Source organism: Achromobacter mucicolens (assembly GCF_029866465.1).
GTDB lineage: Bacteria > Pseudomonadota > Gammaproteobacteria > Burkholderiales > Burkholderiaceae_B > Achromobacter > Achromobacter mucicolens.
The window spans coordinates 4,358,482-4,413,396 of sequence record NZ_CP123364.1 but is presented as its reverse complement, the minus strand read 5'-3'; the positions used below and the strand labels follow the sequence as shown (position 1 = coordinate 4,413,396).

The window sequence follows — 54,915 nt, the reverse complement described above, 5'->3', positions numbered from 1 at the left end:
CGGGCGGCGTCCATGTCTTCGACGCGCATCTGCTTTTCCAGGATGCCGGCGTTGTTGACCAACGCGTGGATGCGGCCCAGGCGCTCGTCCAGCGTGCGGAACATGCGCACCACCTGATCCTCGTCGGCCACGTCTGCCTGGATGGCAACCGCCTTGCCGCCGCCGCGCGCGATCTCGTCCACCACGGCTTGCGCGGCATCGGCATTGGCGTGGTAGTTGACGCCGACCGCGTAGCCGCGGCGGGCGGCCAGTTTGGCGATGGCGGCGCCGATGCCGCGGCTGCCGCCGGTGACCAGCATGACTTTGGACATGGTTTCCTCCTGTTGGGGCATCACGTTAGCAAAGCCGGACGCTCAGATCCATACGTCGTTGGGCGCGCGGCGTTCCTCTCCCGCGTCGCCCGTGTTGGCCACCCCGCGCGGCTCGATCAGCATGACTTGTGTTTCCTCCAGCGCACAGGGCTTGTGCTCGACGCCCTTGGGTATCACCGTCATTTCGCCAGAACCCAGGTCGATCTGGCCGTCCCGCAGCGCGATCCGCAGCCGGCCGGCGATGACGATGAACGTCTCGTCCGTGTCGGCGTGCGCGTGCCAGACGAAGTCGTCCTTCAGCTTGACGAGCTTGAACTGGTAGTCGTTCATCTCGGCGATGACCTTGGGCATCCAGTGGTCGTGGATGAGGGCCAGCTTGGCGGCCAGATTGATGGGGGCGGGAACGGACATGGCGTTGCCTCGGCATGGGAAAGCCCCACGATACGGCGGGGCCGGGCATCTCGTCTTGTACGATCGAGCAGGTTTGCCGGGTTCCTGCCGGCGCCGCGCCTCAGGCGTGCAGCATCCGCCGCCAGCGGTCGGGCGCCATGCCGTAGGCCTGCACGTGGCGGCGCGTCAGATGGCTTTGGTCGGTAAACCCGGCGTCGATGGCCGCCTGCGCCAGCGGATGGCCCGCGGCAATGAGCCGCCGCGCAAGGTCCAGGCGACGCAGCATCACGTAGCGGTACGGGCTGGTGCCGAACAGGGCGCGGAAATCGCGCGACAGGCTCCAGCGGTCCGTGTCCGCGGCGCGCGCCAGATCATCCAGGGTGATCGGCTGGTCCAGCGACGCAAGGATGTAATGCCGCGCGCGCTCGGCGGCAATGTAGTCAGGCGCGCGCCGGCCCGTCCTGCGCCCCGCGGCGGCGCACAATGCGTGCGCCAGTTCATACAGTGCGTCGTCTTCCTGCAGCGGGTCGATGGCCTGGCCCGTGGCCTGCAGCAGCGCGCCGCTTGCGGCGTATAGCCGCGGGTCGGCGCTGATGCCGTCGCGAATGAACGGCAGGGCTTGCCCGCCCAGGATCTGCTGGATGAGCGCCGGCTCGACGTAGATCATGCGGTAGTGAAAGCCCGCGTCCGTGCCCGCATGGCCGTCGTGGGCCTCGTCCGGATGCAGCACGATGGTGCCGCCCGGCAGGCTGTGCTGCATCCCGCGCCGGTAGTGAAAGCTCTGCACCCCGGCGAGCGTGCGGCCGATGGCGTAGGTGTCGTGGCGGTGCATGTCGTAGCCATGCCCCCCGAAATACGCTTCGATGCGCTCGAGGCGGCTGGTCGGCGCGGCGCGCCGGATCCAGTCGTTGCAGCGCGCATGGCGGGGCATGGCCGCGGGTCCGTGTTCAGGCCGGCTGCTTCAACTGCACCAGCACGAACTCGTTGCCGTACAGGTCGATGAAGTGCGCGTAGGCGGCGGTTTCCTCGTGCACGGGCTCGCGGGTAAAGCGCACGCCCTTGGCCGCGAAGTGCGCATGATCGCGCAGCACGTCGTCCGTGTAGAACACGCCGACCGGCTGGCCGCCGGTCTGGTCGCCCACGCGATCGCGCTGCGCCTGCGTCTGGGCTTGCAGCAGCCACACGCCCACCGAAGGCTGATCGTGCAGGCGCAGGTGCACATAGCGCTGCTGGCCGACAGGCATGTCGACAGACACCTCCATCCCGAGCTTGTCCCGGTAGAAGGCGATGGCGGTGTCGTAGTCGTTTACAAGCAGGACGAGACGGCCCAGCGTGTGCATGTCAGGTTTCTCTTCAAGTGGATCGTGCGGCCATGCTAACCCACCAGGCAGTCTTTTTCTTCAGTCGGCGACGTGGGCTTCGCGCACGAGGCGCACGCCGACCAGCGGATAGCGCGTTTCCTGCGTGTTCCAGTTGCGGTACGACGCGCGCGTGTACAGCGCCCAGGTGTGCCAGGAGCCGCCGCGCCGCACGCGCACGTTGCCGGTGTCCGGGCCCTGCGGGTCGTCCGTGGGGGACTTGGCGTAGTAGTCCTCGCCGTACCAGTCCGCCACCCATTCCCAGGCGTTGCCGTGCATGTCGTACAGGCCGAATGCATTGGGCGCGTAGCTGGCGACGGGCGCGGTGAAGGTGTTGCCGTCGTGGCGTGGCGAGGCGAAGGCCTGCCATTTCGGCCACAGCGGGCTGGCGTCGGCATCGAAGCCGTTGCCCACGTCCGGCATCGCGGCCGGGTCGTCGCCGTTCTGGTAGCGGGTGCGCGTGCCCGCGCGGCAGGCGTATTCCCATTCGGCCTCGGTGGGCAGGCGGTAAACGCGGCCCTCCGTCTTCGTCAGCCACTGCGCCAGCGCGGTGGCGTCGTTCCAGCTGATGTTCACGACCGGGTGATCGTCGCCTTGCGCGAAGCCGGGATTGCGCCACGAATACCGGCGGTCGCGGCCTTCGAAGGCGTCGCCCGAGGCAGACGTTTCCGGGTCGTAGGCGGCGTTGTAGCCGTAGCCGCCCGTGCCGTCGGCCTCGGACTCCGGCACGTAGCCGGACGCTTCGATGAACCGGCGGAACTGGCCCACCGTGACTTCGGTGCGTTCCAGGTAGAACGGCCGCGTGATGCGGACGGTGTGCACCGGCGCTTCGTCAAAGAGCTGGGCGTGGCGCTCCGGCGGATACTGCGGATAGGCGGCGGCCAGCGTGCGGGGGTCTTCGTCGCTGCCCATCTGGAACGTGCCCGCCGGCACGCGCACGAACGTCATGCCCAGCGAGTTCTCGATGATGTCGGGCGGCGTGGCCGCCAGGACGGGCGCGCAGGTCAGGGTGCAGATGAGGGCGATGGCGGTGCGGGTACGCATGGGTGTCCGACGGGTTGGGCCAGAGGGTGCGCCATAGTAGGGCCGCCGCGCAGCCGCCGCCAGACATGGTGAACCCTCATGTTGCGGGCATCGGACGGCCAGCATGCGCATCCTGCCAAGTCGCCGCAAGGCGTGCGGCCACGTCATGGCCGCCGCGCGCCTAACCCGCCTTGCGGATCGTGAAGTTGATGCGCTGGCTGCCCAGCCGCGGATGCGGCAGGTCCTTCAGCGGCATCACGCCATGAAACCGCAGGCGGTCCACGCCGCCCCACACGACGACGTCGCCGTGAAACAGCGGCACCCGCGCGGCCCGGTCCGCGCGGTCGTCGCCGCCGAACAGAAACATCGCCGGCATGCCGAGCGACACGGAGACAATCGGCGCGCCGTAATCGCGTTCGTTGCGGTCCTGATGCAGCGACAGGCGCGAGCCGGGCGCGTAACGGTTGACCAGGCACGCATCCGGCGCGAAGTCCGCAAAGCCGGCTTCCCGCGCCGCGTCTTCGGCCAGCTGCCTGAAGGCCTGCGGCATCGCCGGCCAGGGTTGGCCGGACAGGGGGTCGATGCGGCTATAGCGGTAACCGCGGGCATCCGTCGTCCAACCCAGCTCGCCGCAATTGGTCAGCGCCACCGACATCGTGTAGCCGCCGGGCGTCTCCATGTGGCGGAACGGTGCATGCGCGATCACGTCGTCCACGCCGGCCAGCAGCGCGTCCACGGCGGGTAGCGCAAACCCGCGCAACACCACCGATTGCGTACCGAGCGCCACGCGGCCGTGCTGGGCGGGATCGTCGCCGCCGAATAGGTCCAGGGTCGAGGTCATGTCACACCGCGTCGTGAAAGATGATGCCCAGCGTGTGGCGCCGGCCCGCGCGCAGTTCGCTCACGCCGTGGCGCATGGCCGCCTTGCGCCAGCCGCGCACGCCCGCGACGGGGCGCTGGTTCACCGTGAAGATCAGGGCATCGCCTTGCTGCAAGGGCAGCACGTCGGCGCGCTGCTCGCGGCTGCTGGTCTCGGTCATGACGAATTCTCCGCCCGTGAAGTCCACGCCGGGCGCCGACAGCAAGAGCGCCACCTGCAACGGAAAGACGTGTTCGCCGTACAGGTCCTGATGCAGGCAGTTGTAGTCGCCCGGCCCGTACCGCAGGATCAGCGGCGTCGGCCGGCGCTGTCCGGCCGCGTGGCACCGCGCCAGAAAGCCGGCGTGGTCTGCAGGGTACTGCACGTTGATGCCCATCTGGCGGTTCCAGCGGTTGGCGATGGGCGCCAGCCGGGCATACAGCGCGCCGCGCAGCCGGGCAATCGGGCCGGGCAAGGGGTAGCGGAAATACTTGTATTCGCCGCGTCCGAATCCGTGGCGCGCCATCACGACGCGGCTGCGGTAGCGGTCGTCCTGGTCGTACGCATTGGACAGCACATTGCATTGCGCGGGCGTCAGCAGGGCGGGCAGGATGGCATTACCGTGCGCGTCGAGGTCTGCGGCGGCGCGGGTCCAGTCTTGCTGCGCGAGCAAGGCGTCGGCGGGCGTCAGGGTCATGATCGGCAAAAAAAGGAATATCGCTGCGTCCAGTCTACGCCTTGCGCGTGCGCCGGCCACTCCGCTTGTTGCGGACGCCTAGAGCAGCGGTTCCAGCGGCAGCTTCGATGCAAACCACACGGTCGCGCGTTGCAGCAGGGTGGCGCCCGGCTCGCGGTCGTGCCGCACCGTCTGGCCGTCGCGTTCCTCCAGCCAATAGAGCTTGCCCATGTCGTCCAGCCGGACGCGGTAGGCGGTGCGGGGCAGCTCCTTGTCGAATGCGTTCTCGATGCCGCGGGCCAATGCGGGGCTGTCGATCACAAAGCCCAGCTCGGTGTTCAGCCGCGCCGAACGCGGGTCGAAATTGAACGAACCCACGAAGACGCGTTCACCGTCCACGGCGAAGGTCTTGGCGTGCAGGCTGGAGCCCGAACTGCCGAAGGGGCCCATGCTTCGGTTGCGTTCGACGCCGTGCGACGCGCGCTTCATTTCGTAGATCTCGACGCCGGCGGCCAGCAGATCCTTGCGGCGCTTGGCGTAGCCGGAATGCACCACCGCCACGTCGGTGGCTTCCAGGGCGTTGGTCAGCACCCGCACCCTGACGCCGTTGCGCGCCATCTTGGCGAACGCGCGCGTGCCGGCGGCGGTGGGCACGAAGTAGGGTGACACCAGCAGCAGATCCTTGGCCGGCGCGCCCACGATGTCGTGCAGCTGGTGCGGCAGCATCGCCTCGGGCGGCGCGGTGCCCAGCGTCTTGCGGGGATCGTCGCTGACCATGCGTGTCGTCGACCATTCCAGGGGCAGCTCGCCCCTGAGCAACTGGCGGATGAACGGCAGGTCGCGCATGGCCTGGGCATAGGCCGCGGCCTGCGGCGATCGCTCGACCGTGGCGGCATCGGCTTCCAGTTCCTCCAGTTCGTTGGAGGCCGCCTTCTTGACCAGGCCTTCCACGGGATAAGCGGAATCGCTGCACCAGTAACGGTCGAAATCGGCCGACACGTCGCTGACCGTTTCCCCAATGGCCAGCACATCCATGTCCGTGAACACGACGCCGTCGGTGGCGCCAAAGTATTCGTCGCCGATGTTGCGGCCGCCGACGATGGTCACCTGGTTGTCGGCGGTGAACGACTTGTTGTGCATCCGGCGGTTCAACCGGTTGAAGTCCGTCAGGTAGCCGAGCGGCTTGGGCCAGCGCACCGCAAACGGGTTATAGAGGCGGACTTCGATGTTCGGATGCCCGTCCAGGGCGGACAGCGTCCGGTCCAGCCCTGCCGTGCCGTTGTCGTCCAGCAGCAGGCGCACGCGCACGCCGCGATCGGCGGCCTCGTGCAGTGCCTCGAACAACATGATGCCCGTCATGTCGTCGTGCCAGATGTAGTACTGCACGTCCAGGCTGCGCTCGGCCGCGCGCGCCAGCATGATGCGGGCGGCGAACGCGTCCAGGGGGTTGGCAAGGGCATGAATGCCGGATTTGCCGGGATGCGCGGCAGCCAGCGGCGCAATCGCCTGTCCCAGCGGCGTGGTCTGGGCCTGATCTTCGGGAAGCGCCTGCGACACGCTGCGCTTGTCGAGCGAGGGAAGGGAACAACCGGAGGTCAACGCGCAAAGGATGGTCATGTAGAGGAGTTTGCCCAGTTGCATGACCGCTATTGTGCCGAATCCTGCGCGGGTCCTCCGTAGTGTCCGGCGGCTGAACGAATCGCGCATTGGGGAAACCACGCAGTCGACAGTTTTTCATATACGGAATAAATTCCCAAATATGGAAAACACAAACGCTTCTGCCGACGCCGGGCTGGACCTTCGTCTTGCCGCCCGGCTCAAAACGCTGCGCCAGGAACGCGGCTGGTCCCTGGACGATCTTGCCGGCCGGGCCGGCATCAGCCGCGCCACGCTGTCCCGGCTGGAGAATGGCGAGGTCAGTCCCACCGCCAGCGTGCTCGGCAAGCTGTGCGCCGCCCATGGCATGACCATGTCGCGCCTCATGCTGATGGTCGAGGACGACTTTGCCGCCTGCGTGCCCGAAGCCGCGCAGTCCGTGTGGGTGGACGACAGCGTGGGCTTCACGCGCCGTTCCGTGTCGCCGCCCTCGCAACGCCTTGCCGGCGAGGTGCTGGCCTGCGAATTGGCTGCCGATGCCCGCATCCATTACGAGCAATCCCCCCGGCCCGGTCTTGAACACCATCTGCTGATGCTGGACGGCGAGCTGTCCGTCACGGTGGACGGGCAGGCGCACCGCCTGCTGCCGGGCGACTGTCTGCGCTACCAGCTATTCGGCGCCAGCACCTTCGTCACCCCGCCGCATCGCGGCGCCCGCTACCTGCTATTCATCGTCTGAGCCCCCATGACGCCTTCAAATCTTGAATTGACGCTGCTGCCGGCCGACGCCGCCGCAGCCGCCGTGTCCGACCTCGCCACCTTGCTGCACGCGTGCGTGCAGGGCGGCGCCAGCGTCAGCTTCGTGCTGCCGTACAGCCATGACGACGCGCAGGCGTTCTGGCGCCGCAAGGTGCTGCCGGCCGTGGAAAGCGGCGCGGTCAAGTTGTGGGTGGCGCGGGTGGACGGGCGGGTGGCCGGTTCCGTGCAGCTGGATGTGGACACGCCGCCGAATCAGCCGCACCGCGCCGAGGTGCGCAAGCTGCTGGTGCATCCGGATTTCCGGCGCCAGGGCATTGCGCGGCGCTTGATGGGCGAGGTCGAGGACATGGCGCGGCGGCTGCATCGCAGCCTGCTCACGCTGGACACGCGCACGGGCGACTCGGCCGAGCCGCTGTATGCGTCGCTGGGCTACCAGACTGTGGGGGTGATTCCGGGCTTTGCGCGCGATCCGCTCGACCCGGACAAGGTGGATGGAACGACGATCATGTACAAGCAGCTATGAGCGGCGTTCGGGGCGGGGCGATCAGGCCAGCGGCTTGATGCCCACGCTGTAGGGCGGCGCGTTGCCGCGGGCGGCGGCCTTGATCTTCAGCATGGAGCCGCCCGGCGTGAACTCGAATTCCTGGTAGGGCACTTCGAACCACTGGTGAAAACTGGTGCGCGAGAACTCCGGCACCCACACCTTTGCGCGCTTCGCATCGCAGTGGAATTCCACCAGGGTGCGGTCGATGCCCAGCGGGCGGGTATTGCCGATGCGGTAGCTGACGCGCAGTTCGGCGCGTTCGGCTTGGCCGGGCCGCCAGGTCAGGCCGATGGATTCCATGAAGTGTTCGATCGCCTCAATGCCGCGATACATAGCTGACTCCGAAAGCAGCGGGGGCGGTTGCCCCCGTGATGATCCGCCGCGCAAGGCGGCGGCAAACAGACGGATTATCCGCCATATCGCATTGCCGTAGAAATAGGCAGGTTTCACGCAAGATCCTGCCTGTACGCCCGCGCGGGCGATTCTTACTATCCTGTCCAGGGCCGCGCCGGCCGTGGTTTTGCCAAGGGCGGCGGCATCGGCCGGGCGGCACGGCATCTTGCCGGCCGCCGCAAGCAAGGGATGGGAATCGCATGAATACCGAAAAAATCTGGTTGGTGACGGACGTATCGGCCGGCCTGGGCATCACCCTGGTCAAAATGCTGCTGGACCAGGGACACAAGGTGGCCGCGACCTCAGGTGATGGCGATGCGATGCTGGAGGCGGTGGGCGCCAAGCTGGAAGGCCGGTTCCTGCCGCTGACGGTCAACCTGGCCGACGAGCGCGCGGCGCGGCGCGCGGTCGATGCCGCCGTCGCCGCGTTCGGCGGCATTGACGTGGTGGTGAATGGCGCCGGGCAAGGAGTGCAGGGCGCGCTCGACAGGTTGACCGATGCGCAGTTGCGCGGCACGTTCGATACCCACGTGTTCGGGGTGCTGAACGTCATCCGCGCCGTGATGCCGCGCCTGCGCGCGCAGCGCGGCGGGCATGTGTTCAACATTTCGTCCATCCTGGGCTTCGACGGGCGCACGACGCAATGGGGCGCCTACAGCGCCGCCAAGTTCGCCGTCAGCGGGCTGACCGAATCCTTGGCCGCCGAAGCCGCCCCGCTCGGCATCCGCGTTTCGCTCGTCTATCCGGGTGCGATGCGCGCCAGCGAATCCGAGGCATCGCCGGAACTGGCCGCGCGCGGCGCGCAGGGGTGGGATCAGAGCGGCGACCCGGCCAAGGCGGCGCAAGCGCTGATCGATGCCGCGCAGGCGCAGTACGCGCCGCTGCACCTGTTCCTGGGCCGCGATTCCTTCGACCAGGCGCGCAGCAAGATCCAGTCGGTGCAGCAGGAGCTGGCGCGCTGGCGCGAGATGTCGGTGTCGATCGGTGTTGCCGACGCACGTCGGCTTGCCGCCTAGAGGCCCAGCAGGCCGCGCCCGGCCTGATACGCGCCCAGCAGCGCCAGGCTGACCATGAAGCACAGCTTGAAGGTGCGCGCGGACATCCGGTTGCGCAGCCGTTGCCCCAAGGCCATGCCGGCCAGCGCGGGCAGCAGCATCAGAACGGACGCGCTTGCCGCGCCGGCTGTGTAGCCGCCGTTGAGCCACAGCCCCGCGGCAAGCGCGACGGTCGACACCGTGAACGAAATTCCCATGGCCTGGATGAGCGCGTTCTTGTCCAGGTTCAGCGCCTGCAGATACGGCACGGCGGGGATGACGAAGACGCCCGTGGCCGCCGTGATGACGCCAGTGACGGCGCCGGTGGCGATGCCCAGCCAGGGTCCGTGACGGGGCTGCACCGTGGGCGGCGTGCCAAACAGTCCCCACCCGGCATAGGCCACCAGCGCCAATCCCAGGCAGATGCCCGCCCACTCGCCCGAAGGCGGACCCAGCCACAGCGCGCCCGCCACCGTCCCGGCGCAGACGCCCGCCTGCATGCCCGCGATCCGGCGAAGCACCGCTCGCAGCGTGACCCACGGCCTCGCCTGCCACAGGTTGGTGATGAGCGACGGCACGATGAGCAGCGCCGCCGCCTGCGCGGGCGCCATCACCAGCGCCAACAGCGCCATGGAGATCGTGGGCAGGCCCAGGCCGACCACGCCCTTGACCACGCCCGCCAGGACGAAGACCGCGACAACGGCGGCCAGCAAAACCGGGTCCAAGAGATTCATGCGGGCTCGCAGTGCGCGGTCAGCGCATCCTTGGGGCGGCCGAACAAGGCATAGGCCACGTCTTGCGACGGGCCCTCCTTCTGGCGGGCGGCGCGCAGCAGCCACGCGCGTCCTTCGCACAGATCGGCGGGCAGCGATGGACCATATAACGCCGGGCCGGCGATCAGGACGACGCCCAGCATCCGTTGCGCGGGCGCGTGGTCCCCGCGCGCCGCGGCGCGCAGCCACGCCAGCATCGCGGCATGATCGCCCTGGGTCTGCGCTTCCAGCGCCAGCGCGTATTGTTGGGCGGGCGTGATGGCGCCGCCAAGACCGTTGTTCGCTTCGGCCACGCCTGAGGCCTGCAGCGCGAGTGCGATCGCGGCCGCGCCCGTCCAGCGCGCGGCGCGGATGCGCAAGGGTGCGAGGTACATGTTTTTCGCCTGTTCTGAAGGGGGGTGAACACATTCTGCCGATCGCGCCCCGCTACACCTATCGGGATCTGGCTTACCCAGCCTATGGATGCGCCTGAGGCTCGCGTGCTACGCTTTTTTCCATGCGTTTCGACCTGACCGACCTTCGCCTATTTCTGAATGTGCACGAAACCGGCTCCATCACGGCGGGCGCGGGGCGTTCGCACATGACGCTGGCCTCGGCCAGCGAGCGCATCCGCGGCATGGAAGACGCGCTGGGCGTGCCGCTGCTGGTGCGCGAGCCGCGCGGCGTGCAGGTCACACCCGCCGGGCGCACGCTGGTCCACCATGCCCGGCTGGTGCTGGGCCAGATCGACCGCATGCGCGGCGAACTCGACCACTATGGGGCTGGCCTGAAGGGGCACGTGCGCGTGCTGTGCAACACCACGGCGCTCAGTGAATACCTGCCGCCCGTGCTCGGCGCGTTCCTCAAGGACCACCCGCATATTTCCGTCGACCTGGAAGAGCGCCTCAGCCACGAGATCGCCGACGCGCTGCGGGCGGGCGCGTCCGACATTGGGGTGCTAGCGGACTCGGCCGATCTGCATGGCTTGCGCACGCGCATATTCCGGCACGATCCGCTGACGCTGATCGTGCCGCGCGGCCATCCGCTGGCGGCGCAGCCGCAGGTGCTGTTGCAGGACGTGGCCGGGCATGACTTCGTGGGGCTGGTGCAGGGCAGCGCGCTGCAGGAACACATTGCGCATCATGCGCGCCGCAGCGGCAGGCCCCTGTCCTATCGCGTGCGGCTGCGCAGCTTTGACGCCGTGAGCCGCATGGTGGGCCAGGGCGTGGGCGTGGCCATCGTGCCGCGGGCGGCGGCGCTGCGTTATGGCCGCGCGGCGGGCGTGAGCCGGGTGGCCCTGGCCGATCCCTGGGCCGCGCGCGACCTGGTGCTGTGCGTGCGCGACGATCTGCCTGCTTACGCGGACGAGCTGGTGGCGTATGCGTTGCGCGATGCGCCGGAAAATGCGCATGAAAATGCGCCGGAAAATGCGCCGGAAAATGCGCCGGCAGGCATCACCGCGCGAACAGCCGGCGCCCCGGCAGGTGCCCGGGGCCGTACCAGGACCCCGACGCGACGGCGGCCAGGATGACCAGGCCGTAGACGCACATTGCCACGGCCGCAATCACGAAGAACACGGTCAGCGACCCGGTCAGGTGCAGCGCAATGCCGCCCGCCCCGATGCCGATGAGCAGCCGCAGGAATCCCGCGGTCAACGGCCACTTCAGCCGTCCCGCGCCCTGCGACGCGAAGTACAGCGAAAAGCCGAGCGCAAAGAACCCGTACACCGGGCCCACCGTGCGCAAGTAGTCGGCGCCCGCCTGCAGCATGTGATCCTGCGCGCCAAAGAGACGCAGCCATGCCTCGGGAAAGCACGCCGCGGCCAGCCCGATCGCCTCGGCCAGCACGAAGGCCATCGCCCCGCCGGTCAAGGCGATGCGCATGGCGCGCTCGGGCTGCCCGGCGCCGATGTTGGAGCCCACCATCGCGACCATGGGGGCGCCCAGGCCGAATGCAATCGGCATCAGCAGGTATTCAAGCCGGACCGCCACCCCGTAACCCGCGACGGCCGCCTCGCCCGCGTAGGCGCCCACCAATGCGGCGGTCAGGGCCACCAGCGCGTTGGTCAGCAGCGGGTTGATGGTGGCCAGCGCACCCACGCTGAGGATGTTGCGCATCAGCGTCACGTGCAGCCGGCTGGCCACGAGCCGCGCCGCGTTGCGGCCGCTGGCGCAGTACGCGCCCAGGATGAGCGTGCCCACCGCGTAGTAGGTCACCAGCGCCCAGCCGCCGCCGGCCACGCCCAGCGCGGGGAAGGGACCCCAACCGAAGATGAGGCACGGCGACAGGGGAATCAGCAGCAGCGCGCCCCCGCAGATGACCGCGCCCGGCACCAGCATGTTGCCGGTGCCCCGGATGGCGCTGGCGAAGGCATTCATCAGCCACATCAGCACGATGCCGCCGAAGATGACGTTGGAATAGGCCAGCGCCGCATCGAGCGCCGCGCCCTCGGCGCCCAGCGCCCGGTACAGCGCCGGACCGAAGGCCAGCAGCAGCACGCAGAACAGGACCCCCAGCAAGGCGTTGAGCACGACCGCGTGCAGCACGAGCTGATCCGCCTCTTGCTGGCGGCCGCCGCCCAGCGCCCGCGCCACCGCCGCGGATATGCCGCCGCCCATCGCGCCCTGCGACATGTTCTGCATCAGCATCAGGACCGGCACGACCAGCGCCACGCCCGCCAGCACCGGCGTGCCCAGCCGCGCGAGAAACCAGGTTTCGATCAGGCCGGTGGACGACTGCGCCAGCATCATCAGGATGTTGGGCCACGCCAGCCGCGCGAGCGTGGGCGCGATGGGGGCGTGCAGCATGGCCTGCAAGCGCGCATTGGCGGGGCGAGGCGGAACGGTCGCGGTCATGGGACGGGCCGGTAAAAGGGGTCGGCAAAATTTACGTGCATATGCCAATATCTGTCAATATCGCGCTGGACGCGGGGCCTGCCCCGGCGTTAGCGTTATGTCCTTGCCCGCACACCTTCCTTAGCCGCTCGCCATGTCCGACGCCCCGCTCCCTGGCCCCGCCGTTCCTCCGGATCCGCTCATCTGCAACGGCGCGGCGTTGCGCAAGGCGACGCGCCGCGTGTCCCAGTTGTACGACACGGTGCTGGCGCCCTGCGGGCTGAAGGTGTCGCAGCATTCGATCCTGGTGCACATCGCGCGCGCAGGTTCGCCCTCGATGACGGATCTGGCCCGCGCAATGGTGCTGGACCGGTCCGCGCTGGCCCACAACCTCAAGCCCCTGCAGCGCGACGGCTACGTGCGCATGATGCGCGACCCGCTGGATGGCCGCAGCCGACGGGTCGAACTGACCGAGACCGGCCGCGCCAAGCTGGCCGAATCGCGCCGCCTGTGGAAAGACGCGCAGAACCGTTTCGAGGCCGCCTACGGCGCCGAGCGCGCCGCGGCGCTGCGGCACGCGCTGGCCGACATCTTTTCCGACGAGTTCGCGCTGGCCTTCAGCCGGGGGTAGCAGCCGCCCGCCGCGTGCCGCCCAGCATCACGACCGCGCCCAGCACGCAGCCCATGCCGGCGATATGCGCGGCCGACAGCGGCTCTTTCAGCATGCCTGCTGCCAGCAGCACGGCGGATACCGGCGCCAGCGCGGTGAACAGCGCCGCTTCCGATCCGGGCACGCGCGCCGCCCCGGCATACCAGAGCAGAAATCCCCCAACCGTGGGCACAAGCGCGTAGTACGCCACCGCCGCCACCGCGTCCTGCGTGAATGTCAGCGTCCAGGGCGCCTCCGCGAGGCTGGCCGCGGCCGAGAATACGAGACCAAACGCCGCCATCAGCGTCGACAGCGCCAGCGGCGCAACGGGCGTGCGCAGGCGCTTGTTCAACAGGATGAAGAGCCCCTCGCAGGCCACGGCGCCCAGGATCAGCGCATTGCCCGCCAGCGATCCTGCCTTGCCGGGTCCGGCCGCATGGCCCGACATCAGCCACACGCCGAATGCCGCCAGGCCGATCGCCGCCAAGGCCGCCTTGCCCGGCCGCTCGCCCAACAGCAGCACGGCAATCGCGGCGGTGACAAGCGGCAGCGTCCCCAGGATGACCCCGCCGTCCACCGCCGATGTGCGCTGCAACCCCGCGATGAGCAGCGTCGTGTACCCCACGCTGCCCGCCACGGCCTGCACGGTCAGCAGCAGCCAGTCGCGGCGGTCCAGCCGGGGCATGCGCGCGCCCGACGCGGCCATCAGCAGCGCGAAGCACGGCAGCGCAATGGCAAAGCGCAGCGCGGTCGCGGTGAAGGGCGGCAGGCCAGCGCCAATGATCTTGCTGGCGGTCACGGTGCTGCCCACCAGCACCATGGCCCCCGCCAGATAGAGATACCCGAGCCGTTGCTTGCTGATCGCCATCGCGCGCCTTCCCCCTTGTGGAAGAGCGCAGCGTAAGCGGGCGGGGCGGCGTCGGTCTTGAACGAAATTGCAGGGTCAGGCGCCGGCCGCCAAGGCATACCGGCGCGGCGATACGCCATAGGCTCGGGCGAAGGTGCGCGTCATGTGGCTCTGGTCGGCAAACCCGCCCAGCGCGGCCGCGTCGGCCAGGGCCACGCCCTGCCGGATCAGGCGGCGCACCAGCAGCAGGCGGCGCTGCGTCTGGTAGGCATGCGGGGTCAGTCCCGTCGCGCGCGTGAAGGCGCGCAGCACCTGGTAGCGTGAGAGCCCCGCGACGCCAGCCAGGTCGGCCAGCGACAGGGCGGCGGCCGGATCGTCGTCGATCAGCGACAGCGCATGGCGCAAGGACGCGGGCACGCCTTCCCGGCCGGACGCAGACACGGGCGCCCCGCGCGGCCCGCCGGCCTGCGCCAGCACGCGCAGCAGCAGCGCCTCGCACGCCAGCGCCGGCGCGCCGGAAGTCCCCCGCGCATACAGCGCCAGGACCGCGCGCGCGAGCGCCGGCTGTTCGCGGGCGGGGTGCTCGAATTCGTAGCGCGATGCGCCCGCGATCTCCTGGCTGCAGGCGTGGACCACGTCGGGGTCCAGATACAGCATCTGCCAGGCGCGCGCCCCGCCGCCCAGGGGCGCGCCATCGTGCACCTCGCCCGGATTGACCGTGATGACGTAGCCGGGTCCGGCCTCGACCTGGCCGCGCCCGCTGTGCGACACCTGTGCGCCCGCGCGCATCACGCCGATGCCGAACTGCTCGTGCGTGTGGCGCGCAAACGCGTGCCCGCTGCAGGCGGAAACGGCCTGCACGCCGGCGATGGCGCTGCGTTGCATGAGGAATTGGCCTGCGGGCATGGACGAACGGGGGCGGCGATGACGCGGGAGATTCCGGCCAGTATCGCCCGCCGCTTGCGCCGCGATCAAGCGGGCTATTGCAGCCCGTTCCAGCGCGCCACCGAGGGCTCGGCAGCGGCCCACTTCCATTGGCCGTCCGGGCGCTGGCAGATCGTGCTGGCGTAGGCCGGGGCGGCGCCTTCGACCTCGACCGTGAACAGCACTTCGCGGCAATGCGCCAGCGGCGTCTTGATATCGCGCACTGCCTGGATGCTGCCGCGCTCGTTGCCCACCGGCAGCGTGCGCTTGACCTGCCATTGCCGGACTTCGCCAATGGGCAGCGCGCCAACCGCGTTGGCCATCACGTTCTGCTGGTCGTTCTTCCACTCGCGCAATACGTACTTCACCGTGGCGTCGACCGCGGCCTGCACCGAAACGCCGATGGCGAAGCCGGCGACGGGATTGGCCGTGGCCGCGCCGCTCAGCGTGCCGACCACCGCGCCCGTGGCCGGACCGATGGACGAACTCTGGCAGCCCGCGAGCGCGAGGCTGGCGGCCAGCGCCAGCATCCCAAGCGCGCGCGTCACTGGAGCGAACCCCAGCGGGCGGTCGCCGGTTCGGCGCTGGCCCAGCGCCAGTGTTCGCCGTCGCGGCAGACGGTCGTGACGTAGAATTCGCGCTCGGGATCGGCGCCGGGCTTGTCGGCGGGGATGTCCACCGAGAACACCACTTCCTTGCATTGGAGATCGCCGCCGCCGATCAGCCGGCTGACGGTGACCTGGCCCCGGGCGTCGTCTTCGATGGGCAGCTTGTGCTTGACGTTCCAACTGGCGACCTTGCCCACCGCGAGCGGGCCGGCGGCCTTGGCGATGGCGTCCTGTTCTTCGCCGCGGGTCTGGCGCTGCGCATAGCCCAGCGCGGCCTTGGCGCCGGCCTGCACGCCCAGGCCGATGCCGGTGGCGACGGTGGCGTTGTCCGTGACTTTATTGGCGATGGCCGTGCCGGCGATACCTGCCGCGGCGCCCGTGCCTTCGCCCAGCATCGAGCTGCAGCCGGAAAGCGCGGTCAGCGCGGCGATGCCCACGGCGGTAAGCGCGCGGCGGCTCGCAAGGATTGGCGAGATGGTGAACACGCTGCGTGCCCTCCTGCGTGAAACTTGGCGGGCGCAAGTATAGGAGCGCACACGGCCTTGCGGCCGCGGGCTTTACATTTGTTGGCATTTTTGTGGGCGGGCGCCTTACCCTGCCGGACGCTTCACGCCGCCGTTCGCTGCGCCAGCGCCACGCGGTCGCGCCGCGCGCACCACATGCGCAGCACCAGCTTCTCGGCCTCGACCACGCAGAACAGGATGCCGGCGGCCACCAGCGTCAGCGTCCAGTACTCCGGCGGCAGCGGCACGGTGCCAAAGACGCGGTTCATCACGGGCAGGTAGATCAGCGCGCCTTGCAGCACGCCCAGCATGATCGTCACCAGCCACAGCGCCTTGTTGCGGAACATGCTGGGCGTGAGCGGAAAGCGGTCCTGCAGGCGGCAGTTGAACAGGTAGGTCCATTGCGCCGTCACCAGCGTCTGCAGGATGACCGTGCGGATGAAGTCCGGATCGCGGCCGGCGGCGATCAGGCTCTTTTCAATGACGAAGGCCGACGCCATGAACAGCAGCCCCACGAAGGCGATGCGCCAGATGGCGAAGGCGTCCAGGATGGATTTGGCCGGATCGCGCGGCGCGCGCTGCATCACCCCGGGCTCGGCCGGTTCGAACGCCAGGCCAAAGGCCAGCGTGATGGAGGTGGCCATGTTCATCCACAGGATCTGCAGCGGCGTCAGCGGCGCCTGCGCGCCCGCCAGCAGCGCCGCGATGACGAGCAGCCCTTGCGCCAGATTGGTCGGCAGGATGAAGAGGATGGTCTTTCTCAGGTTGTCGTAGACGCGGCGCCCTTCGCGCACCGCGTAGGCAATCGAGGCGAAGTTGTCGTCCGCCAGCACCATGTCGGCGGCTTCCTTGGTGACCTCGGTGCCCTTGATGCCCATGGCCACGCCCACGTCCGCCTGCTTGAGCGCGGGGGCGTCGTTGACGCCGTCGCCCGTCATGCCGACCACTTCGCCCATCGCCTGCAACGCGCGCACCAGGCGCAGCTTGTGCTCGGGACTGGTGCGGGCAAAGATGTCGTGGTCGCGCGCCAGCGCAGCCAGCGCTTCGTCGCTGGTCTGCTCCAGCTGCGCGCCGGTCACCGCCTCGCTGACGTGCGTCATGCCCAGCATCGTCCCGATGGCCAGCGCGGTTTCGGGATGGTCTCCGGTGATCATCTTCACGCGGATGCCGGCCTGGTTGCACTGCGCGATGGCCTCGATGGCTTCGGGCCGGGGCGGATCCATGATGCCGGCCACGCCCAGCAGTATCAGGCCGGTCTGGAAATCCGGATGGTCCAGCGCCGTGGCGCCGGCGGCGCCGGGCTTGTAGGCGGCGGCCAACGTGCGCAGGCCCTCGTGCGCAAAGGCCTGCAGCCCGCTTTCCCAATAGTCCAGCCGCAACGGCTGCGGTCCGTCTTCGCCCTGTTCCTGCGCGCACAACTGAAACAGCACGTCGGGCGCGCCGGTGACGTAGATGACGTTCTGGCCGTGGTCGTCGCACCGGCGCGCCATGTATTTGTAGCCCGAGTCGAATGGCACCTTGCCATGCTTGGCCACGCCATCCAGGCCCTGGCCCGCCTTGGCGGCCAGCACCATCATCGCGCCTTCGGTGGGGCCGCCCACGATGCGCCACTGCCCGTCGGCGTCTTCGTGCAGCTGGCTGTCGTTGCAGATGGCCGCCGCGCGCACGAAGCGCGTCAGCGCGTCCTCCTGGCTCCAGTCCACCGGCATGCCGTCGGACTCGCGGGTGACCTCGCCGACCGGGCGGTAGTTGTCGCCCGACACACGATAGACGCCCTGCGCCAGCAGCACATTCTTGGCGGTCATCTCGTTCAAGGTCAGCGTGCCGGTCTTGTCCGAGCAGATCACCGTCATCGCGCCCAGCGTTTCCACGGTGGGCAGCTTGCGGATGATGGCGCGATTGCGCGCCATGCGCTGCACGCCCAGCGACAGGATGATCGAGATGATGGCCGGCAGCCCTTCGGGCACCGAGGCCACCGCGATGCTGATCAGCGACAACAGCAGGTCGGGCAGGGGCATGTCCAGCACGTAGCGGCCCAGCACGAACAGCGCCGCCACCATCACCAGCACCACCTGGAAGATGCGCTTGCCCAGCAGCTGCATCTGCCGCAGCAGCGGCGTCTGCAGCGTCCGCACGTTGCTCATCATCCGGTTGATGTGGCCGATCTCGGTGTCGCTGCCGGTGGCCACGACAATGCCGCGCGCGTTGCCCGCGCTGACGTTCGTGCCCGAGAAGCCCAGATTCAGGCGGTCGCCCAGCGGCGCCTCGCCGGGCAGCGGCGCATCGTGCTTCTCGACGACGGTGGACTCGCCGGTCAGCATCGATTCCTCGACGCGGAAGTTGTGGGTGTCAAAGAGCCGCACGTCGGCGGGGATCTTGTCGCCGGGCCGCAGGATCACGATGTCGCCCGGCACCAGGTCGCGGGCGTCGATCTCTTCCTTCTGGCCGTCGCGCACCACGCGGGCGTGGTTCGACAGCATGTTGCGGATGCCGTCCAGCGAGCGTTCGGCGCGGCTTTCCTGCACGTAGCCGATGACCGCGTTGATGACGGCCACGGCCAGGATGACGATCGTGTCCAGCCAATGGGCCATCAACGCCGTCACCACGGCCGCGGCCAGCAGGATGTAGATCAGCACGTCGTTGAAGTGACCCAGAAAGCGCAGCCAGGCGCTGCGGCGGGCGGGCGGAGGCAGGGCATTCAGGCCGTGGGTTTCCTGCCTGCGCCGGATCTGGTCCTGCGTCAGGCCCGACGGGCTGGTCACCTGCGCGTCCAGCGTCTCGTCGACGGAGAGCTGGTGCCAGGGGCGAGGAGTTTGCGGAGCCTGCGTGTGCGCCTGCGTCATTGCGACGGCCTCCCGGGAGGACCGGCGCCGTGGCCGGGCCGGGGGTCGGGGGCCGCACGCGTCAGTCCGGCGTCCATGATACGACGGCCAACTGCCCGTGGACGATCAGAGCGGCGGGCGGGCGCCCTTCAGATAGACCTCGCGCAAGGCGGCGGCGAAAAGGGCTTCAACGTTGCGCCGCAAGCCATCGGACCGCGTGAAAAGCGAGATCGGCGGCAGCGTCCAATCGAACGAGTACGGCACGATGGCCGCGCCCGCGATGCGGACCAGCTCGTCCGCGATGTCGGCCGGCAGGATCGTGACGGCGCGGTCGCTGGCCACGATCATTTCGCCAATCAGCTTGGACGAGTCGCTTTGCACGGACGGCGGCGGCGGCGCCAGGCCGGCCCGCAGAAAGATGTCGGCCACCTGCTCGCGGATCGGGCTGCCCGGCGTGCCCAGGATCCAGTCCAGGTCGGCGAGCCGGTTCCATTCCAGGCGCGACCGGCCCAGACGCGCGGCCAGCCGGCGGCTGGCGATCAGGCGCGGCTGCTGGTGATACAGGACCTCGAAGCCGATATGGGTCAGGTCCACCGAAGGCGTGGCCCAGCCCACCACCACGTCCAGCGTGTGGTCACGCAGCTGGCGCAGCAGGGCCGGCCCCTGGCCTTCGTGGATGGTGGCCGTGAGCTGGCGGCCCTGCGGCAGCGTGCGGCCGATGGCCGCCGACAGCATCTGGCCCGACACGAAGGGGATGACGCCAATATGCAGGTGGGCGGCGTGCCCGGCCGCGACCGTTTCCATTTCCTGCACCAGATGCCCCAGGTCGTGCACCAGCCCGCGGGCGCGCGCCAGCACCACGGCGCCCATCGGCGTGGGCGTCATGCCCCGCACGGAACGGTCGAACAGCGGCACGCCGAACATGCTTTCCAGTTCGGCCAGTGCGTTGGTCACGGCCGGCTGGCTGGTCGCCATGTGTTCGGCCACCCGGGTCAGCGATCCGTGCTGCTCGATTTGCAGCAGCAGCATCAGGTGGCGCATCTTCAGGCGCGAGGTCAATTTCCGGAAGACGGCATCCGGGTCGAAGGCTGTCATAGACAAGGCATTAGGAAAACATAATGGGACGATATTAAATCCGAATGATCGCCTTATGTCTTAACGCCTAGAATTTTGCTCATTCAAGACAGCGAGGCCACAGCCCATGAACAACCCCTCCGACCGCCAGGCAGCCCTGGACTATCACGAGTTCCCCACCCCGGGAAAGATCTCCGTCGTGGCGTCCAAGCCGCTCGTCAACCAGCGCGACCTGGCGCTGGCGTATTCGCCCGGCGTGGCGGCGGCCTGCGAGGAAATCGTGGCCGATCCGTCCAACGTGTACCGCTACACGGCGCGCGGCAACCTGGTGGGCGTCATCACCAACGGCACCGCGGTGCTGGGCCTGGGCAACATCGGCGCGCTGGCCTCGAAGCCCGTCATGGAAGGCAAGGCGGTGCTGTTCAAGAAGTTCGCCGGCCTGGATGTCTTTGACATCGAAATCAACGAAACCGACCCGGACAAGCTGGTCGAGATCATTGCCGGCCTCGAAGCCACCTTCGGCGGCATCAACCTCGAAGACATCAAGGCGCCGGAATGCTTCACCGTCGAGCGCAAGCTGCGCGAGCGCATGAAGATCCCGGTCTTTCACGATGACCAGCACGGCACCGCCATTACCGTGTCGGCGGCCTTCATCAACGGCCTGAAGGTCGTGGGCAAGGACATCAAGCAGGTCAAGGTGGTCACGTCCGGCGCGGGCGCCGCGGCACTGGCGTGCCTGGACCTGATGGTGGACCTGGGCCTGCCGCTGGAAAACATCTGGGTCACCGATATCGAAGGCGTGGTCTATGAAGGCCGCACCACGCTGATGGACCCGGACAAGGCGCGCTTTGCGCAAAAGACCGACGCCCGCAAGCTGGCCGACGTGATCCAGGACGCCGACGTGTTCCTGGGCCTGTCGGCCGGCGGCGTACTCAAGCCGGAAATGGTGGCCGCCATGGGCCCGCGCCCGCTGATCCTGGCGCTGGCCAACCCCACGCCGGAAATCCTGCCGGAAGTGGCGCACGGCGTGCGCGACGACGTGGTGATGGCCACGGGCCGGTCGGACTATCCCAACCAGGTCAACAACGTGCTGTGCTTCCCGTACATCTTCCGCGGCGCGCTGGACGTGGGCGCCACGACCATCACGCGCGAGATGGAAATGGCGGCGGTGCATGCCATTGCCGACCTGGCCGAAGAAGAGCAGAACGAAGTCGTGGCCGCGGCCTACGGCACGTATGACATCTCGTTCGGCCCCGAATACCTGATCCCCAAGCCGTTCGATCCGCGCCTCATCGTGCGCATCGCGCCGGCGGTGGCCAAGGCCGCGATGGAAGGCGGCGTGGCCACGCGCCCGCTGGCCGACCTGGAAGCCTACGAGGAACAGCTGCAGCAGTTCGTGTATCACTCCGGCGCGTTCATGAAGCCGCTGTTCTCGGCGGCCAAGCGCATCGTGCGTTCGGGCGGTAAGGCGCGCATCGTCTTCACCGAAGGCGAAGACGAACGCGTGCTGCGCGCGGTCCAGGTCATCGTCGACGAAGGCCTGGCGCGTCCCATCCTGGTGGGCCGTCCCGCCGTGCTGCTCTCGCGCATCGAAAAATTCGGCCTGCGCCTGCGCCTGGGCGAGGACGTCGAAGTTACCAACCCCGAATACGACGAGCGCTTCCATCAGTACTGGACGACGTATTGGGAACTGATGAGCCGCCGCGGCATCACCAAGGAAATGGCACGCGTGGAAATGCGCCGCCGCCTGACGCTGATCGGCGCGATGATGGTGCACCTGGGCGATGCCGACGGCATGGTCTGCGGCACGGTGGGTGCGTACCACGACCACCTGCGTTTCGTGGACGAAGTGATCGGCCGCAGCCCCGGCCACAACGTGTATGCCGCCATGAACATCCTGCTGCTCGACGAGCGCACGGTGGTGCTGGTGGACACGCACGTGAACGACGATCCCACGGCCGAGCAGATCGCCGAATTCACCATCATGGCCGCCCAGGAAATGGCGCGCATGAACCTTGCGCCGAAGGTCGCGCTGCTGTCGCGTTCGAACTTCGGCTCGGGCAGTTCGGCCTCCGGCGAAAAGATGCGCCGCGCGCTGGAACTGGTCCGCGAATCCGCGCCCGAACTTGAAATTGACGGCGAAATGCACGGCGACTGCGCGCTGGACGAGGCACTGCGCATGCGCATCCTGCCGTCCTCCACGCTGAAAGGCGAAGCCAACCTGCTGGTCTGCCCGAACGTGGACTCGGGCAACATCGCCTACAACCTGCTCAAGACCGCCGCGGGCGGCAATGTGGCGGTGGGTCCGTTCCTGCTGGGCGCCAATGCCCCCGTGCACATCCTGACCAACAGCTCCACCGTGCGCCGCATCATCAACATGACGGCCATGACCGTGCTGGACGCCAACCGCGTCGAAGGCGCCTGATCGGCCTTCACCGGCCCGCGCGTCTTGCGCGGGCATGACAATGCGCGCCACCCCTTCCGGGGCTGGCGCGCATTTTTCTTCCGGGGGGCGCCGGGCGGCCTAGTTGGCGCTGGCCTTCCAGGTGCCGTCGGGCTGCTTGCAGAACCAGAACTGCCACGTTTCCGAGGTGCTGGTCCGCGCAAAGTTGCCTACCAGGAAGCGGCAAACCCGGTCGTTGCCGGCGCGGGTGGTCTGCTTGGGAGTCAGCTGCACCGTGATCGGCGCCGCACGCTTGGGCTGGTGCGCGCTTTTCCATTCGGTGCTCTGGCCGTCGGCCGAGCTGTTCAGCGCTTGCGCCACGGCTTCGTGGAACGAGGCGCGGTCGGCCTTGGATATCTGGGTGATGAGTGCGTCGTTGAGCATGACGGGCGGGGCGGCAACCGCCACCGACGCCATGCCGCCGGACAGCAGCAACGCGGCAAGAACGCGGGGGTATATCAAGATGGGCTCCCTGATGTGAACAGCCGGTTTGGCGGTAAGCGAGTCTGCATCATGAATCTGAGCCGATAGTACGCCAAAAAAAGGCCGCCCAACCGGGCGGCCAACATACAACAAGGGGAGGGTAAATCTGCGCCGCTTCAGTTGCCGCGATACACGCCCGCGAACGGCATGTCATTCGGTTCCACGTTCGACACCTGGCCCGCGGCTTTCGCGGTGGCCAGTTCGGCCTGGACTTCGGCGCGGGTCTTGCCCGTGTGCGGCGTGCCGTAGACACCCTGGAAGGGCGTGTTGTTCGGTTCGGCGTTGGTGTTGATCCCGGCGGCCTTGGCGGCGGCCTTCGCGGCGGCCAGTTCGGCCTGCACCTGGGCGCGGGTCGGACCTTCGTAGGGGGTGCCATAGACACCCTGGAAGGGCACGTTGTTGGGTTCGATGTTGGGCGAGGCGTAGGCGCCGGCGCTCAGTGCAGCCAGCGAAAACATCACAGCGGTCGCAAGGGTCTTCATGGTAAACCTCCGATTTCTAGAGCCTGGGAGCGAATCCGGCGGCCTTTCCGTCGTGGTTCGTTGCTGTTTCCCGATGGCTGAATCTTGCGCCGATCTAGAATGCGGATAAACCCGGATATCCGTAAAAGATAATTCCACCAATGGAAAATTCTGGCCGTATTTCAGGCTTTGATGCCGCTGATGGAACGTTTGGTCGTGAGATAGTGTCAGCGTCGCCGACGCGCCCCGCCAGCTTCGACGAGCCGTGGCCACGAACCCGATGGCCCCGCGCAGCGGGCACGATATTCGCTGCGGGCGCGGGCGCCCCTATGGCGGATGCGCCAGTCAGGGCCCTTGGGTAGGATGACCAGGCTGCAGCGCCTTCAGGCTTCGCAATCAGTAGTGCGGCGGCAGTTCGTCGCGCAGGCTGCGAAAAGGGGCTGCGCCCTCGGGCGCCTGCTGGCGCAGGTCGGCGACCTCGCGCATGAGCCGGTCGATCTGCTGTTGCTGGCGGACGATGATCTGGTTCAACTGCTCCAGAAGATCATCCGAGAAGCTGGCCTTGACCTCCAGGTCCAACAGCCGGCGTTCAATGTCTTGCGTATTTTCCATGGCGGGTATTAGAACCCATTCCCGCCCAGGCACAGGAGAGAAGTTTGGTACAGCGGCAATGGCGGGACAGCGGGACCTGGCGGTGGACGGCGGGCACAATACTGGCGCTTGCGCCGGCTGCCACCGTGCTGGCGCAGGCCGACACGCTGGCCCCGGTGGTGGTGACCGGCACACGGCTGGGCACCGAGGTGCTGGAGACGCCGGCTTCGGTCGACGTCGTCCAAGGCAGCGCCATGCGCTGGCAGCAGCCGGGCATCAACCTGTCTGAAGGGCTGGCAAGCGTGCCGGGCCTGCAGATCCAGAACCGCCAGAACTACGCGCAAGACCTGCAGATATCCAGCCGCGGCTTTGGCGCACGCTCCACGTTTGGCGTGCGGGGCGTGCGCCTCTACGTGGACGGCATTCCCGCAACGATGCCGGATGGCCAGGGGCAGACCTCCAATATCGACATCGGCTCCATCGACCGCGTCGAGGTGCTGCGCGGCCCGTTCTCGGCGCTGTACGGCAACTCTTCCGGCGGTGTCATCCAGGTCTTCACGCAGGACGGCGCCGACCCGCCCGAGATCACCGCCAGCGGCTGGGGCGGCAGCTATGGCACATGGCGCTATGGCGCGATGGCAAGCGGGGTGTCGGGCACGGGCGCCGGTCAACTGGACTATGTGCTGGACCTGTCGCGCTTCACCACCGACGGCTATCGCGACCACAGCGCCGCCCGCAAGAATCTGGGCAATGCAAAGCTCGGCCTGCAACTGAATGACGACAGCCGCCTGACGCTGGTCGTCAACAGCGTCGACCTGAAGGCGCAGGATCCGCTGGGCCTGACCTACCAGCAGTTCCAGGACGACCCGCGCAGCGCGCCGCTTGCCGAGCAATACAACACGCGCAAGACGGTAAAGCAGACGCAGGGCGGGCTGGTCTTCGACCACCAGGTCGACGGCCGCAACGCGCTGCGCGTGATGGTCTACTACGGCCAGCGCGACACGACGCAGTACCAGTCGATTCCTCCCGCGGTGCAAATCCCACCCACGCAAGCCGGCGGCGTCATCGACCTCAAACGCGAATACGGCGGCGCCGACGTGCGCTGGACGTCCGAGCTTGCCCTGGGCGGCCGGGCGCTGACCCTGATCGGCGGCTTTGCCTACGATGCCATGCAGGAAGACCGCAAGGGCTACCAGAACTTCACTGGCGCGGGCCCCAGCCGGCAACTCGGCGTGCAGGGCGCCCTGCGGCGCGACGAGACCAACCGCGTCTACAACGCCGACCCCTATGTCCAGGCGTCCTGGAACTTCGCGGACCGCTGGACGCTGGACGCCGGCCTGCGATACAGCACGGTCCGCTTCGATTCCGACGACCACTACATCACCCCCGGCAACGCCGACGACAGCGGCAGCGCCCGCTACCGCAAGGCCTTGCCCGTCGCCGCGCTGCGCTACGCCGTCAATGACGACGTCAGCGTCTACACCTCATATGGGCGCGGTTTCGAGACGCCGACGCTGAACGAAATCTCGTACCGGCCCGACGGCGACCCGGGCCTGAACTTCGGCTTGATGCCGTCGGTCAGCACCAACCTTGAAGCCGGCATCAAGGCGCGCATGGCAGGCGGCCTGCTGACGGCTGCAGTCTTTCATACCCGCACCGACGACGAGATCGTCTCCGCCGGCAGTTCAGGCGGCCGCACCAGTTACCAGAACGCCGGCCGCACTCGCCGCGATGGCCTGGAACTGAGCTGGTCCGGGGAATTCGCGCAGCACTGGCGCACGCAAGTGGCCTACACGCTGCTCAACGCCCGCTACGCCGACGACGGTTCGGGCAACATCCGCGCCGGCAACAAGATCCCGGGCATCGCACGCCAGGCGGCCTTCGCGTCCCTGGCCTGGGCGCCGCCCGAAGGCTGGCAAGCAGGCGTGGAAGGCCGCTACCTGTCCAAGATCTACGTCAACGATGCCAACAACGCGGACGCACCCGCCTACTTCGTGGCCGCTGCCAGCGTCGGCTACGTGAAGCAGGTGGGCCAATGGAAACTGAACGCCTATGCCCGCGTCGACAACCTGTTCGATCGCGACTACGCGGGATCGGTGATCGTCAACGAAGCGAACGGACGCTACTACGAACCGGCGCCCGGCCGGAATGCTGGCGTTGGGGTGGGGGCGACTTATCGGTTTTGATGCGCTCAGTCCACCAGCCACGCCGATTCTCCCTCGACCAATACTCCACCATGGCTCGTGGTGTCGCCCAGCCGGGCGATGGCCCGTCCCTCCAGCGTGGCAGTGGACGACCCGGTCACGATCACTGCCCCACAGCTGATCTTGTCCCCAACCCGCGCGATGGGCCGGCCGTTGACGTGGGCTTGCGCAGCGCCGGTAATGACAGTGCCGCTGCCGTGAGTGGGGCAGGCGTGGCGATGGCCGACTAGGACGATGGGTTGCATGGAGCTCCTTGCGAATTCACCAAGTCGAATCCTCGGCCGTTGAATCGGTGATACACGTGTTCATGGGTCTGCACGGGAGCCGTGTCGTAGCCGCTCAGATCGGCTCCTGGTGCACAAAGGCGTTCAACCTCGGCTGGCCACTGAGCGTCGGCAGCGCGCCGCAGCAGATAATGATCGATCAGCGGGCCGCCCGCCAATAAGTACGCCGGCAGCACTACAAATTTTGCGATGAGGAAGTCGATCAAACCGTCGTCTTTCAGCATGACGGGCGGTGTGAACCCGCTTGGCTGGGCGGAAACGCAATGCGGATCGGGCTGAATGGATGCAAGGCCCCCGGCCATGTAGCGACGAAGAAACTCGAGGCGGGTGAGGTTCGAGACGAGCGCTGACTCATCAGCCACATCGAAAGCGCCGGAGGTCATGGCGAGGCCGGAGGGCTCCGTCTTGAACACGAGTCGAAGGGTGAACTTACCGTCCGCGGACGCGCTGAATTCGGTAAACGCGTGGACGTCTCGCCAGGAGACCGTAGTTGCCTTGTTCTTTCCGTTGTAGATGTGAACGGCCTGAGCTTGGCGATTGAATCGGACGCAAGCAGGTGTAATTCTGCTCAGCGCATATCCTAAAACGAGGCAGAACAGTCCAAAGGCGCCCATGTCCCAGTGCAGCACCAGCCCCTCTGCCACAGACCCGCCGCCTGATATCCAGTCGAAAATAAGCCACACGAACGCGCTCGTCGTGAAGATGAATGCGCCGGATACGAGATAGAGAACAAAAGCCAGCTTTCCGACGAAGATCCGGCTCTCTATGTATCGCTCGTTAAACAGACTCCGATCTGAGAGATCGTCGGAAAAGCTTACCTGGCCAGGCCACATCGCGAGACGGATGTCAGGTAGCTGTTGCCAATCTGATCTCCGCTTCAAGTTTTTCAACATCTGGTCAAAGCTGTGGGTTGGCTGCAATTCGGTCATGAGTGGTTCATATTCAGTGGCGACACTGGCTCCGTGGAAGCCATAAGCCGAACAGAATCCGTTAGTGGCGATATGAGAAAGGCCGGCCGGCGGAAAATTGATTTTGGGGTGAGGTAACGCGTACTCAACCGATCACTTGCCTTGTAGATTTACCAAGTCGAATCCGCGGCCATTGAAGCGGTGAAAGACGTCCCTGCTCGCTTGCACGGGCGTGGCGTCATAACCGGTCACATCAGCGCCCGGCGAACACAAGCGCTCCACCTCCTCCGGCCACTCGACGTTCGCCGTGCGACGGACTAGATGGCGATCGATCAAGGGGCCGCCGGCGAGGTAGTAGGCGGGCTTCACCAGCAGGATCGCGAAGAGATAAGTGAGCAGCCCATCTTCCTTGAACGTGACTGCCTTGGAAAAGCCGCTGGGTCTGTACGGTGTACGTGCCGGATCAGGTTGGATCGCGCACAGGCCTTCGGCCATGTAGCGTCGCAGGAATTCGAGACGGGTGAGGTTGTCGACGAGCGCCGACTCGTCGCCGATGTCGAACGCTCCGGAAGCCATCGCGAGAGCGGTCGGCCCCGTTTGAAACACGAGGTTGATTGCAAACTTGCCGTCTGCGGACGGACTGAATTCGGTGAAAGGATGCACGTCTCTCCATGCAACCGTTGCTGCGTTTTTCCGCCCCTTGTAGATGTGGACGACCTGAGCTTGGCGATTAAAGCGCACGCATATCGGCTCCAGCTTCAGGAGCGCAATCGCCAAAACGCCTGTGAACGCGGCGAAAGTCAGCAATATCCAGCTCTTGGAAAGAAAGCTGTAGAGCGTGCTGCCCGCAGAATGGCTCAGCCATGCGTCATAGGCGAAGCAAACGAGCGAGGCCAATGTGGCACCACACAATAGGTAGAGAACGAACGCTGCCTTTCCTGCAAATAGGCGACTTTCAATGTACTGTTCGTTGAATAGCCGTTCGTCCGAGATGTCGTCGCAGAAGCTGACCTGCTGCGGCCACATGGCAACCCGTATGTCTGGAAGCGCCTGCCAATCCGGACGCGCCTTCAGGTTGGCCAGCATTTGTTGAAACGTGAGTAGGGGTTTTGGGTGCGGCATCAGTCTTTGCCCTCCAGTACGGCTAGCTTCCTGCGTTCACGCCGCGCTGAGACGCAACTAGTATGGCGCCACACGAAGTGCTGTCACCCTCGCGGGCAGGGGTCTTGCCGTTACTTTGGAAGCCGGCGCAACTAGCAATGATTGAAGTGGCACCGTGGAGGGGGCATTGAACGGCATCTCCATGCCCTGCCACGGGCGAGCCTCCTGCGGTGAAGCCGGTCGTCGCTGAGACCACCTTCCCGGCGTGTGTGGTCGAATCGCTCAACACAACAAATGGTTTGTTCATGGACGCCCCGTATGGGGATGAGGAGCGTTCGTCGGTGGGGGAACAGGTGGCCAGTCGGCTGCCACCGACAGGGGGGGGCACGGTTTTCCTGGCAGTCCCGCTTGGCGAATGATCTTGGGCCAGCGCGGCTCCCAGCACAGGAGCAGCGAAATCCAATGCCCTGCTGCGTGAATCAACATGACGGGAGATAGCAACACCGACAGCCAAACGACTAGCCGCCGCTGGCCAGCTCGCCAAAGCGGCTTAAGGAAGCTCCAGGGGGCCGCGAGCGACAGCCAAGGCCAAGGCAGCTTGGTCAGCAGTCTGCGGGGGCGAGGCACGGAATCGGGGCCTTCTTCCATGTATCGCCGAATGAACTCCCAGAGATTGATCAAATCGCTGGTCCCATCGGCCGTCTTGCCCACAAACATGAGGTGACTGTGAGGCAGTCCCGTCATGTCCTGCGTCCAGGCCAGCAAAAGCTGAGTGCCCGTGCCGGAAACCTCAGGCTTGCCCACCCCAGCTTCCGCCGAGACCTGTTCCCATGCGAGGACCGCAATTCCACCGGCGTATCGAGGACGGTGCAGATACACCTGGCGAGTAATGCGATTGAAGCGGATCAGCAGACGGCGTTGAACAAAGTTTTCGAGGCGTAGCCAGCGCCATGCAAATCGACGAAGCACGAGAATCAGCGCCAGCGTTATCAGGGGCAACGCAAGAGCGGCAATGTAGTCGCCCGCATCTGCCGGCCTGCTCGACCATGGATAGACGTGAGTCCACCACACTGTGCTGAAGATGGTACTCATCTCCAGCAGCGTCAACACTAGATAGAGCGCCGGCAAAGTGAATAGCGTAAGGAAACCACGCTTATCTTGAAGTGCGCCAGCTCGAAGCTCGATATAGATATCGTTAAACGCGTAGATCGAGCCTGTAGCACTGGGATGCTCGCTGACTTTCTCATCAATGCCGATCTCCCGTACAAATTCTTTTCCGATATTGGCCTTAAGCTCCTTTTCATCCGCTGTAGCTACCTTAATGGCATCCTCATACTCCCCACGTAATGTTGCCGTTGTCTGCATTGCCCAGGCCTGCGCTTCGATAAAATACATTCAGCTCACCGTCCTCAAAGCTTCATACAATTTCCGTAGTTCGGTCGCCTCGTCTACGAATGGCTTGGCAAAACTATCCTGCGAGCGCGAGCCGAAGCAGCAGTGGACGCACCATGTTTCCATCTCGTCTGGCTCTAACACCCAAATCGCCGCGGTGATCAACAGACCTATGGCTGTGCTCCATCCCAACGCTAAACCGAGCAATGCAGAAATGTGGACGGCTGCGAGGCTCTCTGCTTGGCGAATGAGTACGGGCAGGGCGGCTCGAAGGAGTTGCCGCTCCGTGTTTAGAAGGATCCAACGGAGTAGCGGGCCGGAGGTCGATAGCGATATGGACGCGGAGATTCCGGTAATGCCCATGGCTACAACGGCGTGCGCGACGTACGCTAAGCCCAACGTTGACTTGCCTTGGGCAAAGGCTCTCCGCACTTCTGCGACATCCAATGCGACCAGAATCCCCCCTCCAATGGTGGCTAATCCTCCGCCTGCCAGCTTGAGGCCGCCTAAGGCAATCCTTGCTCCCCTGCCGGCCACTGTATGCGCACCATACCTTGCAGCCACCGATCCCACGCTCATCGCAGCCAACTCGAAACCTGCGGCCGCCGTTGTCAGTCCTGCGGCAGTCAACTCCGCCCACTGCCGTGTGTCCTTGTCAGAGGCGCTACCCTTGGCCAGGAGCAAGACGGCCTCGATAAGCGCGATGATTGCCCCGCCTCGAATTTTGTAGAACTCGCTGTTACCTCCGGTCTGGAATTCGCGCGCAAGCGCTTCTCGGGCGCGTCCGATATGTGCATTCAACTGACCGGAAACGCGCGACGCGCTGGCAGCCTGACCCGCATGCGCCAGGTCTTGAAGCCGTATGTTCGTTGCTGCACGCCCCAATTGGGCGTGCATCAGGCCCATAAAGGGAACAAGTAATCGGCGGTCAACGGCGTTGCCTGGCACTTGCTTGAGCACGAACTGATTGAGCTGCGCGAAGAGCGTAAAAACGTGCCCCAGTGGCCTGCCGGTGAACCAAGCGTGAGTGCCTGCCTTTCTAGCCGCGTCGACTGCCGCATCCGACTTCGCAATAAGGTCAGCCACATTCTTAAAATGTTCCCCCGCCGTACCGAGCAGCAAGGCGGCGTTATCAACAGTCAAGACGTCGTCCGCTTTAGCCTTTGCCAGTGCCATCCTTGTTTCAACCTCGATGGCAATCTGATTGCGCGTCATCGCGCGCAGCCCCAAATTTCCCGGTCCAATCTCGGTGTCGGTCCACCAGCTTTCCAGATGTGAGTTGCCATCAGGGCATCCGTTCAGACCAATCACGCTCAGGCCGATCTGTTCAGCAAAGGCCATCCCCCACACTGGCTCGTCCCGGTCGTACAAGTCAAGCGCGGCGAGCATCGCCGGACTCGCAATCCAGGCCAGGTGATCCGCGCTACGCGCATCCATTTCTTGCTGGACCGCTTTGTCGCGTTGATGAAATTCGCGCTGTACACCTGCCTTGGCGGTATCCCAGTCCAAAAGCTTCTGATACCTATCGAAGGCAGTCGCCGATTCTTTGGCTGCGATCTCTCGTACGCGTTCGGGCGTGTAAAGATGCTGGTATTGACCTCCAAACTGCAACCCGGGTGGGTACCCAGCGTTGATTTTCGTGACCTGTTCCAATAGCCGCTCACCTCGCCGTGTCGCACGCGCCAGGTGACCTTTCTGCATTGCGGACTTGACGTTGTCCAGTGCCTGGGCCACGGCGTAACGGCGTTCGTTACTGATACCCTCGTGGTCTTTCGTTTCCAGCCAGGGGCGCATTTTTTCGACCGCGTCGTTGCGCCAAGTATTGAGCTCCTGCGCGATGCCGATTGCATCCTCCAGGACAAAGGCGAATCCTTCGTCTACGCACAGCTCCCGATGAACGCTGGTCAAGATCGAACCCATGTCGGCCGGGGCGGCACCGGGATTGAGTCCGCTCCGAAAAGGCGGAAACGCCTGATCTTCCAGCGCGTTTTGGGTAGCCGGATTGGAGCTTGTGAGATACTCGGCGACTCTGGCGGGGATCTCGTCTGGAGCAAGGACGTCGTGATAAACGCTGCATCCTTGAACGAGACCCCGAACGTCGAACTTTTGCAAGCGATTGCGGAAGGCGCTGATATCGCGATAGCGTGCCAAGATGACGGGGCTCAGTGGATCTCTCGAAAACAGGAATCGCGATTCCTCCACATCCTCGGGGTCTGGTAGGGTGATGGTCCATGATCCGAGCGCGGCAATGCCCGTCCGAGGTACACCGGGATTGTCGGGCCACACGGGATGCAGTAGGCCGCTCGCGTGTACCTGATAAGTCGCCTCGCACGTGAAGTGTCCACCAATCCGCTTGGTAAGCACGTATACATATCCCTCTCGGAGCCAGCGTATGGCGTAGCGCGGCGTGCTCAATTTGGGCACAAGCGCCTTTCCAAGGGTAGGGGGCCGATCTGGGGCCAGTATTTTCAGCGCAGACACATCCGTGCTGGCGATAACGCCGTATCGAAGCGGTAGTATCTTTACCGAGCGCTTGCATCCCACGCAGGGGCCCGTAGGCGTGTTTGCGGGATTCCGATTTGCAGCGTTGCCGCTTGATAAAAACAACCTCTCGATAGCGTCGATGGAGTTGGTCATAGAAATTGTCGAATCTTTTAAGGTTCAGGCTTTCTGACTGACAAGCGCCAGATACGCTGCGCCGAGCCTTTCGTTGCCCGATGCGGCCATTTGGAGCGCTAGTTGCCACTGCGAGTCATCCCTCAGCTGTTGAGCGGGCCGGCTCAATGCCATGAAGACGTAGTCATGGAGATCTTCAGACGATGACAAGCCCAGCATTTCTGCCGCTTTCAGGTGTGTTCGAACCCGCGCAAGCCTGACGTACCGGCAATCCGTGTCGAACAGGGACGGTTCGTGTGTTTGTGCTTCTCTGAGCAAGCGATGTGGAAATGGGTCTTCAGCCAACGCTTGCCACAGGTCGGCGTCCATGGTCAGCATCTCCAGCGGAAAGGTGTTGCCGGCTCGGGAGCCATGACCCGGAACACGACCCCACAGCCGGCGCTCCACGTTGGCCCCCGGCACCCACCAAGAAACAATCGGCGCGACAAAGGAGTTCCACCAGCCGGGATCCGCCCTCTGGTGAAGTATCGGCAGCACCAGAGGGTCGTAGTACCGCAGCAAGTACGTGCAACCGTCGGGCCCCCTCGCGAGCATCGCATCGCTAAGATGGGTTGCCAGTGCGTCGGCCGGTTGTGTGCTGATGATCCACCCCTGTAGAGCATTGAGAAGGCGGCCGTGAAACGCTTCCATCAGGTTGCCGCAATCTGCGAGAGTCGTGGAGCGAGCTGCAAGAAGAAGCGGCGAGTAGGGGCGCAGCGCAGCCCATTTCTCGTTTTGTAGTAGCGGATAACAGCGGCCGCCGAATAGATCGTTCACCGCATGGCGCATTGAATCGTCCAGTCCGGCGATGTCGCTTACCGCGATCAGGTGGCGCTGCGGCCCTGGTGCCGACAGCTCGGTGAAGAGTTTCCGACTCAGCTCGCTCATGTTTTCACCACCGGGCTGTGATCGACGGCAGCTTTGATCCAACACCCAACGCACACCGGTTCGCCCACGATGGGCATTCCGTCGAGGTTGAGGGGAACTCCGCCTTGCCCGCCCGACAGATCGATGTTGCCCGCATTGAAATTGACGGCCGCGCCATTGAACTTCAGACCTCCAGAATCCAACGAGAGAACGCCGCCGGGCGTGCTCCAGCGTATCGAGTCCGCATGGACTTCATGATGTTGTGTCGTGATAGAGGCCATCTGGGCGGCTCGAAGTCTATGATGTCCTTCGACGTCGATTTCGATGTGGCCTCCCACTGTCGTCTTGTAGTCCGCTGCGATCCGCTCCACTCGATGGTTACCAATTTCCTCTAGGTAATCCTTGGAGATCGACACCTGCTGGCTTCGTTCAACAACGATGATTTGATCGCGTTTGACGATCAGATGCCGGTCTTGGCCAACATCGATGCGCTCGTCGCGCATGATCCGGTCTTGCCTGTCCTGTCCGACTCTCAGCATTTCGTCACGACCGACGCTTTCGCTGCGGTCATTTCCCACAAACGTCGTCTCGTCGTGATTGACGTGAATGTTCTGGTCCTTCTGCGCATGAACGTAGATCTCTTCTTGATCCAGTTCATCCTCGAAACGCAGCTCGTTGTACCCGTCGCCTTTGTGCGATTTGCTCTTGATCGTCATCCGCGTCTTGTGCTGCGGTAATTCGTAGGGGGGCAGGTTGGTCGCGCGATACGTGCGTCCGATGATGATGGGCTGATCGCAATCTCCATCCAGAAAGTCCACGATCACTTCCTGTCCAATGCGCGGAATCGCCATGTGGCCCCACGCGGCGCCCGCCCAGTTTTGCGAGACGCGGATCCAGCAGGAACTGTGTTCGTCGTGCCTGCCCAGGCGGTCCCACGGGAACTGGACCTTCACGCGGCCGTAGTCGTCGCAGTAGATTTCTTCGTTGGCGGGACCCACCACCGACGCGATTTGCGGGCCGTCGATGCGGGGTTTGCGAGCGGGTTCCGGCTTCCAGTCCACGCGGTCCGGGATGATGTCGGCGGTGTAGCGGTACTGGGTTCCTTGCAAGGCTTCTGCAGCTTCTTCCTGCTGGCTCGTGTGCTGCACACCGTGATGGCGCATGCGCACCGGCCGCCAGCCGTGGTTCCAGTCCTCTCGCGGATGGCCGGTCAGGTCGAACGCGACGCCGGGCACGAGCCGGGCGTCGTCGCCCTCGACCGTGGCCATGCGCGCATCGCGGCGCAGGCCCAGCAGGCGGCTTTGGGTGAAGGGCTTGCCGGCTTCGTCGCGCTTGTAGCGGCCGGGATAGTCGTAGCGTTCGTAACGGGTGGAGTGATGGGGCATGTCGCGCGCGACCGAAGAGTGTTCCTGGTCGTACTGCGGATGCGTGTAGGTGTAGTCGCGGTGGGTCTGTCGCGCGGTGCGCACGTGCTCGGCGTAGGTGAAGCGGTGCAGTGCGGGTTCCGGCTGGTCGCCTCCGGGCGTCGGGTTGTAAGCCACGGGACCGCCGTCGATCGTCCCGTGCACGTAGATGCGGTCGCCGTGGATCAGGCGGTGGCCATGGTCCGAATGGACAAACCGGTAGAACAAGCCTTCTTCAGCGGCGAGTCGATCGAGAAACTGCAGGTCGGTATCGCCCGCCTGCACGCAGTACTCGCGCGCCAGGTGCTCGTTGGTAGCGACCTGTTCGTAGTCGGTGATGCCATGGGATTTGAGGATCTGTTCGAGGATCTCGGGCACGGATTGCTGCTGGAAAATGCGCCAGTCCGAGCAGAGCGCCGTGCGCGCCAAGGCTGGTTCGACGACCGCGCGGTAGCGTGTCCTTCGGAAACCGGTATCGCCTTGCTCGAAACCGGTGACGACGCCGTGCACGTGCCGCACGGGCGTGTCGCCGCGCCAGATCGTGAATAGCGCAGGCTGGTCCAGCAGCGCGCCAAAATCCACCGCGGGGTCAAAGCTGGACAGCTCCACGCGCAGTTGGTAGGTCGAGGAGAGCGCTTCGTCGAGCGTGAATTCGATCACTTCGAAGTTGGCGCTGGCAGCGATGGGGGCGAACGTGAACCGCATGTCGGATAAACGGGGCATCTCGGTATCCTGTGCGGCCATGACGATTGGGGCAATCGTTATGGCCGCAGATGGTCAAGAAGAGGACTGAGTTACCGGTGTGGCAACTCCGGCGCCTGTGAGGCGCGATGAGCGCGAAGGGGCCGGGCCGTGCGGCGATTGGCACGGCCCGTCGCGCCCGGCTTAGCTTTCCAGCGGCTTGCGCCAGTCGTCCGAAGCTTCCGTGCCGGCGATCGCATGCGTCCACGTGATCTTGCGATACGCCATGGCCACCTTGATGAGCTGGGTGTAGTCCGCCTTGCTGGGATCCTGCGCATGCGGCAGGACGCTGGTGATGTCCACGATCGTGGCGTCTTCCAGTTCGGTGGTGAAGAAGTGCTCCTGCTTGCCGTCAATGGAAGTGCGGTACCACTTCACTTCGACCTTGGGCAGCATTTCGCCGGCGGCCAGGGCCTGGTACAGCAGCGGCGTCGCCTTGTTCAGCGCGCTGGTGAAGGTAAAGGGTTTGTGCACGCGCTGGCCGGAGGGTTGGCCGCTTTGCGGGTCGGTCGGGGTGTTGACGCGGTGCTCGATCTCTTGCACCAGGATCTGGTCTTCGTGGCCTTCCACGTAGACGTTGCCGACCGAGTCGGCGGTGAAGGCGCCCTGGGTGATGTTGCCTTGGGTCTTGCCGGTGATGCTGATATAGGCGGGAGTAGGCATGACGGATTCCTGTGTCGTCGTTGGGCCCGGTGGGGCCAGAAGCATCCCGAAGGTGGGATGCAACGACATATGCGAAATCCGTGCCAGGTTTGGCTAAGCGAAAAATACTGCTGTGAAATCAACGCTCTACGAACAAAAAGCGCCGAATGCGCTGCACGCGGGCCGCCGTCTTTGTCCGGCCACGCGCGTGTTTGCGCGATGAGCCGGGCCAGTTTTGACCCGGTTCATCGTAAGCCGTTGATTCATAAGATAAGAGACCGGGCCATATTTGGCCCGGGCGGGTCAAATATGGCCCGCCCCGCTGCTTATGCCGCGGCCCGGTAGCAGAACTCGCTGTCCTCGCAGTCGCCGCATCCGGGCGCGGCCGCGGCCGGCAGGCCGGCGTGTTCGCAGGCGGAGTAGGCCAGGAATTTCTTCCAGCGCATGTTGTCGACGTTGCGGCTCACCAGCCCGGGGTAGTGGCGCGCGAGCAGCACGGTGACGTCTTCGCGTCCGGACAGGCCCAGGTCGCGCCACAAGTGATCGGGCCGCAGGCAGGCGTGCGCGAGGATGCTGCTGACCCATTGGGTCGACTCGGGGCCGGGCGCGCGGTAGGCGTCCAGCAGCACGCGCATCAGTAGCGTGAACCCGGGTTGCGGATCGCTGGCGCCCTTGCCCACATAGGCGGCGAACTGTTCGCGCAGCGCCGACAGGGACGTGTCGAATCCGGTCAGGGCGCCGGGGAACAGATAGTCCAGAAGGTCCTTCAGTTCGGCGGGCGACAAGCCGCTGCGGGCCAGGTCCTCGTGCGCGATGCTGGTACCCAGGACCGCGGCAAAAAAGCCGGCATCGGGATGGACGGGAGGCGCGTGACGCAACAAGGCGTCGGCAAACCGTTGGGCCCGATCGGCGATGCGGGGGTCGGGAGTAAAGGGCGGCACGGGCTCGGCGTCCATGATGATCTGTTGCGGAAACGGTTTGCTAAGGTGTTAACTAAACGATGTAGGGGCGACTATATAACGAATAATCGGCGGGTTTGTGCCATCTACGGGTCAATCCCCGTTGGGACATACCCGAGGGTGTCCAGCGGGGACAGGTATCATCGGCATCCCTTTCATTGCCGACGTCTCCGCTACATGCCGCGCCCGTTCCGCCCCGTTGTCACCCGTCTGTTTGGCGCCGTCGCGCTGACGCTGGCCGGCATGGCGGCAGCGCCGCCACCGGCCCTGGCATCCGACATCGGCGCGGTCATCGAATCGATCCGCCTGTCGCGCTACCCGCTGCGCGAACCCGAGCGCCGGGTCTGGGGTACCGAGAACGTCAAGGACGTGGTGCTTGTCGGGCAGATGGAGAACCGCCTGTACCTGTACCGCTATGTGCGCGAGGGGGGCAAGGACTTCCGGTTGGATTTCCGGTCGCAGCCGCTGGTGATCGACCCCGAAGGCTGGACGGCCTCGCGTGAGGAGAATGTGGCGGTCAGGTCGCCGCGCGCAGGCGAAGCCTTTTATTGGGTCGGCCTGGCCGATCGCCGCACCCCGGCCGGCAAGGCCACCGGGTTTCTGGTGGACGGCAAGGGCGAGGCTGCATCCGTGAATGCAGACGTGCAGCTTGCCGTGGTCACGAGCGGCCGGCCGTGGGATGAGGCGCGCCGGGCGCAGGCCATGACGACACTGCAGGCGGCGCTGCGCGAGTATCCGTCGCGGCTGGACGCGTTTCCCGCGCAGGTGCGCTTCGAGCACCAGACGGCGCCGGATGTGACGGCCACGTTCCGAACCCTGCATCAGGTGGCGCGCGCCATTCCGCGCGCCAAGACGGCCGACTTCCAGCGGGCGCTGGCCGATCTGCGCCGTTTTGTGATGGCGCAGGATTATCGCGAGATCGATCCGGACGGCAAGGACGCCGAGATGACGACCGCCTTGAACGACTACGGCTTCTGGCTGGCCGAGTCGGGCGACACGGCGCAAGCGGACCGCATCCTGACCGACGTGCTGCGGCGCGATCCGTCGCGCACCGCCGCCTACCTGAACCGCGCCGACGCCCGCTGGAAGCAGCGCGAGACGTCGCGCGAGGAACGCGCCTACTACGAGGCGCTGGCGCGCGAGGACTACCGGCTGTATTGCACGCGGCGCCTTGCGGCCAAGGAAGCCATTCCCGGCAACGTTGCCGCCCGCATCGGCGCCGCGCTGGAAACCCCGGCGCTTGATGCGACGGCCTGCCGTCCGCGCCTGGCGATCTTTCAGGCGATCCAGGCCGGTGATGTGAACGCGGTGCGCGCCGAGCTTGCCGGCGGTCAGGATCCGAACGGCGTGAACGAATACGGCAGGTCCGCGCTGGCCGTGGCCGTGTCGCGCAAACAGCTCGAGATGGTGCGCGCGCTGCTGGATGCGGGCGCGAAGGCGGATGGTCCTGACAACGGGTTCTCGCTGGTGGCCAGCGCATTGCCCGACGCCAAGGACACCCGCCCGGCCGCAGAGCGCTACGCGCTGGCCGACATGCTGATCGCCGCGGGCGCGCCGGTGGATGCATTGGACTCCAACGGCACACCGCTGCTGATGCGCCGCATCTCCTACTACAGCGACAGCAAGGACAACCTGGTCTACCTGCTGGAAAAGGGCGCCAATCCGAACGCGCGCGAAAAGAATGGGCGCTCGCTGCTGCACGCGGCGCTGCAAACCCCGAAGAACTTCTGGTTCGCCGAAAAGCTGCTCGCGCGCGGCGCGGACATCAATGCCGCCTATATCCGCATGTATTACGGAAACAGCCCCATGTGGGAAACGCCGCTGCTCTCGGCGTTGCGCGAATTTCCGGGCGGCGACCTGACGCCGGCCGCGACCTATCCCGTCCCCGAGCGCGTGACGTTTGCGCTGGCGCACGGGGCCGATCCCGCGGTGGGCGGCTACGGCGCGACGAAAGAGAAGCCGGACCGCAATGGACTGGACGAGGGCCTGTCGCTGGCGGCCCGCTATCTTCAGCCGGGTCTGATCGATCAATTGGTACAGGCCGCGCGCCCGCCTCAGGCGCCGCTGTCCACGGAGCCGCTGTCCAGCCTGTTGTCGGTGTGGAACCGCGCGGAGCAACGCGCGGCGGCCGACGGCAACAGCGCGGCATGGGACGGTCAGCGCGCGCGGCTGCGCGCCACCGCCGACCGCCTGGTGGCGGCGGGCGTGCCGCTTGCGGCCGCGGCGGACGCGGCGGTGCCACTGCGCAACCGGATCGCGCCGCTCGGCCTGCCGTGGCTGCCCGACGATCTGTACGAGGCCTGGTTGAAGGCGGGGGCGGACCCCACGGACCGGAGCGATCCGGACCTGCGGCTGGAAGGCGTTGCCGCGCCGGACGCGCTGCCGCTCGTGACCATGCTGAGCCTGGGCAAGGACAACAAGGTGCGCTTGTTGCTGGAATACGGCGGCACGCCCCGGACGCCGGCGCGTTGCGGCATGGCCGTGGCGGATGTGCTGGCCTGGCAGTTGGGCAATAGCGGTCCGGTGAGCCCGATGGGCGGACGCGCGGTCAAGCAGGTGCTCGATGCGGCCGCAGGCCCGGCGGGGTGCGATCTGAACCAGACCGCGCGCGTGCAGCCCTTCGTTGGCGTGACGGCCACGGAACTGGCGCGTCGCGCCGACGTGGCCCTTACGGCGGCCGGCCCGGCGCGCTGACCCACGCGGGCGCGCCGGCACGGCAGCCCGCCGCCGCCGTGTTGCCCGCCACGCGCGGTCGTGGCTTTCATTTGAGCGCAGCAAAAAAAACAGGCGCCCGAGGGCGCCTGTTCTGCTTGCCTGAACGGCAGGCCGTCTTACATGGCGTGGCCCATGTTGACGTTCATGTTGTACAGCACCCAGGCCGAACCACCGACGATGATGAAGATGATCATCACGGTGAAGACAAACGTGGCCAGGTTGTCGCGGGACGACTTCGATGCGCCCATGTGCAGGAAGTACACCAGCTGGACCAGCAGCTGGAGTATGCACAGCGCCACCACGCCAATGATGGTGGCGGTGTGGGACAGCGCGCCGTGCATCACCAGGCCGAACGAGCCGAAGGTGAGCAGCAGCGAGAGCACGAAACCGATGATGTAGGACTTCAGGCTGCCGTGATCGGCGGCGTGATCGTCGTGGCCGTGTGCGGCCGCAGCGGAGTGCGACATCAGAGGGCTCCCAGGAGGTAGACAAAGGTGAAGACGCAGATCCAGACGATGTCCAGGAAGTGCCAGAACAGGCTCAGGCACGCCAGACGACGCTTGTTGATCGAGTCCAGGCCATGGCGGCGGATCATGTCGAGCATGACGATGATCCAGATCAGGCCAAAGGTCACGTGCAGGCCGTGCGTACCGATCAGCGTGAAGAACGCGGACAGGTAGGCGCTGCGGCCCGGACCGGCGCCGATGCTGATCAGGTGATGGAATTCATAGATTTCCATCGCGATGAAGCCCGCGCCGAACAGGAACGTGACCATCAACCAGCCCATGGCACGGCTCTTGTTGTTGGCGTGCACGTTCAGGTTGGCCATGCCGAAGGTGAAGCTGGACACCAGCAGCAACAGCGTTTCGACCAGGACGAAGTTCAGGTCGAACAGTTCCTTGCCGGACGGTCCGCCCGCGGTGGCGTTGGACAACACCGCGAACGTGGCGAACAGCACCGAAAAGATCAGCAAGTCGCTCATCAGATAGACCCAGAAACCGAAAACGGTCTTGGATCCATCGTCGTGATGCGCGTGATCGTCGTGACCCGCGTGGGGGTGAGTGGCTACGGCTTGAATCATGGCTCAGGCGGCCTTCTGCATTTTGTCAAAGTGAGCGTTTTCGATGCGTTCGACTTCCGCGGCCGGGACCCAGTAGTCGACGTCGCGGTCATAGGCGCGAACGATGAACGAACCGATCATGCCCACGAGGCCGGCGATCGACAGCCACCAGATGTGCCAGATCAGCGCAAAGCACATGACCAGGCCAAAGGCGCCAATCCAGACACCAGCGGCGGTGTTCTTCGGCATGTGGATGTCTTCGTACTTGGCCGGGCGCTTGTAGGCCTTGCCGCTTTGCTTGTCTTCCCAGAACTGGTCCAGTTCATCGACGTGAGGAACGTGGGCGAAGTTGTAGAAAGGCGCGGGCGACGAGATCGACCATTCCAGGGTGCGGCCATCCCAGGGATCGCCGGTGACGTCCTGGTTCTGCTTGCGCTGACGCACGGAGACGAACACTTGCTGCAGCAGGAAGAAGATGCCCAGCATGATCAGCGCGGCGCCAGCCAGCGCGACCAGCAGGTACGGCTGCCATTCGGGGTTGTCGTAGTGGTTCAGGCGGCGCGTCATGCCCTTGAAGCCCAGGATGTACAGGGGCATGAAGGCCAGGAAGAAGCCGACGAACCAGCAGTAGAACGAGTAGCGGCCCAGACGTTCGTTCAGCGTGAAGCCGAACGCCTTCGGGAACCAGTAGATCATGCCGGCGATGCAGCCGAACACCACGCCACCGATGATGGTGTTGTGGAAGTGCGCGATCAGAAACAGGCTGTTGTGCAGCACGAACGACACGCCGGGGATGGCCAGCATCACGCCGGTCATGCCGCCGATGACGAAGACGATCATGAAGCCCAGCGTCCACAGCACCGGCGTCGTGATGCGCAGGCGGCCGCGGTAAATGGTGAACAGCCAGTTGAAGATCTTCGCCCCGGTCGGGATCGAGATGATCATTGTCGCTATGCCGAAGAAGGCATTGACGTTGGCCCCCGCACCCATGGTGAAGAAGTGGTGCAGCCAGACCAGGAACGACAGCACGCCGATGGCGGCCGTGGCGTAGACCATGGACTTGTAGCCGAACAGCGTCTTGCGGGCGAACGTGGCAACGATTTCCGAATACACGCCGAAAGCCGGGAGCACCAGGATGTAGACCTCGGGGTGGCCCCAGATCCAGATCAGGTTCACGTACATCATGACGTTGCCGCCACCGTCGTTCGTGAAGAAGTGCGTGCCCAGGTAGCGGTCCATCGTCAGCAGCGCCAGGGTCGCGGCCAGCACGGGGAAGGCGGCGACGATCAGGACGTTGGTGACCAGCGAGGTCCACGTGAAGATCGGCATCTTCATCAGGGTCATGCCAGGCGCGCGCATGCGCAGGATGGTGACGATGAAGTTGATGCCGCTAAGCGTTGTTCCCAGACCGGAGATCTGCAGCGCCCAGAGGTAGTAATCCACCCCCACGCTTGGACTGTAGTCCAGCCCGGACAGCGGCGGATACGCGAGCCAGCCGGTCGCGGCGAATTCGCCCACGAACAGCGAGATCATCATCAGCGCGACGCCGGCGCCGAACAGCCAGAAGCTCAGCGAGTTCAGGAACGGGTACGCCACGTCGCGGGCGCCGATCTGCAGCGGCACGACGATGTTCATCAGCCCGGTGATGAAGGGCATCGCCATGAAGAAAATCATGATGACGCCGTGGGCGGTGAAGATCTGGTCGTAGTGGTGCGGGGGCAGGAAGCCGGCCGAGTCTGCTGACGCGACGGCAAGCTGCGTGCGCATCATGATGGCGTCGGCAAAGCCGCGCAGCAGCATGATGAGCGCAACGATGATGTACATCACACCGATGCGCTTGTGGTCGACGGTGGTGAGCCACTCCGTCCAGAGGTACTTCCACTTCTTGAAGTAGGTGATGGCGCCGAAGACCGCTAGGCCTCCCAGGCACACGGCGGCCAGCGTAACCATGACGATGGGGTCATGGTACGGAATGGCCTCGAGGGTGAGTTTCCCGAGCATTGTTAGTTGATTCCTGCGATCAGATTATTCGACGTGGAGGTGCACGTGGCGGAGTCCACGCCGGCCATCTTGGTCATCGTGCTGCCCAGAATGAAATCAAACATGGCGGGCGGCGCCGACGAGTACTTCACGACCGGATTGCGCTCGCTGCGCTTGGTCAGTTCCGCGTAGACCTCGGGGGTCAGGGCGGTGGGAGAAGCCTTGGCTTCCTTGATCCAGTTGTCGAATCCTTCCTGCGACATGGCGTGGGCCTTGAAGCGCATGCCCGAGAAACCGCCGCCGCTGTAGTTGGCCGAAATGCCGGCGTAGGTGCCGATTTCGCGCGCGTTCAGGTGCAGCTTGGTTTCCATGCCGGCCATCGAGTAGATCTGGCTGCCGAGCTGGGGGATGAAGAAGGAATTCATCACCGATGCCGACGTGATCCGGAAGTTGACCGGAACGTCCACGGGGAACGCGATCTCGTTGACCGTGGCGATGTCGTACTCGGGGTAGATGAACAGCCACTTCCAATCCAGGGAGACCACCTCGATGGTCACCGGCTTGTGTTCGGACACGAGCGGCTTGTAGGGATCCAGCGCGTGCGTGGAGCGCCAGGTGATCACGGCCAGGATCGCCACGATGATGCAAGGGACGGTCCAGACGACGGCTTCGATTGCCGTGGAGTGAGCCCACTTGGGCTGGTAGTCGGCTTTGGTGTTGGAAGCGCGGTACTTCCACGCAAAAGCCACGATCATGATGAGGACGGGAATGACAACGATGAGCATGAGCCCGGTCGCCGTCAGCAGCAACGTCTTTTCCTGGATGCCGATATCTCCCTTGGGGGAGAGGATTTCCATGTTGCAGCCGCCAAGCAGCATGACCGCGCCGACGCCAAATATGCGCGTAAGGGTCGCAAGGAGGGGGTGTTTCACGTACAGCCTTGGATGGAAAGGTGGGAAATGCTGCAGAGCAGCAGACTGGAATGCTGCTAGGCAGCAACCTCCATCCTATCGGTTTGATTTTGGTCAAGCGTGCGACGAATGGTCGCATTGCCTGGGAGGAATCCGGCCCAAGGGCGTCGGATTCAGGGTTTTCCTAGGGGAGTAGACGCCCCGAGGGGAGGGGGGGGGGGTGCGACGATATGTCGCACCTGCACACGGGGGTGTTGTAAAGATGTGTCGCCCCGCAGCATTCAATCCGCGATGACTTCGCGTTCCGGCCCCGGTTTTTTTGCCAGCTTGCGCTGAAGCGAGCGCCGGTGCATGCCCAGGAGGCGCGCCGCGGCGGAAACATTGCCGCCGGTCTCGTGCAGGGCCTGATGAATGTGCTCCCATTCTAGGCGGTGCAATGGGGTCATGGTCGTTTCGATCGTAACCGTTTCTGGCTTCACCAGACCCAGCGTGCGCAGGATCATGGGCGCCGTGGCCGGCTTGGGCAGATAGTCGTCGGCGCCGCGCTTGATGGCTTCCACGGCGGTCGCCACGCTGGCGTAGCCCGTGACCAGCAGGATGCGCATGTCTTCGCGCAGCGCGCGCAGCGGCCGGATGAGGGTCAGGCCGGAGTCTTCGCCCAGGCGCAGGTCGACCAGGGCAAAGGCCGGACGGATTTCTTCGGCCACGCGCAGCGCCTCGGCGATGCCGGTGGCGGTGCGGGTTTCCAGACCGCGGCGCGACAGGCTGCGTTGCAGGGTGCGCACGTAGAGTTCGTCGTCGTCGATCAGCAGGCCAAGATCGTTTGCATTCATCACATTCAGGTCCCGGGGTTGCCGAGAGGTAAATAAAAGCGGATGCGGGTGCCGCCGCCTTCGGCCGCGGTCATCGTCATTTCGCCGCCCAACTGCTCCACCGTGGCATGCGAGAGGGCCAGGCCCACGCCCAGTCCTCCCGGCTTGCCGCTGTTGAACAGGCTGGTCGCCGGCAGCATGGCATGGTCGGGATCGAAACCCCGTCCGTAATCGCGGACTTCGCCACGCAGGGCGCCGTAGCCGTATTCCAGGTGCAGGTCCACGCGGGGCGCGTCGGCGGCCTCGCCCGCGTCGGCAGCGTTGTTCAGCAGCGCCTGCAAGAGGTGGGCGATGGCCGGATCGACGCGCAGGCTGGTGGGCAACGTGCCCGAGCGCTGCAGGTCGATGGTCGGGCGGATCAGGCGCCATTGCCCCACCACACGAACCAGATCCACGGCGGTTGGGACCGCCAGATTGCGGATCCGTTCCCGGCACAGGGCCAGAAGCTGGCTCAGGGTGGTGACGTCGGCCCGCAGGTCTTCGTCGTCCTGGACTTCGGCGGCAATCTCGTCAGTCAGCAGCGTCATGGTGGCGAGCGGCGTGTTCAGCTCGTGCGCCATGGCGGCCGCGTGCGTGGCCAGGGCGACGATGCCCTCGTTGCGGGTGAAGCGTTCGCGCAGGCGGGCAAGCTCACGCTCACGGGCGCGCATGTCGGCGGCCAGCCGGGTCGAAAACACCAGCACGACCACCACCGAAATCAGGAAATTGGCACCCAGGCCCCAGAGCAGCAGGCTATGGGGATCGACGTCGCCGCGCAGGGGCTGACCGAAGATCGCGGCGGCGCCATAGCCCAGCACGCCGGCCAGCGCGGCCGCAAGCGCCCAGTTGCGCGGCAGCGCCAGCGCGGCCAGGGCGGTCAGGATCAGGAACATCGTCCCGAACGGGTTGCTGATGCCGCCGCTCCAGCCCACCATCCAGGCGAGCACCGCCATGTCGACAAACAGATGGCCGAAGGCGGTGGCGTGGGAGAGGTCGCGCGGGTGGCGCAGGCGCAGGCTGGCGTAGACGTTGAAACCGATCAACAGGCCCACGCCCAGCCACAACGGTTCCAGCGGCAGATCCAGCCGCAGCAGGCTGCTGACGAGCAGGATGGTGGCGGCCTGGCCCGCGATGGCGAGCCAGCGCAGGCTGCAAAGGGTACGCAGGAATGAAAAGGCGGAACTACCGGGCATATCCAGATACAGAGGCGCCGGCCAGCCTGCCGGCAGTTACGGGCGCCCGGCTGCGCGGAACGCTGGCATCCTGAGCGCGGCGGCGGTGGCCGGCTGCCGCCTGGCCGGGTGGGCACGGGCGGCGGATGTGCAGGCATTGTATGGCGAATCGGAGCCAGCCGCCGGGCCATGCCCGGCGTTATGCGTCCCTGATATCACCGGTCTGACTGAATGGCGCCCGTGCCGCGTTGGGGCACGGGCCACTATATATAGATCAGTGGCCGTGGCTGGCCGCCGGCGCGGCGGTGGCGTTCAGCGGCCGCGCCACCGCGTCCACGGGAATGCGCCGCTGTTGCTTGGAGCCGTCTTCAACGATCAGCGTCAGCGCGACATGGTCGCCGGCCGCGATGGGCTTGGCCAGGTCGATCAGCATCACGTGGTAGCCGCCCGGTTTCAGTTCCACCGCCTTGCCGGCCGGCAGATCGATGCCCGCCACCTGGCGCATCTTCATGACGTTGTCCTGCATGGCCATCTCGTGCACTTCCACGTGCTTGGCAGCCTGGGACTCCACGCCGACCAGCCGGCCGGATTCGGCGGCGGTCAGGCGCATGAACGCGCCGGTCGCGTGCTGGTTGGGCACCGTGGCGCGCACCCATGCGTCCTCCACGGTCAGTCCGGCGGTCTGAGCCAGCGCCATCGGGCCAAAGCCGGCCAGCGCCAATGCGAGCGCGGCGGCCACGGGTTTGATCGAAATCTTCTTCATGAGCGTTTCCTTGGATATTGGGTCAGAGGACGGTGCGCAGGTCCTGCGCGCTGTCCTGGGCACTTTGTTCGTGGCGCAGCGCGATGCGCAGCTTGCCCTGGGCATCGATGACATAAGTCAGCGCGGTGTGGTCCATGGTGTAGGAGGAACCGGTGGGCACCTTCTGGAAGAACACCTTGAACGACTGGGCGGCGGCGCGGGTCTGTTCGGCCGTGCCGCGCAGGCCGATGAAGCCGGGATCGAAGGCCTGGGTGTACGCGCGCAGGATCTCGGGCGTGTCGCGCTCGGGGTCCACGGTGATGAACAGCACGCGCAGCTTGTCCGCGTCCGCGCCCAGCAGGGACTTGATCTCGACGGCGCGGGTCAGCGCGGTCGGGCAGACGTCCGGGCATTGCGTGAAGCCGAAGAACAGCATGATGGGGTGGCCCTGGTAATCGGCCAGCCGCCGCGTCTGGCCGTCGGTGTCCTGTAGCTGGAAGTCGCCGGTGGGCATGCCGGACAGATCCATGCCGTGCAGGGGCGGGGTGTCCTTGCCGCAGGCGGCCAGGGGCAGCAGGGCCAGGGTGGAAAGCAGCAGACGGCGCCGCGGATCGGGCGCGACGCCGCTCGGCGCGCCAGCGGACGCGCGGGTAAACAGCGAATTCATGGGTACCTCTGGATTGACGAGTCGGCCGCGCAGCCGGGGCGCGCGGCGGGGCAGTCCGTGCCCGTTGCGGATGCGCAAGGGGCACGGAAGATCCGGGACGGGGTCAGGCCAGCGGGGGTGGGGCGCGCGATCCGAGGGGTGGACCATGGGCGGGCTGCGCGGGCAGCGCGCGATGGGCGGAGAAGGGCGGGGCGTGCCCGGCTGCCGTCAGCAGCAGCGGCACCATGGGCGGTGCGGTGGCGGGCGTGACGTGGACGAGCAGTCCGAAGGGACATTGGGCGCCCGTATTGGCGGTGTCGTGCCCGGCCTTGCCGCCTTCGGCCGGGAGCGCCAGGCTGATCGCCGACAGGTTGCCCGCCGCCGAGCAGAAGGTGACTTCCAGGCGGCCGTCATGCAGGGCGCGGGTGTCCGGCATATAACCGGCCGGCACCAGCGCGCGCAGCGCCAGGGCCAGCAGCGCCAGCCACAGCACGCCGTCGGCGCGCAGGGCCCGCAGCGTGCAAAGGAGGCGGGTCGGGTAAGACCGGGTCGCGTAAGACATGAGAGGCATTCTATGCCAAGCGGTCCCGATTTCTTGGTACCCTTGAACGCACTTCTTTCCGACACGCGACCCCGTGCCCCAGGTTTCAGAGCTTTCCTTGTCCGTTTCGAGCGTGTCCGTTCCGACCTTGTCCGTTTCGACCGTGTCCGCTTCGACCTTGCCCATTTCCAACTTGTCCAGCAGTGTACCGCCCGCCGGACGGGGGCGTGCCGGGCCCTATACGCGCTTATGGTTGGGCGCGTTGATGGCGGCATTACTTGTGCTGCTGACCGCGTGCGGCACGGCCAAGGTCCAGCCAGGCTATTACCGGGTCCAGTCGGGCGACACCCTCTATCAGATTGCGCGCAAGGAAGGCACCACGGTCAGTAATCTGGTCCGGTGGAACAATCTGTCGAACTCCAATACGATCGAAGTCGGCCAGCTGCTGCGGGTCGAGCCGCCCGCCGGGCAGGCGCGCTCCGCGCCGCCCAGCAAGGCCAGCACCAAACCCAAACCCGCGCCGCGCGCCACCGCGTCGCCCGGCAAACGGCGGACGGCGCCGCCCGGCGCGATTTCGCTGGTCTGGCCCGCGCAGGGCAAGGTCACGCGCGGCTACGACGGTTCGGGCTCGAACGGCATCGTCATCAGCAACGCCGCCGGCACGCCGGTCGTCTCGGCGGCCCCGGGCACCGTGGCCTATTCGGGCAGCGGCCTGCGCGGTTACGGGCATCTGGTGATCGTCAAACACAACGCCAACTTCCTCAGCATCTACGCGCACAACAGCAAGCTGCTGGTCAAGGAAGGCCAGCGCGTGACGCAAGGACAGAAGATCGCCGAGATGGGCAACAGCGACAGCAAGCAGGTCGGGCTGTACTTCGAACTGCGCTACGACGGCCAGGCGGTCGACCCGGCGGGCTCGCTGCCGCCGAAGTAGGCTGCCATCTGCGCGTTGCGGCAGGTGTCTGACACCCTGGGGAGACGACCGTCAACTCGCGGTAGCCTCGCAGAGGGTGTCAGACACCGAGATCCACGAGCCCCCCGGATCTACGGCGCTTCCTGCGTCAGCGTCGAGATGAACGTGGCCGTGCGCGGATCCTGCGGTTGTGAGAACACCGTGCGGGAATCGCCGGCTTCGACCACCACGCCATCCAGCAGAAACACCACTTCCCGCGACACGCTGGCTGCCAGCCGCAAATCATGCGTGGCCATCAGCATCGTCATGCCTTCCGCGGCTAGCTGGCGCAGGACGTCCACGACTTCCGCCGCTAAACCCGGGTCCAGCGCCGACGTCGGCTCGTCGCAGAGCAGAACACGCGGCGCGGGTGCAAGCGCGCGGGCGATCGCCACGCGTTGTTGCTGGCCGCCGGACAGGTTTGCGGGCCACGCGTCGGCCTTTTCCAGCATCCCCACCTTGCGCAGCAATTCCTCCGCCCGCGCCCGCGCACGATCGGCAGGCCATTTCTGGACCGTCACCAACCCTTCCATCACATTGCCGATCACGGTCTGATGCGGAAAGAGCTGGAAGTTCTGGAACACCATGCCGGTCTGCATGCGCACGGCCTGGACTTGTTCACGCGTGAGCTTGCGGCCGGGTTCAAAGTCGACCGTTTCGGGTCCGATCTCCAGCCGCCCGCGATCCGGCACTTCCAGCAGGTTCACGCAGCGCAGCAGGGTGCTCTTGCCGCTGCCGGAAGGGCCGATCAGGGCGGTGACGCTGCCTTCGTCGATCTGCACATCCACCTGCTTGAGCACGGGATTGCCGCCGAAGGACTTTTCGATTTTTTCAAGCCGGATCATCGGGTCTTCTCGCTAAACATCGCGTGCTGGCCGAAACGCCGCTCCAGCCGCACCTGCGCCGCGGACAGGACGGAACTGAAGGCCAGATAGATCAGCGCGGCCTCGGTGTACAGGATCAGCGGCTCGTACGTGACCGCGGCGATGCGCTGGGCAGCCTGGAAAATCTCGGGCACCGTCAGCACGGCGGCGAGCGACGTGTCCTTGACGAGCGCGATGAAGGAATTGGACAGCGGCGGCACGGCCACGCGGGCCGCCTGCGGCAGGATCGTGCGGCGCAGGGCCTGGCCGCGCGTCATGCTGAGCGAATAGGCCGCTTCCCATTGGCCCTTGGTGATCGATTCGATCGCGCCGCGGATCACCTCGGAGTTATAGGCGCCGACGTTCAGCGTGAAGCCGATGAGCGCGGCGGGCAGCGGGTCCAGCACGATGCCCACGCTGGGCAGGCCATAGAAGATCACGAACAGCTGCACCAGCAGCGGCGTGCCGCGGATCAGCCAGACGTAAAAGCGCACCACGGCCACCAGCGGCGCCGGGCCGAACAGGCGGATGAGCGCCACCACGAACGCCAGCGCCAGGCCCAGCGCAAAGGACATCAGCGTGAGCGGCACCGTGAACACCAGCCCCGCGTGCAGCAGCGGCCAGAACGAATCCGCCATCAGCTGCACCCAGGCCGGCACCGACCATTCGCCTATTTTTGCCAGCAGCCAGTCCGGCAGGAAGGCGTGAAGCCAAGGAGGCAGCGTCATGGGCGCTCCAGAGGTTTACTGCGCGGACAGGTCCGTGCCGAAGTATTTGACCGAGATGGTCTTGTACGTGCCGTCCGCCTTGATGTCGGCCAGGGCCTTGTTGATGGCGGCCTGCAGCTCAGGATTGTTCTTGCGGATCAGGACGCCCGAGTTGCTGAACTCCGCCGTCTTGTCCGTGGCCGCGATCTTCACGCGGGCATTGGGCTTTTGCTTCTTGAAGTCCAGGAACGACAGGTTGTCGTTGACGGTGGCCTCGACACGGCCGGAGGTCAGCAGATCGATGGCTTCGTTAAAGCCCTGCACGGCGACAACTTCCGCGCCGTGGCTCTGCGCCAGCTTGCCGAAATTGCTGGTCAGCGTGTTGGCGGACTTCTTGCCCTTCAGGTCCGCGAAGGACTTGATGCTGGTGTTGTCGTCGCGCACGATCAGCACGGCGGCCGACGAGATGTACGGATCGGAGAAGTCGTACTTCGCGCGACGCGCATCGGTGATGCCCACCTGGTTGATGACGGCGTCGTAGCGCTTGGCATCCAGGCCGGCGATCAGGCCGTCCCACTTGCCTTCGATGAATTGCGCCTTCACGCCCAGGCGCTCGGCGATGGCGCGGCCGATGTCCACGTCAAAGCCGGTAAGCTTGCCGGATGCATCGTGGAAGGTGAACGGCGCGTAGGTGCCTTCGGTGCCAATCTTGAAGACGCCCGCGGATTTGATCTGGTCCAGTTCGGACTGGGCATGGGCGGCGGACAGGGCGGCGACCTGGACGAGGCCGGCGATGAAAAGCGTACGAAAGAGTTTCATGGCAATGCTCCACGGATGATCACTGTGGAGAGCATGTGGGCCTGCAATGCCCTCCGGCGTAGCGGCACTCTAACAACCGGCCTATTTTTCCACAAAGCATAAGGAATAGTAAAAATATAGCCACAGGTCATATAGCGTTACCAGACGCCCGGCGCAGTCGGCCCGGGATCCTTCAGGCATTACCTTGATGGAGACGGATGTGCAACAGCAATGGAACAGGCGCGCGTTCATGATGGCGGCCGCGGGCGCGGCGGCGGCGGGATCGATGCCAGCGCAAGGCGCCGGTGGCGCGGCGGCGCTGCCGGGCGGCGGCAGCATCACCGACGTGGCGGGCTTGCGGGTCGGGCATTACACGGAAACGCGTCGCCCTACCGGGTGCACGGTCATCATTGCCGACGCGGGCGCGACGGGCGGCGTGGACGTGCGCGGCGCGGCGCCGGGCACGCGCGAGACCGACCTGCTCAATCCGATCAACATGGTCGACAAGGTGCACGCGATCGTGCTGACGGGCGGCAGCGCGTTCGGGCTGGATGCAGCCTCGGGCGTGATGCGGTATCTGGAAGAAAAGAAGATCGGCTTTGATGTGGGCGTGGCCTTCGTGCCCATCGTGCCGAGCGCGGTGCTGTTCGACCTGGGCGTGGGCGACGCGTCGGTGCGGCCCGATGCCGCCGCAGGTTATCAGGCCTGCCGGGCCGCCACCGCCGACGCGGCCCAGGAAGGCAACGTGGGCGCGGGGGCGGGGGCGACGGTAGGCAAGCTATATGGTCCCCAGCGCGCCATGAAGGGCGGCATCGGCAGCGCGTCGCTGACCGTGGCGGGCGTGACGGTGGGAGCGATTGTCGCGGTCAACGCGGTGGGCGATGTGCTGGACCCCGCTACCGGGCGCATCCTGGCCGGCGCGCGCACGGCGGACGGCAGGACGCTGCACGACACCCGCGCGGCCATCCTGGCGGGCGATCTGCCCAAGTCCATGCGCGCGGGCGCGTCCACCACCATTGGCGCGGTGGCCACCGATGCGCGGCTCACCAAGGCCGAAGCCCAGAAGATCGCCGGCATGGCGCATGACGGCCTGGCTCGCACGATCAACCCCATCCACACCATGCTCGACGGCGACACGATCTTTGCGCTGGGCACGGGCGCGTCGGGCAATACGGCCAACGTGATGCTGCTGGGCGTCATGGCGGCCGAAGCGATGGCGATCGCGGTGCAGCGCGCAGTCCTGGCCGCGCGCGCCATCGAAGGCTATCCGGCCGCGGTGGATTTCGTGGGGTGATGCCGCTGTCCCGCCGCTGTCATATAAGCGCGCCATGATGACAGGCGCCGGCATGCCGCCGGCGCGGGGGCGCACATGCAGGAAGGCGAACGACTCAATGGCGTGACGCATCTGGCCGGGCTGGCGCTGGCGGTGCTGGCATCCGGCGCATTGATCACGCGCGCGGCCGAGCTGCGGGTGGACACGCGCCAGATCATCAGTTGCGCGGTGTTCGCGGCGTCGATGATCGCGGTGTATGCGTCGTCTTCGCTGTTTCATTGCTCGCGGGGGCGCCGCAAGGAAATGTGGGCCAAGGCGGACCACTGCGCCATCTATCTGCTGATCGCCGGCACGTACACGCCGCTGGCGTTTGGCCCCGTGGACCATCGTTGGGGCGCCGCGATGGGCGTGGCGATCTGGCTGCTGGCCTTCGTGGGCATCAGCCGCGAACTCTGGTGGGCGCGCAACGCGCCGCCCGCCTTGCCGCTGTACCTGGCGATGGGCTGGCTGGGCGTGGCCTTCGCCGCGCCAATCGCGGGGGCGCTGTCGACGGCGGGGCTGACGTGGCTGCTGGCGGGCGCGGCCATCTATACCTGCGGCACGCTGTTCTACGCCAACGACCAGCGCTGGCGGCATGCGCACGGCATCTGGCACCTTTTCGTCATGGCGGGCACGGCGTGCCACTTCGTGACGGTGTTCGGGTTTCTGGAGCACGCGCCGGCGTAGCGTGCCCAGGCGCCGACCCTCGGACGGAAGCGGCTATCGCCAAGCCGCCAGCGGCAGCATGCCTTCGCGGTTCTTCACCTTGCGCATGACGATGTGCGAGCACAGATCGCGCATGCCCGGGATCTTGCTGAGCTTGTCTTCGACAAAATTCGAAAACGCAGCCAGGTTGCGCGTGCGCACGGTCAGGATGTAGTTGGACGCGCCCGTGACGATGCAGGCTTCGGTGATCTCGTCGTGCAGCGCGATGCCCGCCATGAATTCCTCGTGCCAGCCGGCGCGCGACTGGTCCAGCGACACATGGACGATGGCCTCCAGCTCGAAGCCCAGTTTTTCGGCGTCCAGCACCGCGCGGTAGCCGCGGATGAGCCCGGCTTCTTCAAGCGCGCGCACGCGGCGCAGACAGGCGGACGGCGACAGCGCCACCTGTTCGGCCAGGTCCTGATTGCTGAGGTGTCCGTCCTCCTGCAGGCGGGCAAGTATGCGCTGGTCTATGGCGTCGATCTGCATGGCGCAATCCAGTTCAAAAAAATGATGGTGAATGCAATTTAATGCGGAAAATTCGGGTAAGTCACGACCGATTTTGCAATTTTTCGGACCGAGTGCGCTGATAGCATGTATCCCGAATCCAGTTGGAAGGAACGGAACATGAACACTCGTGAAGCCTGCGTCAACGCCGATCGCCAGGACCCCCTGGCCCGCGTGAAAGAACAATTCGATCTGCCGCCCGGCGTTCTCTACATGGACGGCAATTCCCTGGGCGTCCTGCCCAAGACCGCCGCCGCCCGCGCCGCGCAGGTCATCGCGGACGAATGGGGCAACGGCCTCATCCGCAGCTGGAACACGGCGGGGTGGTTCGACCTGCCGGCGCGCCTGGGCGACAAGCTGGGCCGCCTGCTGGGCGCGCGCGAGGGCGAACTGGTCGTCACCGACACCACGTCGCTCAACATCTTCAAGGCGCTGGCCGCCGCGCTGCGCATCCAGCAGCACAAACAACCCGCGCGCCGCGTCATCCTGTCCGAGCGCGACAACTTCCCCACCGACCTCTACATGATCCAGGGCATGATCGACCTGCTGCAGCAGGGCTACGAAATGCGCCTGATCGACGACGACCTGCCGCTGGACAAGGCGCTGGACGATTCCGTCGCCGTCATGCTGCTGTCCCACGTCAATTACCGCAGCGGCCAGATGCACGACATGGCCGCCGTGACGGCGAAGGCGCACGAGCGCGGCGCGCTGGCCATCTGGGACCTGGCGCATGCGGCCGGCGCGGTGCCCGTCGACCTGAATGGCGCCAACGCCGACTTCGCGGTGGGCTGCACGTACAAGTACCTGAACGGCGGCCCCGGTTCGCCCGCCTTCATCTGGGTTGCGCCACGGCACACCAAGGATTTCTGGCAGCCGCTGTCGGGCTGGTGGGGACACAGCCGCCCCTTTGACATGGCCGTGGCCTATGAGCCCGCGGGCGGCATCCGCCGCTACCTGTGCGGCACGCAGCCAATCGTGTCGCTGTCGCTGGTCGAGTGCGGCCTGGACGTGGCGCACGCCGCCGGCATGGACGAAGTCCGCAAGAAGTCGCTGGCGCTGGGCGACCTTTTCATCGACCTCGTTGAATCGCGTTGCGCCGGCCACCCGCTGACGCTGGTGACGCCGCGCACGCATGCCGATCGCGGCAGCCACGTGAGCTTTCGCCATCCCAACGGCTTTGAAGTCATGCAGGCATTGATCGCGCGCGGCGTGATCGGCGATTACCGCGAGCCCGAGGTCCTGCGTTTCGGCCTGACGCCGCTGTATTTCGGCTACGCCGACGTGTGGGACGCGGTCGACATCCTGAAGAACGTGCTGGACAACCGGGAATGGGACAAGCCCGAGTTCAAGCAGCGGTCCGCCG

The 54,915-nt window shown here is 65.9% G+C and carries 56 protein-coding genes (2 of these 56 cut by a window edge); 12 read left to right on the top strand and 44 right to left on the bottom strand.

What is annotated here, in order from left to right; genetic code table 11:
• The 8 genes from QEP15_RS20265 to QEP15_RS20230 form a co-directional block, all read right to left on the bottom strand.
• Positions 1-311 carry the start of an SDR family oxidoreductase gene (locus QEP15_RS20265; RefSeq protein WP_175155186.1) on the bottom strand. Its footprint begins 436 nt before the window's first position, so 311 of the gene's 747 nt are visible here — the first part of the coding sequence; it begins with the start codon at positions 309-311; the stop codon falls past the left edge of the window.
• Positions 312-353: 42 nt separating this feature from the next.
• Positions 354-722: a cupin domain-containing protein gene (locus QEP15_RS20260; protein ID WP_217618689.1), complete on the bottom strand. Its 369-nt coding sequence runs from the start codon at positions 720-722 to the stop codon at positions 354-356.
• A 100-nt stretch (positions 723-822) separates the two neighbouring features.
• A complete protein-coding gene (locus tag QEP15_RS20255) occupies positions 823-1,632 on the bottom strand; it encodes an AraC family transcriptional regulator (protein ID WP_280147937.1) in 810 nt (269 codons plus the stop codon).
• Positions 1,633-1,648: 16 nt separating this feature from the next.
• The gene (locus tag QEP15_RS20250) at positions 1,649-2,041 is read right to left on the bottom strand and encodes a VOC family protein (RefSeq protein ID WP_056326283.1); all 393 of its coding nucleotides are present in this window, start codon (positions 2,039-2,041) and stop codon (positions 1,649-1,651) included.
• A gap of 60 nt (positions 2,042-2,101) precedes the next feature.
• Entirely contained in the window at positions 2,102-3,103 is a 1,002-nt protein-coding gene (locus QEP15_RS20245; protein WP_280147936.1) for a formylglycine-generating enzyme family protein, read from the bottom strand.
• A gap of 160 nt (positions 3,104-3,263) precedes the next feature.
• The gene (gene alkB / locus QEP15_RS20240; RefSeq protein WP_280147935.1) at positions 3,264-3,923 is read right to left on the bottom strand and encodes a DNA oxidative demethylase AlkB; all 660 of its coding nucleotides are present in this window, start codon (positions 3,921-3,923) and stop codon (positions 3,264-3,266) included.
• 1 nt (position 3,924) lies between these two features.
• Entirely contained in the window at positions 3,925-4,638 is a 714-nt protein-coding gene (locus tag QEP15_RS20235) for a 2OG-Fe(II) oxygenase (RefSeq protein WP_142053628.1), read from the bottom strand.
• 78 nt (positions 4,639-4,716) lie between these two features.
• Positions 4,717-6,258, bottom strand: a complete 1,542-nt coding sequence (locus tag QEP15_RS20230) for a phospholipase D family protein (protein ID WP_280147934.1) — start codon at positions 6,256-6,258, stop codon at positions 4,717-4,719.
• 118 nt (positions 6,259-6,376) lie between these two features.
• On the opposite strand from QEP15_RS20230, the gene QEP15_RS20225 reads away from it, so the two are divergent.
• Both QEP15_RS20225 and QEP15_RS20220 read left to right on the top strand, forming a co-directional pair.
• Complete coding sequence (locus tag QEP15_RS20225; RefSeq protein WP_180097997.1) at positions 6,377-6,952, top strand: helix-turn-helix domain-containing protein; 576 nt, start codon at positions 6,377-6,379, stop codon at positions 6,950-6,952.
• Positions 6,953-6,958: 6 nt separating this feature from the next.
• The gene (locus QEP15_RS20220) at positions 6,959-7,495 is read left to right on the top strand and encodes a GNAT family N-acetyltransferase (protein ID WP_180097998.1); all 537 of its coding nucleotides are present in this window, start codon (positions 6,959-6,961) and stop codon (positions 7,493-7,495) included.
• Positions 7,496-7,516: 21 nt separating this feature from the next.
• On the opposite strand, the gene QEP15_RS20215 is transcribed toward QEP15_RS20220, so the two are convergent.
• Positions 7,517-7,849, bottom strand: a complete 333-nt coding sequence (locus tag QEP15_RS20215; RefSeq protein ID WP_056326291.1) for a hypothetical protein — start codon at positions 7,847-7,849, stop codon at positions 7,517-7,519.
• A gap of 260 nt (positions 7,850-8,109) precedes the next feature.
• Between QEP15_RS20215 and QEP15_RS20210 the strand changes: the two genes are divergently transcribed.
• Positions 8,110-8,925, top strand: coding sequence for an SDR family NAD(P)-dependent oxidoreductase (locus QEP15_RS20210; RefSeq protein ID WP_280147933.1), 816 nt, complete (start codon positions 8,110-8,112; stop codon positions 8,923-8,925).
• Here QEP15_RS20210 and QEP15_RS20205 read toward each other — a convergent pair.
• Positions 8,922-9,677 carry a sulfite exporter TauE/SafE family protein gene (locus QEP15_RS20205; RefSeq protein ID WP_280147932.1) on the bottom strand — a complete coding sequence of 252 codons (756 nt, stop codon included), beginning with the start codon at positions 9,675-9,677 and terminating at the stop codon, positions 8,922-8,924. The two genes, QEP15_RS20210 and QEP15_RS20205, sit on opposite strands and share 4 nt — an antisense overlap.
• The gene (locus tag QEP15_RS20200; protein ID WP_280147931.1) at positions 9,674-10,090 is read right to left on the bottom strand and encodes a sel1 repeat family protein; all 417 of its coding nucleotides are present in this window, start codon (positions 10,088-10,090) and stop codon (positions 9,674-9,676) included. Before QEP15_RS20200 ends, QEP15_RS20205 begins: the two co-directional genes overlap by 4 nt.
• A gap of 122 nt (positions 10,091-10,212) precedes the next feature.
• Here QEP15_RS20200 and QEP15_RS20195 point away from each other — a divergent pair, with 122 nt between their 5' ends.
• The gene (locus QEP15_RS20195) at positions 10,213-11,226 is read left to right on the top strand and encodes a LysR family transcriptional regulator (RefSeq protein ID WP_280147930.1); all 1,014 of its coding nucleotides are present in this window, start codon (positions 10,213-10,215) and stop codon (positions 11,224-11,226) included.
• On the opposite strand, the gene QEP15_RS20190 is transcribed toward QEP15_RS20195, so the two are convergent.
• Positions 11,150-12,550 (bottom strand): MATE family efflux transporter, encoded by a 1,401-nt coding sequence (locus QEP15_RS20190; protein ID WP_217618684.1) that lies wholly within the window; start codon positions 12,548-12,550, stop codon positions 11,150-11,152. The two genes, QEP15_RS20195 and QEP15_RS20190, sit on opposite strands and share 77 nt — an antisense overlap.
• Positions 12,551-12,683: 133 nt before the next feature.
• Here QEP15_RS20190 and QEP15_RS20185 point away from each other — a divergent pair, with 133 nt between their 5' ends.
• Entirely contained in the window at positions 12,684-13,160 is a 477-nt protein-coding gene (locus QEP15_RS20185) for a MarR family winged helix-turn-helix transcriptional regulator (protein WP_056326992.1), read from the top strand.
• Here the strand turns inward: QEP15_RS20185 and QEP15_RS20180 are convergent.
• The 6 genes from QEP15_RS20180 to QEP15_RS20155 form a co-directional block, all read right to left on the bottom strand.
• On the bottom strand, positions 13,147-14,046 hold the full coding sequence (locus tag QEP15_RS20180) for a DMT family transporter (protein ID WP_152382388.1): 900 nt from the start codon (positions 14,044-14,046) through the stop codon (positions 13,147-13,149). The genes QEP15_RS20185 and QEP15_RS20180 overlap by 14 nt on opposite strands.
• A gap of 75 nt (positions 14,047-14,121) precedes the next feature.
• Positions 14,122-14,931, bottom strand: coding sequence for an AraC family transcriptional regulator (locus QEP15_RS20175; RefSeq protein ID WP_280147929.1), 810 nt, complete (start codon positions 14,929-14,931; stop codon positions 14,122-14,124).
• A gap of 74 nt (positions 14,932-15,005) precedes the next feature.
• Positions 15,006-15,497: a hypothetical protein gene (locus tag QEP15_RS20170; RefSeq protein WP_180098006.1), complete on the bottom strand. Its 492-nt coding sequence runs from the start codon at positions 15,495-15,497 to the stop codon at positions 15,006-15,008.
• A complete protein-coding gene (locus QEP15_RS20165; protein WP_280147928.1) occupies positions 15,494-16,042 on the bottom strand; it encodes a hypothetical protein in 549 nt (182 codons plus the stop codon). Before QEP15_RS20165 ends, QEP15_RS20170 begins: the two co-directional genes overlap by 4 nt.
• 122 nt (positions 16,043-16,164) lie before the next feature.
• Positions 16,165-18,903, bottom strand: coding sequence for a cation-transporting P-type ATPase (locus QEP15_RS20160; protein WP_280147927.1), 2,739 nt, complete (start codon positions 18,901-18,903; stop codon positions 16,165-16,167).
• A 105-nt stretch (positions 18,904-19,008) separates the two neighbouring features.
• Positions 19,009-19,977, bottom strand: a complete 969-nt coding sequence (locus tag QEP15_RS20155; RefSeq protein ID WP_056326315.1) for a LysR substrate-binding domain-containing protein — start codon at positions 19,975-19,977, stop codon at positions 19,009-19,011.
• Positions 19,978-20,083: 106 nt separating this feature from the next.
• Between QEP15_RS20155 and QEP15_RS20150 the strand changes: the two genes are divergently transcribed.
• Entirely contained in the window at positions 20,084-22,381 is a 2,298-nt protein-coding gene (locus tag QEP15_RS20150; RefSeq protein ID WP_152382384.1) for an NADP-dependent malic enzyme, read from the top strand.
• A gap of 99 nt (positions 22,382-22,480) precedes the next feature.
• On the opposite strand, the gene QEP15_RS20145 is transcribed toward QEP15_RS20150, so the two are convergent.
• The 3 genes from QEP15_RS20145 to QEP15_RS20135 form a co-directional block, all read right to left on the bottom strand.
• Positions 22,481-22,861, bottom strand: coding sequence for a hypothetical protein (locus QEP15_RS20145; RefSeq protein ID WP_217618678.1), 381 nt, complete (start codon positions 22,859-22,861; stop codon positions 22,481-22,483).
• 137 nt (positions 22,862-22,998) lie between these two features.
• On the bottom strand, positions 22,999-23,364 hold the full coding sequence (locus QEP15_RS20140) for a DUF4148 domain-containing protein (RefSeq protein ID WP_217618677.1): 366 nt from the start codon (positions 23,362-23,364) through the stop codon (positions 22,999-23,001).
• Positions 23,365-23,739: 375 nt separating this feature from the next.
• Entirely contained in the window at positions 23,740-23,955 is a 216-nt protein-coding gene (locus QEP15_RS20135) for a SlyX family protein (RefSeq protein ID WP_056326323.1), read from the bottom strand.
• Between the two features lie 98 nt (positions 23,956-24,053).
• On the opposite strand from QEP15_RS20135, the gene QEP15_RS20130 reads away from it, so the two are divergent.
• Complete coding sequence (locus QEP15_RS20130) at positions 24,054-26,120, top strand: TonB-dependent receptor (RefSeq protein WP_175155318.1); 2,067 nt, start codon at positions 24,054-24,056, stop codon at positions 26,118-26,120.
• A 5-nt stretch (positions 26,121-26,125) separates the two neighbouring features.
• On the opposite strand, the gene QEP15_RS20125 is transcribed toward QEP15_RS20130, so the two are convergent.
• The 10 genes from QEP15_RS20125 to QEP15_RS20085 all read right to left on the bottom strand — a co-directional run bounded on the left by QEP15_RS20125 (position 26,126) and on the right by QEP15_RS20085 (position 37,087).
• Positions 26,126-26,383: a PAAR domain-containing protein gene (locus tag QEP15_RS20125; RefSeq protein WP_152382378.1), complete on the bottom strand. Its 258-nt coding sequence runs from the start codon at positions 26,381-26,383 to the stop codon at positions 26,126-26,128.
• Positions 26,365-27,351 carry a hypothetical protein gene (locus tag QEP15_RS20120; protein ID WP_280147926.1) on the bottom strand — a complete coding sequence of 329 codons (987 nt, stop codon included), beginning with the start codon at positions 27,349-27,351 and terminating at the stop codon, positions 26,365-26,367. Before QEP15_RS20120 ends, QEP15_RS20125 begins: the two co-directional genes overlap by 19 nt.
• Positions 27,352-27,483: 132 nt before the next feature.
• Positions 27,484-28,416 (bottom strand): hypothetical protein, encoded by a 933-nt coding sequence (locus QEP15_RS20115; RefSeq protein ID WP_217619134.1) that lies wholly within the window; start codon positions 28,414-28,416, stop codon positions 27,484-27,486.
• Between the two features lie 58 nt (positions 28,417-28,474).
• Positions 28,475-28,738 (bottom strand): PAAR domain-containing protein, encoded by a 264-nt coding sequence (locus QEP15_RS26005; RefSeq protein WP_081100938.1) that lies wholly within the window; start codon positions 28,736-28,738, stop codon positions 28,475-28,477.
• Positions 28,735-29,826 carry a DUF6708 domain-containing protein gene (locus QEP15_RS20110; RefSeq protein ID WP_280147925.1) on the bottom strand — a complete coding sequence of 364 codons (1,092 nt, stop codon included), beginning with the start codon at positions 29,824-29,826 and terminating at the stop codon, positions 28,735-28,737. The genes QEP15_RS26005 and QEP15_RS20110 overlap by 4 nt, the downstream gene beginning before the upstream one ends.
• Entirely contained in the window at positions 29,827-32,460 is a 2,634-nt protein-coding gene (locus QEP15_RS20105; protein ID WP_280147924.1) for a T6SS effector BTH_I2691 family protein, read from the bottom strand. It abuts the gene before it with no gap.
• Positions 32,461-32,484: 24 nt separating this feature from the next.
• Entirely contained in the window at positions 32,485-33,366 is an 882-nt protein-coding gene (locus tag QEP15_RS20100; RefSeq protein WP_280147923.1) for a DUF4123 domain-containing protein, read from the bottom strand.
• A complete protein-coding gene (locus QEP15_RS20095) occupies positions 33,363-35,471 on the bottom strand; it encodes a type VI secretion system Vgr family protein (RefSeq protein WP_280147922.1) in 2,109 nt (702 codons plus the stop codon). Before QEP15_RS20095 ends, QEP15_RS20100 begins: the two co-directional genes overlap by 4 nt.
• Before the next feature lie 162 nt (positions 35,472-35,633).
• A complete protein-coding gene (locus tag QEP15_RS20090; protein ID WP_056326349.1) occupies positions 35,634-36,152 on the bottom strand; it encodes an Hcp family type VI secretion system effector in 519 nt (172 codons plus the stop codon).
• Positions 36,153-36,457: 305 nt separating this feature from the next.
• Positions 36,458-37,087 (bottom strand): nitrogen fixation protein NifQ, encoded by a 630-nt coding sequence (locus tag QEP15_RS20085; RefSeq protein ID WP_152382373.1) that lies wholly within the window; start codon positions 37,085-37,087, stop codon positions 36,458-36,460.
• Between the two features lie 180 nt (positions 37,088-37,267).
• On the opposite strand from QEP15_RS20085, the gene QEP15_RS20080 reads away from it, so the two are divergent.
• Complete coding sequence (locus QEP15_RS20080; protein ID WP_280147921.1) at positions 37,268-39,784, top strand: ankyrin repeat domain-containing protein; 2,517 nt, start codon at positions 37,268-37,270, stop codon at positions 39,782-39,784.
• 137 nt (positions 39,785-39,921) lie between these two features.
• On the opposite strand, the gene cyoD is transcribed toward QEP15_RS20080, so the two are convergent.
• From cyoD to QEP15_RS20035, 9 genes are all read right to left on the bottom strand, one after another.
• The gene (cyoD, locus tag QEP15_RS20075) at positions 39,922-40,272 is read right to left on the bottom strand and encodes a cytochrome o ubiquinol oxidase subunit IV (protein WP_056326358.1); all 351 of its coding nucleotides are present in this window, start codon (positions 40,270-40,272) and stop codon (positions 39,922-39,924) included.
• Positions 40,272-40,886, bottom strand: a complete 615-nt coding sequence (gene cyoC / locus QEP15_RS20070; protein ID WP_056326361.1) for a cytochrome o ubiquinol oxidase subunit III — start codon at positions 40,884-40,886, stop codon at positions 40,272-40,274. Before cyoC ends, cyoD begins: the two co-directional genes overlap by 1 nt.
• 3 nt (positions 40,887-40,889) lie before the next feature.
• Complete coding sequence (gene cyoB, locus QEP15_RS20065) at positions 40,890-42,866, bottom strand: cytochrome o ubiquinol oxidase subunit I (RefSeq protein WP_152382371.1); 1,977 nt, start codon at positions 42,864-42,866, stop codon at positions 40,890-40,892.
• A gap of 2 nt (positions 42,867-42,868) precedes the next feature.
• Complete coding sequence (cyoA, locus tag QEP15_RS20060) at positions 42,869-43,777, bottom strand: ubiquinol oxidase subunit II (RefSeq protein ID WP_063956547.1); 909 nt, start codon at positions 43,775-43,777, stop codon at positions 42,869-42,871.
• 260 nt (positions 43,778-44,037) lie between these two features.
• Positions 44,038-44,589 (bottom strand): response regulator transcription factor, encoded by a 552-nt coding sequence (locus tag QEP15_RS20055; protein WP_180098020.1) that lies wholly within the window; start codon positions 44,587-44,589, stop codon positions 44,038-44,040.
• A gap of 5 nt (positions 44,590-44,594) precedes the next feature.
• Complete coding sequence (locus QEP15_RS20050) at positions 44,595-45,800, bottom strand: HAMP domain-containing histidine kinase (RefSeq protein WP_152382370.1); 1,206 nt, start codon at positions 45,798-45,800, stop codon at positions 44,595-44,597.
• Positions 45,801-46,053: 253 nt separating this feature from the next.
• Entirely contained in the window at positions 46,054-46,542 is a 489-nt protein-coding gene (locus QEP15_RS20045; protein ID WP_152382369.1) for a copper chaperone PCu(A)C, read from the bottom strand.
• 22 nt (positions 46,543-46,564) lie between these two features.
• A complete protein-coding gene (locus QEP15_RS20040) occupies positions 46,565-47,188 on the bottom strand; it encodes an SCO family protein (RefSeq protein WP_152382368.1) in 624 nt (207 codons plus the stop codon).
• Between the two features lie 103 nt (positions 47,189-47,291).
• On the bottom strand, positions 47,292-47,729 hold the full coding sequence (locus QEP15_RS20035) for a DUF2946 family protein (protein ID WP_152382367.1): 438 nt from the start codon (positions 47,727-47,729) through the stop codon (positions 47,292-47,294).
• 244 nt (positions 47,730-47,973) lie between these two features.
• Here QEP15_RS20035 and QEP15_RS20030 point away from each other — a divergent pair, with 244 nt between their 5' ends.
• Positions 47,974-48,642: a peptidoglycan DD-metalloendopeptidase family protein gene (locus QEP15_RS20030; protein WP_280147920.1), complete on the top strand. Its 669-nt coding sequence runs from the start codon at positions 47,974-47,976 to the stop codon at positions 48,640-48,642.
• A 110-nt stretch (positions 48,643-48,752) separates the two neighbouring features.
• Here QEP15_RS20030 and QEP15_RS20025 read toward each other — a convergent pair whose 3' ends face one another.
• The 3 genes from QEP15_RS20025 to QEP15_RS20015 all read right to left on the bottom strand — a co-directional run bounded on the left by QEP15_RS20025 (position 48,753) and on the right by QEP15_RS20015 (position 51,049).
• Positions 48,753-49,505, bottom strand: a complete 753-nt coding sequence (locus QEP15_RS20025) for an amino acid ABC transporter ATP-binding protein (protein WP_062838685.1) — start codon at positions 49,503-49,505, stop codon at positions 48,753-48,755.
• Positions 49,502-50,182, bottom strand: a complete 681-nt coding sequence (locus QEP15_RS20020) for an ABC transporter permease subunit (RefSeq protein ID WP_056327000.1) — start codon at positions 50,180-50,182, stop codon at positions 49,502-49,504. Before QEP15_RS20020 ends, QEP15_RS20025 begins: the two co-directional genes overlap by 4 nt.
• Before the next feature lie 84 nt (positions 50,183-50,266).
• The gene (locus QEP15_RS20015; protein ID WP_063952100.1) at positions 50,267-51,049 is read right to left on the bottom strand and encodes an amino acid ABC transporter substrate-binding protein; all 783 of its coding nucleotides are present in this window, start codon (positions 51,047-51,049) and stop codon (positions 50,267-50,269) included.
• A 187-nt stretch (positions 51,050-51,236) separates the two neighbouring features.
• Here QEP15_RS20015 and QEP15_RS20010 point away from each other — a divergent pair, with 187 nt between their 5' ends.
• Positions 51,237-52,322 (top strand): P1 family peptidase, encoded by a 1,086-nt coding sequence (locus QEP15_RS20010; protein WP_280148935.1) that lies wholly within the window; start codon positions 51,237-51,239, stop codon positions 52,320-52,322.
• Positions 52,323-52,397: 75 nt separating this feature from the next.
• The gene (trhA, locus tag QEP15_RS20005; RefSeq protein ID WP_175155165.1) at positions 52,398-53,027 is read left to right on the top strand and encodes a PAQR family membrane homeostasis protein TrhA; all 630 of its coding nucleotides are present in this window, start codon (positions 52,398-52,400) and stop codon (positions 53,025-53,027) included.
• A 33-nt stretch (positions 53,028-53,060) separates the two neighbouring features.
• On the opposite strand, the gene QEP15_RS20000 is transcribed toward trhA, so the two are convergent.
• On the bottom strand, positions 53,061-53,534 hold the full coding sequence (locus QEP15_RS20000; RefSeq protein WP_152382365.1) for an Lrp/AsnC family transcriptional regulator: 474 nt from the start codon (positions 53,532-53,534) through the stop codon (positions 53,061-53,063).
• A 138-nt stretch (positions 53,535-53,672) separates the two neighbouring features.
• Between QEP15_RS20000 and kynU the strand changes: the two genes are divergently transcribed.
• Positions 53,673-54,915, top strand: the 5' portion of a protein-coding gene (kynU, locus tag QEP15_RS19995; protein WP_152382364.1) for a kynureninase. Its footprint extends 8 nt past the window's final position; 1,243 of the gene's 1,251 nt are visible here — the first part of the coding sequence; the start codon lies at positions 53,673-53,675; its stop codon lies off the right edge, out of view.

What these genes read in the sequence shown, in the direction of transcription:
- QEP15_RS20260 (WP_217618689.1), bottom strand. Translation starts at nt 722, where the DNA reads ATGTCCGTTCCCGCCCCCATCAATCTGGCCGCCAAGCTGGCCCTCATC.
- QEP15_RS20255 (WP_280147937.1), bottom strand. Translation starts at nt 1,632, where the DNA reads ATGCCCCGCCATGCGCGCTGCAACGACTGGATCCGGCGCGCCGCGCCG.
- QEP15_RS20250 (WP_056326283.1), bottom strand. Translation starts at nt 2,041, where the DNA reads ATGCACACGCTGGGCCGTCTCGTCCTGCTTGTAAACGACTACGACACC.
- QEP15_RS20245 (WP_280147936.1), bottom strand. Translation starts at nt 3,103, where the DNA reads ATGCGTACCCGCACCGCCATCGCCCTCATCTGCACCCTGACCTGCGCG.
- alkB (WP_280147935.1), bottom strand. Translation starts at nt 3,923, where the DNA reads ATGACCTCGACCCTGGACCTATTCGGCGGCGACGATCCCGCCCAGCAC.
- QEP15_RS20235 (WP_142053628.1), bottom strand. Translation starts at nt 4,638, where the DNA reads ATGACCCTGACGCCCGCCGACGCCTTGCTCGCGCAGCAAGACTGGACC.
- QEP15_RS20230 (WP_280147934.1), bottom strand. Translation starts at nt 6,258, where the DNA reads ATGCAACTGGGCAAACTCCTCTACATGACCATCCTTTGCGCGTTGACC.
- QEP15_RS20225 (WP_180097997.1), top strand. Translation starts at nt 6,377, where the DNA reads ATGGAAAACACAAACGCTTCTGCCGACGCCGGGCTGGACCTTCGTCTT.
- QEP15_RS20220 (WP_180097998.1), top strand. Translation starts at nt 6,959, where the DNA reads ATGACGCCTTCAAATCTTGAATTGACGCTGCTGCCGGCCGACGCCGCC.
- QEP15_RS20215 (WP_056326291.1), bottom strand. Translation starts at nt 7,849, where the DNA reads ATGTATCGCGGCATTGAGGCGATCGAACACTTCATGGAATCCATCGGC.
- QEP15_RS20210 (WP_280147933.1), top strand. Translation starts at nt 8,110, where the DNA reads ATGAATACCGAAAAAATCTGGTTGGTGACGGACGTATCGGCCGGCCTG.
- QEP15_RS20205 (WP_280147932.1), bottom strand. Translation starts at nt 9,677, where the DNA reads ATGAATCTCTTGGACCCGGTTTTGCTGGCCGCCGTTGTCGCGGTCTTC.
- QEP15_RS20200 (WP_280147931.1), bottom strand. Translation starts at nt 10,090, where the DNA reads ATGTACCTCGCACCCTTGCGCATCCGCGCCGCGCGCTGGACGGGCGCG.
- QEP15_RS20195 (WP_280147930.1), top strand. Translation starts at nt 10,213, where the DNA reads ATGCGTTTCGACCTGACCGACCTTCGCCTATTTCTGAATGTGCACGAA.
- QEP15_RS20190 (WP_217618684.1), bottom strand. Translation starts at nt 12,550, where the DNA reads ATGACCGCGACCGTTCCGCCTCGCCCCGCCAATGCGCGCTTGCAGGCC.
- QEP15_RS20185 (WP_056326992.1), top strand. Translation starts at nt 12,684, where the DNA reads ATGTCCGACGCCCCGCTCCCTGGCCCCGCCGTTCCTCCGGATCCGCTC.
- QEP15_RS20180 (WP_152382388.1), bottom strand. Translation starts at nt 14,046, where the DNA reads ATGGCGATCAGCAAGCAACGGCTCGGGTATCTCTATCTGGCGGGGGCC.
- QEP15_RS20175 (WP_280147929.1), bottom strand. Translation starts at nt 14,931, where the DNA reads ATGCCCGCAGGCCAATTCCTCATGCAACGCAGCGCCATCGCCGGCGTG.
- QEP15_RS20160 (WP_280147927.1), bottom strand. Translation starts at nt 18,903, where the DNA reads ATGACGCAGGCGCACACGCAGGCTCCGCAAACTCCTCGCCCCTGGCAC.
- QEP15_RS20155 (WP_056326315.1), bottom strand. Translation starts at nt 19,977, where the DNA reads ATGACAGCCTTCGACCCGGATGCCGTCTTCCGGAAATTGACCTCGCGC.
- QEP15_RS20150 (WP_152382384.1), top strand. Translation starts at nt 20,084, where the DNA reads ATGAACAACCCCTCCGACCGCCAGGCAGCCCTGGACTATCACGAGTTC.
- QEP15_RS20140 (WP_217618677.1), bottom strand. Translation starts at nt 23,364, where the DNA reads ATGAAGACCCTTGCGACCGCTGTGATGTTTTCGCTGGCTGCACTGAGC.
- QEP15_RS20135 (WP_056326323.1), bottom strand. Translation starts at nt 23,955, where the DNA reads ATGGAAAATACGCAAGACATTGAACGCCGGCTGTTGGACCTGGAGGTC.
- QEP15_RS20125 (WP_152382378.1), bottom strand. Translation starts at nt 26,383, where the DNA reads ATGCAACCCATCGTCCTAGTCGGCCATCGCCACGCCTGCCCCACTCAC.
- QEP15_RS20120 (WP_280147926.1), bottom strand. Translation starts at nt 27,351, where the DNA reads ATGACCGAATTGCAGCCAACCCACAGCTTTGACCAGATGTTGAAAAAC.
- QEP15_RS20115 (WP_217619134.1), bottom strand. Translation starts at nt 28,416, where the DNA reads ATGCTGGCCAACCTGAAGGCGCGTCCGGATTGGCAGGCGCTTCCAGAC.
- QEP15_RS26005 (WP_081100938.1), bottom strand. Translation starts at nt 28,738, where the DNA reads ATGAACAAACCATTTGTTGTGTTGAGCGATTCGACCACACACGCCGGG.
- QEP15_RS20110 (WP_280147925.1), bottom strand. Translation starts at nt 29,826, where the DNA reads ATGTATTTTATCGAAGCGCAGGCCTGGGCAATGCAGACAACGGCAACA.
- QEP15_RS20105 (WP_280147924.1), bottom strand. Translation starts at nt 32,460, where the DNA reads ATGACCAACTCCATCGACGCTATCGAGAGGTTGTTTTTATCAAGCGGC.
- QEP15_RS20100 (WP_280147923.1), bottom strand. Translation starts at nt 33,366, where the DNA reads ATGAGCGAGCTGAGTCGGAAACTCTTCACCGAGCTGTCGGCACCAGGG.
- QEP15_RS20095 (WP_280147922.1), bottom strand. Translation starts at nt 35,471, where the DNA reads ATGCCCCGTTTATCCGACATGCGGTTCACGTTCGCCCCCATCGCTGCC.
- QEP15_RS20090 (WP_056326349.1), bottom strand. Translation starts at nt 36,152, where the DNA reads ATGCCTACTCCCGCCTATATCAGCATCACCGGCAAGACCCAAGGCAAC.
- QEP15_RS20085 (WP_152382373.1), bottom strand. Translation starts at nt 37,087, where the DNA reads ATGGACGCCGAGCCCGTGCCGCCCTTTACTCCCGACCCCCGCATCGCC.
- QEP15_RS20080 (WP_280147921.1), top strand. Translation starts at nt 37,268, where the DNA reads ATGCCGCGCCCGTTCCGCCCCGTTGTCACCCGTCTGTTTGGCGCCGTC.
- cyoD (WP_056326358.1), bottom strand. Translation starts at nt 40,272, where the DNA reads ATGTCGCACTCCGCTGCGGCCGCACACGGCCACGACGATCACGCCGCC.
- cyoC (WP_056326361.1), bottom strand. Translation starts at nt 40,886, where the DNA reads ATGATTCAAGCCGTAGCCACTCACCCCCACGCGGGTCACGACGATCAC.
- cyoB (WP_152382371.1), bottom strand. Translation starts at nt 42,866, where the DNA reads ATGCTCGGGAAACTCACCCTCGAGGCCATTCCGTACCATGACCCCATC.
- QEP15_RS20055 (WP_180098020.1), bottom strand. Translation starts at nt 44,589, where the DNA reads ATGAATGCAAACGATCTTGGCCTGCTGATCGACGACGACGAACTCTAC.
- QEP15_RS20050 (WP_152382370.1), bottom strand. Translation starts at nt 45,800, where the DNA reads ATGCCCGGTAGTTCCGCCTTTTCATTCCTGCGTACCCTTTGCAGCCTG.
- QEP15_RS20045 (WP_152382369.1), bottom strand. Translation starts at nt 46,542, where the DNA reads ATGAAGAAGATTTCGATCAAACCCGTGGCCGCCGCGCTCGCATTGGCG.
- QEP15_RS20040 (WP_152382368.1), bottom strand. Translation starts at nt 47,188, where the DNA reads ATGAATTCGCTGTTTACCCGCGCGTCCGCTGGCGCGCCGAGCGGCGTC.
- QEP15_RS20035 (WP_152382367.1), bottom strand. Translation starts at nt 47,729, where the DNA reads ATGTCTTACGCGACCCGGTCTTACCCGACCCGCCTCCTTTGCACGCTG.
- QEP15_RS20030 (WP_280147920.1), top strand. Translation starts at nt 47,974, where the DNA reads ATGGCGGCATTACTTGTGCTGCTGACCGCGTGCGGCACGGCCAAGGTC.
- QEP15_RS20025 (WP_062838685.1), bottom strand. Translation starts at nt 49,505, where the DNA reads ATGATCCGGCTTGAAAAAATCGAAAAGTCCTTCGGCGGCAATCCCGTG.
- QEP15_RS20015 (WP_063952100.1), bottom strand. Translation starts at nt 51,049, where the DNA reads ATGAAACTCTTTCGTACGCTTTTCATCGCCGGCCTCGTCCAGGTCGCC.
- QEP15_RS20010 (WP_280148935.1), top strand. Translation starts at nt 51,237, where the DNA reads ATGGAGACGGATGTGCAACAGCAATGGAACAGGCGCGCGTTCATGATG.
- trhA (WP_175155165.1), top strand. Translation starts at nt 52,398, where the DNA reads ATGCAGGAAGGCGAACGACTCAATGGCGTGACGCATCTGGCCGGGCTG.
- QEP15_RS20000 (WP_152382365.1), bottom strand. Translation starts at nt 53,534, where the DNA reads ATGCAGATCGACGCCATAGACCAGCGCATACTTGCCCGCCTGCAGGAG.